This is a genomic window from uncultured Nostoc sp., from assembly GCF_937863485.1.
Lineage (GTDB): Bacteria > Cyanobacteriota > Cyanobacteriia > Cyanobacteriales > Nostocaceae > Nostoc.
Genome location: NZ_CALMFY010000103.1, coordinates 1 through 57,671, shown reverse-complemented (window position 1 = coordinate 57,671; position 57,671 = coordinate 1). Strand labels below are relative to the sequence as shown.

Annotated in this window: 52 protein-coding genes (1 of these 52 running past the window's edge); 31 read left to right on the top strand and 21 right to left on the bottom strand. The window is 42.3% G+C overall.

The features are described 5' to 3' along the window. The 5 genes from ffh to Q0541_RS13490 all read left to right on the top strand — a co-directional run. On the top strand, positions 1-615 hold the end of the coding sequence (gene ffh, locus Q0541_RS13510) for a signal recognition particle protein (protein WP_298911045.1). The gene continues 852 nt to the left of window position 1, outside the view; the window shows 615 of its 1,467 coding nt (coding positions 853-1,467); its start codon lies off the left edge, out of view; it ends in the stop codon at positions 613-615. A 191-nt stretch (positions 616-806) separates the two neighbouring features. Then, positions 807-1,067 (top strand): 30S ribosomal protein S16, encoded by a 261-nt coding sequence (rpsP, locus tag Q0541_RS13505; RefSeq protein ID WP_298911042.1) that lies wholly within the window; start codon positions 807-809, stop codon positions 1,065-1,067. Further along, the gene (locus Q0541_RS13500; protein ID WP_298911039.1) at positions 1,030-1,464 is read left to right on the top strand and encodes a KH domain-containing protein; all 435 of its coding nucleotides are present in this window, start codon (positions 1,030-1,032) and stop codon (positions 1,462-1,464) included. The genes rpsP and Q0541_RS13500 overlap by 38 nt, the downstream gene beginning before the upstream one ends. A 274-nt stretch (positions 1,465-1,738) precedes the next feature. Further along, positions 1,739-2,692 (top strand): PhoH family protein, encoded by a 954-nt coding sequence (locus tag Q0541_RS13495; RefSeq protein WP_298911036.1) that lies wholly within the window; start codon positions 1,739-1,741, stop codon positions 2,690-2,692. 37 nt (positions 2,693-2,729) lie between these two features. Further along, positions 2,730-3,134 carry a ChuX/HutX family heme-like substrate-binding protein gene (locus tag Q0541_RS13490; RefSeq protein ID WP_298911033.1) on the top strand — a complete coding sequence of 135 codons (405 nt, stop codon included), beginning with the start codon at positions 2,730-2,732 and terminating at the stop codon, positions 3,132-3,134. Between the two features lie 5 nt (positions 3,135-3,139). Here the strand turns inward: Q0541_RS13490 and Q0541_RS13485 are convergent, their stop codons facing one another. Beyond that, complete coding sequence (locus tag Q0541_RS13485; protein ID WP_298911031.1) at positions 3,140-3,478, bottom strand: carbon dioxide-concentrating mechanism protein CcmK; 339 nt, start codon at positions 3,476-3,478, stop codon at positions 3,140-3,142. A 304-nt stretch (positions 3,479-3,782) separates the two neighbouring features. Here Q0541_RS13485 and Q0541_RS13480 point away from each other — a divergent pair, with 304 nt between their 5' ends. After that, entirely contained in the window at positions 3,783-4,604 is an 822-nt protein-coding gene (locus Q0541_RS13480; protein WP_298911028.1) for a DUF6816 family protein, read from the top strand. A gap of 68 nt (positions 4,605-4,672) precedes the next feature. Beyond that, a complete protein-coding gene (locus tag Q0541_RS13475) occupies positions 4,673-6,493 on the top strand; it encodes an ABC transporter ATP-binding protein (protein ID WP_298911025.1) in 1,821 nt (606 codons plus the stop codon). Positions 6,494-6,732: 239 nt separating this feature from the next. On the opposite strand, the gene Q0541_RS13470 is transcribed toward Q0541_RS13475, so the two are convergent. Next, positions 6,733-7,464 carry a succinylglutamate desuccinylase/aspartoacylase family protein gene (locus tag Q0541_RS13470; protein ID WP_298911024.1) on the bottom strand — a complete coding sequence of 244 codons (732 nt, stop codon included), beginning with the start codon at positions 7,462-7,464 and terminating at the stop codon, positions 6,733-6,735. 218 nt (positions 7,465-7,682) lie between these two features. Between Q0541_RS13470 and Q0541_RS13465 the strand changes: the two genes are divergently transcribed. Then, positions 7,683-7,892 carry a hypothetical protein gene (locus Q0541_RS13465; protein ID WP_298911022.1) on the top strand — a complete coding sequence of 70 codons (210 nt, stop codon included), beginning with the start codon at positions 7,683-7,685 and terminating at the stop codon, positions 7,890-7,892. A gap of 589 nt (positions 7,893-8,481) precedes the next feature. On the opposite strand, the gene Q0541_RS13460 is transcribed toward Q0541_RS13465, so the two are convergent. Together Q0541_RS13460 and Q0541_RS13455 are read right to left on the bottom strand one after the other, a co-directional pair. Further along, positions 8,482-9,390 (bottom strand): hypothetical protein, encoded by a 909-nt coding sequence (locus Q0541_RS13460; RefSeq protein ID WP_298911020.1) that lies wholly within the window; start codon positions 9,388-9,390, stop codon positions 8,482-8,484. Between the two features lie 417 nt (positions 9,391-9,807). Next, entirely contained in the window at positions 9,808-10,518 is a 711-nt protein-coding gene (locus Q0541_RS13455; protein ID WP_298911018.1) for a Uma2 family endonuclease, read from the bottom strand. 263 nt (positions 10,519-10,781) lie between these two features. On the opposite strand from Q0541_RS13455, the gene Q0541_RS13450 reads away from it, so the two are divergent. Further along, complete coding sequence (locus Q0541_RS13450) at positions 10,782-12,893, top strand: M3 family metallopeptidase (protein WP_298911016.1); 2,112 nt, start codon at positions 10,782-10,784, stop codon at positions 12,891-12,893. A gap of 445 nt (positions 12,894-13,338) precedes the next feature. Here the strand turns inward: Q0541_RS13450 and Q0541_RS13445 are convergent, their stop codons facing one another. From Q0541_RS13445 to uvsE, 3 genes are all read right to left on the bottom strand, one after another. Further along, the gene (locus Q0541_RS13445) at positions 13,339-13,794 is read right to left on the bottom strand and encodes a pentapeptide repeat-containing protein (RefSeq protein WP_273766479.1); all 456 of its coding nucleotides are present in this window, start codon (positions 13,792-13,794) and stop codon (positions 13,339-13,341) included. A gap of 291 nt (positions 13,795-14,085) precedes the next feature. Then, complete coding sequence (locus Q0541_RS13440) at positions 14,086-14,949, bottom strand: alpha/beta hydrolase (protein WP_298911014.1); 864 nt, start codon at positions 14,947-14,949, stop codon at positions 14,086-14,088. A 211-nt stretch (positions 14,950-15,160) separates the two neighbouring features. Beyond that, a complete protein-coding gene (uvsE, locus tag Q0541_RS13435; RefSeq protein ID WP_298911011.1) occupies positions 15,161-16,117 on the bottom strand; it encodes a UV DNA damage repair endonuclease UvsE in 957 nt (318 codons plus the stop codon). A 374-nt stretch (positions 16,118-16,491) separates the two neighbouring features. Between uvsE and Q0541_RS13430 the strand changes: the two genes are divergently transcribed. The 3 genes from Q0541_RS13430 to Q0541_RS13420 are packed head-to-tail and all read left to right on the top strand — an operon-like array spanning position 16,492 to position 18,503. After that, positions 16,492-17,646, top strand: coding sequence for a family 10 glycosylhydrolase (locus Q0541_RS13430; protein ID WP_298911009.1), 1,155 nt, complete (start codon positions 16,492-16,494; stop codon positions 17,644-17,646). Positions 17,647-17,658: 12 nt separating this feature from the next. Beyond that, positions 17,659-18,090, top strand: coding sequence for a DUF2358 domain-containing protein (locus Q0541_RS13425; RefSeq protein ID WP_298911007.1), 432 nt, complete (start codon positions 17,659-17,661; stop codon positions 18,088-18,090). A gap of 11 nt (positions 18,091-18,101) precedes the next feature. After that, on the top strand, positions 18,102-18,503 hold the full coding sequence (locus Q0541_RS13420; RefSeq protein WP_298911005.1) for a transcriptional regulator: 402 nt from the start codon (positions 18,102-18,104) through the stop codon (positions 18,501-18,503). A gap of 92 nt (positions 18,504-18,595) precedes the next feature. Here Q0541_RS13420 and Q0541_RS13415 read toward each other — a convergent pair whose 3' ends face one another. From Q0541_RS13415 to uvrA, 4 genes are all read right to left on the bottom strand, one after another. Continuing rightward, positions 18,596-18,814 (bottom strand): hypothetical protein, encoded by a 219-nt coding sequence (locus tag Q0541_RS13415; protein ID WP_298911004.1) that lies wholly within the window; start codon positions 18,812-18,814, stop codon positions 18,596-18,598. A 231-nt stretch (positions 18,815-19,045) separates the two neighbouring features. Further along, positions 19,046-19,264, bottom strand: a complete 219-nt coding sequence (locus tag Q0541_RS13410; RefSeq protein ID WP_298911002.1) for a DUF4926 domain-containing protein — start codon at positions 19,262-19,264, stop codon at positions 19,046-19,048. Between the two features lie 17 nt (positions 19,265-19,281). Then, positions 19,282-19,614: a DUF6883 domain-containing protein gene (locus Q0541_RS13405; RefSeq protein WP_298910999.1), complete on the bottom strand. Its 333-nt coding sequence runs from the start codon at positions 19,612-19,614 to the stop codon at positions 19,282-19,284. 76 nt (positions 19,615-19,690) lie between these two features. Continuing rightward, positions 19,691-22,579, bottom strand: coding sequence for an excinuclease ABC subunit UvrA (gene uvrA, locus Q0541_RS13400; RefSeq protein WP_298910996.1), 2,889 nt, complete (start codon positions 22,577-22,579; stop codon positions 19,691-19,693). 181 nt (positions 22,580-22,760) lie between these two features. Here uvrA and Q0541_RS13395 point away from each other — a divergent pair, with 181 nt between their 5' ends. The 3 genes from Q0541_RS13395 (at position 22,761) to Q0541_RS13385 (ending at position 23,752) form a co-directional block, all read left to right on the top strand. Then, positions 22,761-22,934, top strand: coding sequence for a hypothetical protein (locus tag Q0541_RS13395; protein ID WP_366941868.1), 174 nt, complete (start codon positions 22,761-22,763; stop codon positions 22,932-22,934). A 270-nt stretch (positions 22,935-23,204) separates the two neighbouring features. Then, a complete protein-coding gene (locus Q0541_RS13390; protein WP_298911203.1) occupies positions 23,205-23,447 on the top strand; it encodes a type II toxin-antitoxin system Phd/YefM family antitoxin in 243 nt (80 codons plus the stop codon). Then, positions 23,444-23,752 (top strand): Txe/YoeB family addiction module toxin, encoded by a 309-nt coding sequence (locus tag Q0541_RS13385; RefSeq protein ID WP_298910993.1) that lies wholly within the window; start codon positions 23,444-23,446, stop codon positions 23,750-23,752. Before Q0541_RS13390 ends, Q0541_RS13385 begins: the two co-directional genes overlap by 4 nt. Before the next feature lie 395 nt (positions 23,753-24,147). On the opposite strand, the gene Q0541_RS13380 is transcribed toward Q0541_RS13385, so the two are convergent. Further along, the gene (locus Q0541_RS13380; RefSeq protein WP_298910990.1) at positions 24,148-26,265 is read right to left on the bottom strand and encodes a caspase family protein; all 2,118 of its coding nucleotides are present in this window, start codon (positions 26,263-26,265) and stop codon (positions 24,148-24,150) included. Positions 26,266-26,334: 69 nt separating this feature from the next. On the opposite strand from Q0541_RS13380, the gene Q0541_RS13375 reads away from it, so the two are divergent. Next, on the top strand, positions 26,335-26,670 hold the full coding sequence (locus Q0541_RS13375) for a CU044_2847 family protein (protein WP_298910987.1): 336 nt from the start codon (positions 26,335-26,337) through the stop codon (positions 26,668-26,670). Positions 26,671-26,955: 285 nt separating this feature from the next. Here the strand turns inward: Q0541_RS13375 and Q0541_RS13370 are convergent, their stop codons facing one another. Both Q0541_RS13370 and Q0541_RS13365 read right to left on the bottom strand, forming a co-directional pair. Continuing rightward, on the bottom strand, positions 26,956-27,090 hold the full coding sequence (locus Q0541_RS13370; RefSeq protein ID WP_298910984.1) for a hypothetical protein: 135 nt from the start codon (positions 27,088-27,090) through the stop codon (positions 26,956-26,958). Positions 27,091-27,323: 233 nt separating this feature from the next. Further along, the gene (locus Q0541_RS13365; RefSeq protein WP_298910981.1) at positions 27,324-27,797 is read right to left on the bottom strand and encodes a hypothetical protein; all 474 of its coding nucleotides are present in this window, start codon (positions 27,795-27,797) and stop codon (positions 27,324-27,326) included. Positions 27,798-28,192: 395 nt separating this feature from the next. On the opposite strand from Q0541_RS13365, the gene Q0541_RS13360 reads away from it, so the two are divergent. The 4 genes from Q0541_RS13360 to Q0541_RS13345 all read left to right on the top strand — a co-directional run bounded on the left by Q0541_RS13360 (position 28,193) and on the right by Q0541_RS13345 (position 33,652). After that, entirely contained in the window at positions 28,193-30,598 is a 2,406-nt protein-coding gene (locus Q0541_RS13360) for a GH116 family glycosyl hydrolase (RefSeq protein WP_298910978.1), read from the top strand. 267 nt (positions 30,599-30,865) lie between these two features. Then, positions 30,866-31,639: a cysteine peptidase family C39 domain-containing protein gene (locus tag Q0541_RS13355; RefSeq protein ID WP_298910975.1), complete on the top strand. Its 774-nt coding sequence runs from the start codon at positions 30,866-30,868 to the stop codon at positions 31,637-31,639. Positions 31,640-32,678: 1,039 nt separating this feature from the next. After that, a complete protein-coding gene (locus tag Q0541_RS13350; protein WP_298911201.1) occupies positions 32,679-33,149 on the top strand; it encodes a HetP family heterocyst commitment protein in 471 nt (156 codons plus the stop codon). 317 nt (positions 33,150-33,466) lie between these two features. Then, entirely contained in the window at positions 33,467-33,652 is a 186-nt protein-coding gene (locus Q0541_RS13345) for a hypothetical protein (protein ID WP_298910972.1), read from the top strand. 268 nt (positions 33,653-33,920) lie between these two features. On the opposite strand, the gene rpe is transcribed toward Q0541_RS13345, so the two are convergent. After that, entirely contained in the window at positions 33,921-34,628 is a 708-nt protein-coding gene (gene rpe, locus Q0541_RS13340; RefSeq protein ID WP_298910969.1) for a ribulose-phosphate 3-epimerase, read from the bottom strand. A 205-nt stretch (positions 34,629-34,833) separates the two neighbouring features. Here rpe and Q0541_RS13335 point away from each other — a divergent pair, with 205 nt between their 5' ends. Together Q0541_RS13335 and Q0541_RS13330 are read left to right on the top strand one after the other, a co-directional pair. Then, a complete protein-coding gene (locus Q0541_RS13335) occupies positions 34,834-36,429 on the top strand; it encodes a S8 family serine peptidase (RefSeq protein WP_298910966.1) in 1,596 nt (531 codons plus the stop codon). A 434-nt stretch (positions 36,430-36,863) separates the two neighbouring features. Continuing rightward, a complete protein-coding gene (locus tag Q0541_RS13330) occupies positions 36,864-38,195 on the top strand; it encodes a serpin family protein (protein WP_298911199.1) in 1,332 nt (443 codons plus the stop codon). A gap of 54 nt (positions 38,196-38,249) precedes the next feature. On the opposite strand, the gene Q0541_RS13325 is transcribed toward Q0541_RS13330, so the two are convergent. Next, positions 38,250-39,416: an AI-2E family transporter gene (locus Q0541_RS13325; RefSeq protein ID WP_298910963.1), complete on the bottom strand. Its 1,167-nt coding sequence runs from the start codon at positions 39,414-39,416 to the stop codon at positions 38,250-38,252. A 262-nt stretch (positions 39,417-39,678) separates the two neighbouring features. On the opposite strand from Q0541_RS13325, the gene Q0541_RS13320 reads away from it, so the two are divergent. Further along, the gene (locus Q0541_RS13320; protein ID WP_298911197.1) at positions 39,679-40,041 is read left to right on the top strand and encodes a hypothetical protein; all 363 of its coding nucleotides are present in this window, start codon (positions 39,679-39,681) and stop codon (positions 40,039-40,041) included. A 286-nt stretch (positions 40,042-40,327) separates the two neighbouring features. Beyond that, positions 40,328-41,752, top strand: coding sequence for an LCP family protein (locus Q0541_RS13315; protein ID WP_298910960.1), 1,425 nt, complete (start codon positions 40,328-40,330; stop codon positions 41,750-41,752). Positions 41,753-41,826: 74 nt separating this feature from the next. Here the strand turns inward: Q0541_RS13315 and Q0541_RS13310 are convergent, their stop codons facing one another. The 5 genes from Q0541_RS13310 to Q0541_RS13290 form a co-directional block, all read right to left on the bottom strand. Then, positions 41,827-42,900: an anthranilate phosphoribosyltransferase family protein gene (locus tag Q0541_RS13310; protein WP_298910957.1), complete on the bottom strand. Its 1,074-nt coding sequence runs from the start codon at positions 42,898-42,900 to the stop codon at positions 41,827-41,829. An 86-nt stretch (positions 42,901-42,986) separates the two neighbouring features. After that, positions 42,987-43,934, bottom strand: a complete 948-nt coding sequence (locus Q0541_RS13305) for a LysR family transcriptional regulator (protein ID WP_298910955.1) — start codon at positions 43,932-43,934, stop codon at positions 42,987-42,989. A gap of 347 nt (positions 43,935-44,281) precedes the next feature. After that, a complete protein-coding gene (locus Q0541_RS13300; protein ID WP_298910952.1) occupies positions 44,282-44,497 on the bottom strand; it encodes a hypothetical protein in 216 nt (71 codons plus the stop codon). Positions 44,498-44,934: 437 nt separating this feature from the next. Next, entirely contained in the window at positions 44,935-46,275 is a 1,341-nt protein-coding gene (locus tag Q0541_RS13295; protein WP_298911195.1) for a HEAT repeat domain-containing protein, read from the bottom strand. A 17-nt stretch (positions 46,276-46,292) separates the two neighbouring features. Continuing rightward, complete coding sequence (locus Q0541_RS13290) at positions 46,293-46,706, bottom strand: ubiquinol-cytochrome c reductase iron-sulfur subunit (protein ID WP_298910950.1); 414 nt, start codon at positions 46,704-46,706, stop codon at positions 46,293-46,295. Positions 46,707-47,483: 777 nt separating this feature from the next. Here Q0541_RS13290 and Q0541_RS13285 point away from each other — a divergent pair. From Q0541_RS13285 to Q0541_RS13255, 7 genes are all read left to right on the top strand, one after another. Beyond that, the gene (locus Q0541_RS13285; protein WP_298910948.1) at positions 47,484-49,055 is read left to right on the top strand and encodes a ferredoxin--nitrite reductase; all 1,572 of its coding nucleotides are present in this window, start codon (positions 47,484-47,486) and stop codon (positions 49,053-49,055) included. 324 nt (positions 49,056-49,379) lie between these two features. After that, positions 49,380-50,882: a NarK family nitrate/nitrite MFS transporter gene (locus tag Q0541_RS13280; RefSeq protein ID WP_298910946.1), complete on the top strand. Its 1,503-nt coding sequence runs from the start codon at positions 49,380-49,382 to the stop codon at positions 50,880-50,882. A 491-nt stretch (positions 50,883-51,373) separates the two neighbouring features. Next, positions 51,374-53,569, top strand: a complete 2,196-nt coding sequence (locus Q0541_RS13275; RefSeq protein WP_298910944.1) for a molybdopterin oxidoreductase family protein — start codon at positions 51,374-51,376, stop codon at positions 53,567-53,569. A gap of 287 nt (positions 53,570-53,856) precedes the next feature. Beyond that, complete coding sequence (locus Q0541_RS13270) at positions 53,857-54,309, top strand: phosphate-starvation-inducible PsiE family protein (RefSeq protein ID WP_298910942.1); 453 nt, start codon at positions 53,857-53,859, stop codon at positions 54,307-54,309. 253 nt (positions 54,310-54,562) lie between these two features. Further along, positions 54,563-55,015, top strand: coding sequence for a nitrate reductase associated protein (locus Q0541_RS13265; protein WP_298910939.1), 453 nt, complete (start codon positions 54,563-54,565; stop codon positions 55,013-55,015). A gap of 209 nt (positions 55,016-55,224) precedes the next feature. Then, positions 55,225-55,827 (top strand): DJ-1/PfpI family protein, encoded by a 603-nt coding sequence (locus tag Q0541_RS13260; RefSeq protein WP_298910937.1) that lies wholly within the window; start codon positions 55,225-55,227, stop codon positions 55,825-55,827. 461 nt (positions 55,828-56,288) lie between these two features. Further along, on the top strand, positions 56,289-57,668 hold the full coding sequence (locus tag Q0541_RS13255; protein ID WP_298910935.1) for a PrsW family glutamic-type intramembrane protease: 1,380 nt from the start codon (positions 56,289-56,291) through the stop codon (positions 57,666-57,668). The last annotated feature ends 3 nt before the right edge of the window (positions 57,669-57,671 follow it).

Below are 57,671 nucleotides of genomic sequence, written 5' to 3'. Positions count from 1 at the left end.
TATCCCGATCGCATGGCATCGCGGATTCTGGGAATGGGCGATGTCCTCACCCTGGTAGAAAAAGCTCAGGAAGAGTTTGATTTAGCAGATGCTGAGAAAATGCAGGAGAAAATCCTGTCAGCGAAGTTTGACTTTACTGACTTTCTCAAGCAGTTGCGGATGCTGAAGAACATGGGTTCTCTGGGAGGCTTGATCAAGATGATTCCAGGGATGAACAAGCTCTCAGACGATCAACTCAAGCAGGGAGAAACCCAACTGAAGCGGTGTGAGGCGATGATTAACTCCATGACTCGCCAAGAACGCCACGACCCCGATTTATTAGCTAGTTCACCCAGTCGGCGGCGACGGATTGCTTCTGGCTCCGGCTATAGAGAATCAGATGTAACTAAACTGGTGGGTGATTTCCAAAAAATGCGATCGCTCATGCAGCAAATGGGTCAAGGTGGCTTCCCTGGAATGCCGGGGATGTTCGGCGGTGGCGGTATGGGCAACGCCTTCGCAGGTGCAGGTAATCGTCCTCCTGCCCCAGGATGGCGAGGTTATGGTGGTGACGCCACAGGCACGAAAAAGAAAAAAACCAAAGATAAAAAGAAAAAAGGCTTCGGCAATCTTTAATCAAGAGTCATTAACTAATGACTAATAGCAGCAAATGCTAGGCAGTGCTAAAATTAGCATTTCGGCCTCAGATTTGATGAACACAGGAAGCTGACCCTCAATTTCTCGGCAGCAGCCAGATTTAGGTTACTTCCTCAGCAACTAGTTACTAACTAATATCTAACAACCAACAGGAGAATGATTCTTCAACCATGATCAAACTGCGCTTGAAGCGATACGGTAAAAAGCGGGAAGCAAGTTACCGCATTATCGCCATTAACAGCCTCACTCGCCGTGATGGCCGTCCCCTAGAAGAGTTGGGATTCTACAACCCCAGAACCGATGAAGTGCGACTAGACGTTCCCGGCATCGTCAAGCGACTACAACAAGGCGCTCAACCCACTGACACCGTCCGTCGCATTTTAGTAAAAGCCAATGTTTTTGAACAGGTCAGTGCCACAGCCGCATCATAATTCCGGAACAATATCCCCAACAGCTAGTCCCAACTATCTTGGGCTGGTTCAGTTTTTGGTGGAGCCGTTTTTAGAATCTCTAGAGACTTTAAGCGTCGATTGTGAAATTTCTCAAACCCTCAATCGGGTTTGGGTTCGCATCGCCTTTGATAGCACAGATAAAGGAAAAGTGTTTGGTCGAGGGGGACGTAATATTCAGGCGATTCGTACAGTAATTGCCGCAGCAGCTGCTACTGCTGGGCAATCAGTATATCTGGATATCTACGGCAGCACCACGCCGGGCCGCGAGGGTATGTCTTTTGAAGAAGACACAGAAGAGCGATCGCCACCGCCGACTAGGAGAGAACCGCGGGCAAATGATGGGCCTAAACCCATTGTTAAACCCCGTCTCCGTTAGGTTAAAACTACAGAGCAAGTCTGAGCGGTTGTGATCACCTCCGCTCAGAATTTTTGTAAAGATGGAAAGTAGCAAAAAGATTTTTGGATCTTTTTTTGAACTCTTCACCAGTACCATACTGCTGATAGTAGGGGCGTACAGTTGTACGCCCCTACAGCCGATTCATTTGTTGCCAAGATTTTTCAAAAATGTAAGTAATAAAAGCGTAATTTCGCCGTTAGCAAGAAAATATTAACCTTTGTCAAATACAGATCCTCACCAATTAAGAAATACTATGGCAGGTGCCTTAACAATTCAGCTGCCGAATATTCCCAGTGTGATCGCTCTTGCAGGAGAAGGAGAAGAAAATCTCAAAACCCTATCTCAGCAAACAGGAGCCAGTTTAGTGCTACGCGGACAGGAATTACTGATTTGTGGTACCCAAGGGCAAATTGATCTGGCTTCTCGATTAGTGCGATCGCTTGAAGACCTCTGGATTAAAGGCAATACTATCTCCAGTGCCGATATTTCAACAGCCCGTCAAGCCATAGATAGCGATCGTCAAGGGGAACTGCAAGATTTACAGCGAGATGTTCTTGCTAAAACTCGTCGGGGTGAAGAAGTCCGTGCTAAAACCTTTCGCCAACGTCAATATATCGACGCACTCCGTAGGCGTGACCTCACCTTTGGGATTGGGCCTGCTGGTACCGGCAAGACTTATCTCGCCGTTGTTGTCGCTGTGCAAGCACTCCTTGCTAACCAGGTTGAAAAGCTAATTTTAACTCGTCCTGCCGTCGAAGCCGGTGAAAAACTTGGCTTTTTGCCTGGAGACTTGCAGCAGAAAGTTAATCCCTATCTTCGCCCACTTTACGATGCTATTTATGAATTCATCGACCCAGAAAAAGTACCCAGTTTAATGGAACGTGGTGTGATTGAAGTCGCACCACTCGCCTATATGCGGGGACGCACCCTGAATAACGCTTTTGTAATTGTGGATGAAGCTCAAAATACTACACCCGCTCAAATGAAAATGGTTTTGACTCGTTTGGGCTTCCGTTCTCGGATGGTGATTACAGGCGACATGACACAAACTGATTTACCACTTCATCAACAATCGGGTTTAGGAGTGGCTTTACAAGTTTTAAAACAGGTTGAAGGCATTGCCTTTTGCGAATTTTCCCAAAAAGATGTCGTGCGCCATCCTCTAGTTCAGCGCATTGTCGCTGCTTATGAACAATACGAAAAATAGACATAGGGCATCAACAAATAACAAAGGATAACAATTTATGAGTACTACTTTGAAAGAATTTTTAGCAGCTTGTGAGACTCTTGGAACATTGCGTCTAATTGTCACTAGCAGCGCTGCTGTATTAGAAGCAAGGGGTAAGCTAGAAAAGTTATTTTATGCAGAATTACCAAAGGGTAAGTATGCGAATATGCACACCGAAGGCTTTGAGTTTCACTTGAATATGGACAAAATTACTCAAGTGAAATTTGAAACAGGTGAAGCGAAAAGGGGTAATTTTACAACCTATGCCATTCGGTTTTTAGATGAGAAACAGGAGCCTGCTTTAAGCCTATTTTTGCAATGGGGTAAACCGGGAGAATATGAATCAGGTCAGGTAGAAACTTGGCAAGCTTTACGGGAGCAATATGGAGATATTTGGCAACCTTTACCAGCAGAAATTTAATCCGGCTAAACTGATAGGGGTAGAGGAAATCGGATATCTGCACTAAACTGCTCCACATTAACGCTGCGATGAATCGGTAAAACATATTCTAAATTTTCGTGGGGGCGAGGAATAATATGATAAGAAAGCACCTCGCCGCCGTTAACTCGCAGAACCGCCTTTAGTGCTGCTGTCACCGCCACATTTACCTCGCCTACAACCCCCCGAATTAACACGGTAATTCGCCCCAAATCAGTATTTTCATAACCAACAAGGGTGATCCGGGCAGCTTTACACATGGCATCTCCCGCTTCTACTGCTGTGGGAACGCCATAAACTTCAATCATACCTAATGCCAATGTCATACTGTTACCATAATTTGGGATTGTGCGGTTAAGTATCTTTAACTATGTTGGCTTTTTGTGATGGTAAATTAGTGACTAAACGATATTCTGTGGGTGAATAGCTAGCAGGATGATACACAAGAGCTGAAGTGCATTATTATCTCATAGATTAAGTAAATTGGCGCAAATAAACTGAACTATGCAAAAAAAGTAAAACTCTGTGATTAGTTTTTAGTCAGGGCTTGAGCGTTAAACCACTTAGTACAAACTTTTAATTTTTTACAAAAACTTACTTAATTTTTAATCGATAAATACAAAACTGCTAATGCGGACAATGAAGGTAATTTGGAGTTTTTGCTTGCTAGTTTTTTTGCTATTGTGGAGTGGCGAAGCTCTTGCAGGAGAGTTATCTCAACGGTTAGCAAATTTTCCCCAATGGGAAAAATTAACTTCAGTCCAACCAGCTTCGGGTGATTTGGTTTACCCTAAATGGATGGCTGGTTCTTGGCAAGTTACGAGTACGTTGGTAGATTTAGTTGCGCCTTTAGCACCAGATATCCTAACACCAGGGTTTGAAGGTAATCGCCGACAATTAAATCAGCCTGTAAGTTTTGTAGTAAGATTTGTGAAAGAGCAACCACATTTTTCTGGGTTAAAAATATTTCCTCAGACAGATTACAAATCCCCAATTTTAATCGCAGATAGAGCGTTTAATAGCTTGAATTTGGCACGGGCTTATTTAGGGGATGAAGCAGTGTTATTAGTTAAAGTAGATCCAGATTCAGCTAATCGTCAGATTACATTTTTGCGTAACAGTCACCAACTAGTTTCCATTGTGACTGCACGGGCCACAGAAACTGCCCCTAATGGCAAGTTCATCACTACAGAAGTGTTTCAACAACTATTTAAAGGCGGTTCACGCCCCTATTTCAACTCTGTAGAATCTACCACCGCTTATCATAAACTACCAACAGCTAATCTGGCGATTGAGGCAGATCAAGTTACTGCTGTCTATCTTTCACCCCAAGATCCAGATTACTTTAAAGCTGGTTTTCGACCTGTTGCCCTCTATCGCTATCGCCTAAAATTTGTCCCAGCGCAAATGTCTACTACTTCAAAGGAGTCATTTAAACCTATTAGCCCTTGACTTGTTTGTATTACAACTGTAGTATATAAAATTCCAAGTTTACGATCGCGCTCTTGGACGGTGTGCACATGGCCAAATTTCAAGATATTGTCAATTACTTTCGCTCTGACTGGAAGCTAGGTCTTTTCAGTGTTGCGACATCCGGCATTTACGAAATCATTGATTTGGTTGTCCCTTATGCGATCGGACAGATTTTAAACATTTTGTCTGGTCAACCTTTGGATAAACCACTTGAAAGTGCGATCGCAATTGTTTCAGACATCACCAATTACCCTGTTAATAAACTTCTATCTTTGGGTGTATTACTGGGTTTAATTTTCGTTGTCACCGTAGTGAAAGCGCCAACACAGCCCTGGTTGACTGTTTGGTTTCACTGGGATATAACTTTTAGGTCGCGTCGAAAGAAAACCGAAGCAGCCATCGCCAAAATTCTTACTCTCCCACTGGAATTTTATGACGAAAATAACCCCGGACGCATCGCCGGAAGAATAGCTAGAGGTGTTGAGAACCACACTTGGGCGTATCCCGAAATCGCTGGCCAGTTAATTCCTAAACTGGTTCGTGGACTGGGAATTTTTGTGTTTATTTTGGTGATTGAGTGGCGGATTGCGATTTTATATCTAATTTCCTTTGTAATTATTCTCAGCTTCAGCTTGAAGGATTTACAGCAATTGATTAGCTACGAAAGTCGTCTGAATAAATATGCAGAGAATACCGAAAGCCGCAATTCTGAACTGATCACCAATATCAAAACAGTGAAAGCATTTGCTACAGAAGCTAGGGAACTGAAACGGCAAAAGCAACGTTTAGATCGTGAATTAATGATCATTGATTATCGCATCCACAAAGGTTATGTGAAACTGGCTACTTGGCAAAGAACCATAATTCAGTTATGCGTGTTTACTATCCTGAGTTTGACTTTAGCAGCAACAATAGATGGGAGAATTTCTCTTGGTCACTTTGTCATGACTTTAACTCTTTCCAGCATGGCATATGCCGAATTAGAACCTATTACTAACTTGGCAGAAGTTTTCGCCCGTCGTTACTCTTCCATGCTGCGGTTTCACGAATTTCTCCAAGAGCCAACTGCATCTGATTCAGATAGTCTTTTAGAAGAGAGCAAGCAGGCAGAATCACCTTATAAATTTACTGGGAAAGTTGAGTTGTCGCACGTCAGTTTTGGATATGATGCTAACCGTCAAGTTTTGCAAGATATTAACTTGTTGATTGAGCCATACCAAACAGTGGCATTAGTGGGGCGTTCCGGCTCTGGGAAGTCTACTTTAGTGAAATTGTTGTTGCGATATTTTGAATCTCAAGAAGGTCAAATTCTGATTGATGGTCAAGATATTCGCACTTTGGATGTGGGTAAATATAGACGGAGATTAGCGATCGTTCACCAAGAAGTAGACGTTTTTAACGGTACTATATTGGATAATCTCACCTACGGTAGACCAGATGCCAGCTTGGAGCAGGTTCAGGAAGCCTGTAGAATTGCCAGAGTCGATGAAGTAGTGCAGCACTTACCCCAAGGTTATTACACCATCGTAGGAGAACGAGGTGTCAGGTTATCTGGAGGACAAAGACAACGCTTGGGAATTGCCAGGGCGTTGCTAGTGGAACCAGACGTCCTAGTTTTTGACGAAGCCACCTCTAGCTTAGATTATGAGTCTGAGCGTTCGATTCAGCTAGCAATGCGATCGATTCAGGGCACTTGTACCACCATCGTGATTGCCCATCGTCTAAGCACAGTGCGAGAAGCAGATAAAATTGTGGTTCTGGAGCAAGGAAAGATTGTAGAAGTGGGTAGCCACAATGAACTGTTGCGTCACGAGGGTATTTACCGCCGCTTGCACTCCCTGCAAGAAACAGGAGAACTGCTGAGTTAACCCAGCTGTTTATCTTCGGGTGTCATTGGCTTGTCTGTACTTCTTTGACATTATTAATTCTCTCGAATTGCGGTGTTCATGTATAGCCCCTTTTATTCGCGATGAAAACTCGCGAATAATTTTTGATTCTCCCCGTCTTTTTGCCAAATTGGGATGCTCCCTGAAAATAAGGTAGACGGCAGAAGTCAAAAGGAATAAGGATTTTCATCCGTCGTGCTGAACTGAAAGTTCATGACCCGCTAAACTACAGACATCTGTTTCTTCTGAAGAAGTATGCAATAGACTCCCTGGTATACCTCAGTACCAATAAAAATTGGGTATACATTATCTTCGTAGATACCCAATATTTCTCGCTCTTCTTCTGTCAGTTTTTGATAGTTTTTTAAATTCAATTTGGACTCAAATTCCTTTCCTACACTACCTAAAATACGATAGTAATTGTGGTCTATGTTTACCACTCGTTTAGCTAAAAGGTTTTGAATATCTTTTTCTACCCTTTGGCAAGCATCTTGAAAATCATACAAGCGACCATACTCTACAGCTATACTATTTTTCACATGCCCCAACAGTGTACCATCGTAGTAACTATCTCCTTTATCTAAAGTAACTATGTGCTTAATGTTAAAGAATTGACAGATTTCGTAGAATTCAGGTGTTAAATCATGAACTAAAATAGTGTCATCCATATCGTTAGAAGTCTGATGCCAGTCGATTATTAAGTCAAACTGAGATAGAACTTTGCTAAGTTGGTAAGCACGTCTCTCTTCATAATTACCATCTAATCTTCCTGGAAAAGAGCGATTCAAATCAGTATCAATGAACCGTTGGTTTAGGTACATAGCCTCTGGATTTGCAATTATTGACTTACAGATGAAGTATTCATTTTTTCCCAACGGATAATGATCGAAAATATATTTTCCTATATATTCATTGCCATGAATACAGCCACAGAATAAAAGTTTAATAGACATACAACATTGTACTTCGATTATGCAACTTTAAAGTTTGTACCCCATAACATAGACTTTTTTGATGACAAAATTTTGTGTCTGTCAGTGAGTAGATAGGATTTTGCTATTATTATAAGTGAAATGAGTAGTCGTGCAGAAAAACACAAGGGGTGCATCTCAGTTTTGCAAGGTAAGCGTAATGAGAGAAGATAAAAAATCTCTAGCTAAGGCAACACCGGATGACTCCAGAACAAGAAGCAGCTATAAAATCGCATGTGCAAGCGATTGCGAAGATATTATATGAGGATACGCCTACCGAACAACTACAGACACTCGAAGGAATTGAGACAGCAGTTCGCACGCACCTGTTGGAACAAGTGGGACCAAAACTTACCCTTTTTTTATCGAAAGCCGTACAGGCACAAGTAAAGGGTGTAAACGGCGACTGAAAAGCTGTGTTGGGAACTTTCAGATTAGTGATCGCCAAGCTCAGATCCTCAAAGTCAAAAAACAAACACAATTAAGTCCCCTATTGGAGAAATGCTGTTAGATATTCTTAGTCTCGGTCTTTTTTTGTGACTTTTTTACCCGTTCTCCATCTATTGTAGCGTAGGCGTAAAGCCTGCGGCATAGCTACGCTTAGGGCGTAGCCTCTCCAAGAGTTGTCCGCCGCAAGCATCGCACTTCACCTGCCCAGTTAAGCAAATTCCTATCTAGTGGGCTTTTTGGGCTTTTCTATCCGTCGAATTCACGTTAAGTTAAGGGACTTGCAAATAGCGTTAAAGAACTGCTGAAAATCCAGCAACAAAATAAGATGCCAGGAGTTCAATTTCGCACCTATTCTACGGCACAATTAATATTACCAAGTGGGGAATTTGCTCCCATTCCCCAACGAAAGCGTTAGCTAGAATCGAAGCGGCGACATATTTAAATTCGTTTTACGCGCTTAGGTGAAGTGCGAAAAGTAAATAAAATAAATAATCCATTTACCACTGCTAAAATACTAATCAGTACTCGAAGTCTTCTAATAAGAAAAAACTAAGATTTACTCTTATCGGCTTCTTTCTGCGCCGCCTCACTGTATTTCTTATATAGTTGAGTACGAATCTTAGCTTCCTGATAACGGCTGTGGTTTTGTGGCACCGTGCCCATTAAATCTGAAGCCCGTTGCCATTTAGCAGCAATCTCTAACCACTGAGTTGAGGTTGTGGCTGTTTTACCAGATGCAGAAGCTTGGTTGGCAATTCGCACAGATATTGCAAATGGGTCATCAGATGGCTGAGAAAGGCTATTGTTAGGAGCACGGGATGGTGTCTGAGCTTTATTATCGTTAATATTTTCTGTAGTTAAAGATTTGGAAGTTTCTAGTTGCATTAGGTTTTTCAGTTTATTACCTAACTGGGCATAAACAACCCAACCAAGCAACAAAAGTGAGCATAAACCAGCCGCTGCTAATATCTTTTTTTTCGGTTTATTTTCGTGTTTTTCTTTGTTGATAAGTACTAAAGGACGAGAGACTGGAGCTTTAGGAAAATTTGGTTTTCCTAGTTCAGCTTGAGCTTCTGTGAAATCTTTAATTAGTTGCTTTAGAATATTGGGCTGAATTAATGTAATTTCCTGTGACCAAAGCAATTGGTTTTCGCGATCGCTATCTATTTCCTTTAACCAAAGTAATTGTTGTTCCCGAACAATCCGACTGTTAATATTGACCAGGCGAATGTGACGCGGGGCGATGGACTCAAGAATTTGCTGGATTTGTTCTACTAGGGGAGATTGCTCAAGTTGCTCTACCCTAGCCGCCTCGCACAGAAGTTGTAAGACACCATTAGAAAAAATGGCTCTAGTTCTGACACCAGACTTGGCTAGCTTTTCGTTCAATAGCTGAATAATCGCAGCAACGCTACCTTGGTGAGCCTGCCAAACGATATCATTTATCCGATCTACCATCTGAAATTTAATGATAGATCTTCCACCGTGACTGATTAATGTACTCATTAATTTAGGGACTCTTTTCTACTGACCTTGATCTTGTCTTCGATTTTACGAGTAAAAAGATGAGTTGCCAAATAAAATCATAAAAATAGAGCCTCCCTTCTGGGTTCGGCAAGGACGGTTGATCACGCTAAGTTAATTGGACATCACGCCTTGAAAGCGTGGGATTCTTGGGCTGAAACTGTGCTTTTAGGGTAACGCCCATGCTGGCGGATGAGCTACCTGTTTGACATAATACGTTATGATCTCTTTTAGCGATCGCCTTTGGTTAGGTTGAGGTCGGTGAATGGACTCTGCGATCATGCGAGGCACCCGCTAAGAGCGATCGTAAATCTATAGCTAAATAGTATCAGGGTCAACACCAAGCGATGTCTAACGACAAGCCGCTTCTCTACGAGAGGCTGCGCCAACGCGTCTACGTAAGTGTTCCTTCAACCTTTCCACCTGCGACTCTGCTTGTCTTGCTTGCTCTTGGGCTTGTTCCCTCGCCAATCTTTCCTGTTTCAGCGCCTCTGCTAACTCCTCTGGAATCAGCAACTTTTCCCCAGTGTCTTCTCGATAAAAACCAATCAATTGTCCCTCTATTTGCAAACGCAGCTGCAAAGGTTCACATCGACTATCTGTAATTGGCTCATACACCTCGCCTTGCAGCCGATACCCTTGCAATTGCTCCTTAATCCACTCTCCCTTAGGGTCAAATAACCAGTATTCCAGTACCCCTAACTGCTCATACAGCGTCTTCTTGAAACCCGTGTCCTGGTTTTTAGTCCCCTCCGAGGTCATTTCAAAGATTACTACAGGCACTTGTCCCTCTTCCCATACTTTGTAATTATCCCTACCTCCAGGAGCGATATTAAAAATCACCATTACATCTGGAGCTACGCGTAACTTTGGAAAACCCTGAGCATAGTAGAGAAACTGGTTACTCAAAACCGTTGCTTGCCTACCCAGCAAATATTGCCTCAATACTTCTAAAGTTGCTAGTAGAGCATATAAGTGAACATAACTTTCTGCCAAAGGTTCACCATCCGAGCTTGGGTAAAAAACTTCTGTTGGTTGAGAACTGGGTAAGAGGCTAGTCATAATTAGCCAACTGGTTGAGAAGATGAGTGCATGATTATATTATCTCAGAGACTTTCGCTGATATTTCTGGAACTGTTGCCTGTCAGGTATCGTTGACAAACCAAACAAAATAGCTGTATCAAGATAATTTTCTGAGTAACTCTCGTTTTTTTTGCTATATTGCCAGAATGACAAGACTATTTAGCACAGCGATCGCTACATTAGAAGATATATAAATAAAAATCATTGTTGATTTTTATTACATCCGCAGTTCACACAAAACCATGAGTGCAAGTACTATTATTTCCGACAATCCCCTACTCCAAGGCGTTGGTTTACCTCCCTTTGCAGAGATTAAACCAGAACGAGTAGTACCAGCCTTCAATCAGTTGCTGGCAGAACTTAACCAACAGCTTGCCGCCTTAGAGGCTAATGTAGAGCCTACTTGGAGTGGTTTAGTAGAACCCTTAGAAAAGCTGACTGAACAGCTTACCTGGAGTTGGGGGGTGGTGAATCATTTAATGGGTGTTAAAAATAGCCCGGAACTGCGCGAAGCTCATGAAATCGTACAGCCACTAGTTGTACAGTTTATCAACAAGCTCGGTCAAAGCCAACCCATCTACAATGCTTTTAAGGCACTCCGTACCAGTGATAGTTGGGCAACTTTAGAATTAGCCCAACAGCGCATTGTAGAAGCCGCGATTCGAGATGCTGAACTTTCTGGTGTTGGCTTAGAAGGAGAGGCAAGAGAACGTTTCAACGCCATACAGATGGAGTTAGCAGAACTTTCTACCAAATTCTCTAACCACGTACTTGATGCCACTAAAGCCTTCAGCCTAACCCTAACAACACAAGCGGAAATTGACGGTTTACCACCAAGCTTAGTAAGTTTAGCAGCCCAAGGTGCTCGTGCAGCTGGCGAAAGCAACGCCACACTTGAAAATGGCCCCTGGCGGATTACTTTAGACTTCCCCAGCTACGGCCCTTTCATGCAGCACAGCACCCGTCGAGATTTGCGCCAAAAGCTCTACAAAGCCTATATTACCCGCGCTTCTGGTGGCAATTTAGATAACAACCCCTTAATTGAGCGCATTTTGAAGTTGCGCCAAGAACTCGCAGATATACTAGGCTTTAAAAGTTTTGCTCAATTAAGCCTGGCTAGTAAAATGGCTCCCAACGTTGAGGCAGTCAACGCCCTGTTAGAAGAACTACGCCGCGCTAGTTATGATGCTGCTGTCAAAGACTTGGCAGAACTCAAAGCTTTTGCAGCGGCACAGGGAGCAGCAGAAGCTACGGATTTAAAACACTGGGATATCAGCTTTTGGGCAGAACGCCAACGAGAAGCAAAATTTGCCTTTACCGCTGAAGAATTGCGTCCCTACTTCCCCCTTCCCCAAGTGTTAGACGGCTTATTTGGACTAGTCAAGCGGCTGTTTGGCGTCACTGTCACCTCTGCCGATGGTCAAGCGCCAGTATGGCATGAGGATGTCCGTTATTTCCAAATTGCTGATGAAACTGGTTCTCCCATAGCCTACTTCTACTTAGACCCCTACAGCCGTCCAGCAGAGAAACGCGGTGGTGCTTGGATGGATGTGTGCATCAATCGGGGCAAAATCACTGAAAATGGTATCACTACCATCCGCTTACCTGTAGCTTATTTGGTGTGTAATCAAAGTCCTCCCGTAGATGGTAAACCTAGTTTGATGACTTTCTATGAAGTAGAGACTTTGTTCCACGAGTTTGGTCATGGATTGCACCATCTGCTCACTAAGGTTGACTATCCTGGAGCCGCAGGCATCAATAACGTGGAGTGGGATGCAGTGGAACTACCTAGTCAGTTTATGGAAAACTGGTGTTATGAGCGACCCACTTTGTTTGGAATGGCAAAGCATTATGAAACTGGTGAAGCCCTACCGGAGCATTACTATCAAAAGCTGCTAGCGGCGCGTAATTATATGAGTGGTACTGCCATGTTGCGGCAGATCCACCTGAGCAGTCTTGATTTAGAATTACACTACCGTTATCGCCCTGGTAGTAATGAAACTCCGTCAGATGTGCGTCATCGCATAGCTAAGACTACTATGGTTTTACCACCACTTCCAGAAGATTCAATTTTATGTGCTTTTGGACATATTTTTGAGGGTGGTTATGCAGCAGGCTACTACAGCTATAAGTGGGCCGAGGTATTAAGTGCTGATGCTTTTGCCGCTTTTGAAGAAGCTGGGCTAGAAGATGAAGAAGCTATAAAAGCTACAGGTCAACGTTATCGGGATACGGTGCTGGCACTCGGTGGTGGTCAGCATCCAATGGAGGTGTTTAAAACTTTCCGAGGTCGTGAACCAAGTACGATCGCTTTGCTCAGGCACAATGGTTTAGTTAGTGCTGCTGTAAACTAAACACACCTCTGTAGGGACGTTGCATTGCAACGTCTCTACTGGCATCAAATCTTTGCAAACAATCCTTAGCTGGACATGGTTTGCCAACCTGGTAGACCTTATGGCGGGGTTGGTTGAGATTACAGGATATGTGTTGGGCTGCTGATTTGATTACACAACCACTTTATAAAGATGTTGGTAATCACAAGGCGTTAAAAAGGCTTGCTCTAGTTCCTTCTTTTTAAGGAGGGTTAGGGAGGATCATTTTTGCGTGGATATCGGCTCAATCTTAATAAGAAACCCCTCTGCTTTCGTCATAGTAAAGTGATTACAAGGCAGAAGGGTTAATTTTTTATTTTTGTATAGGCAGATTTTAAGGATAATGCTGGCAAAAAACCAGTTTCTCTGATTTAAAACCCGCAAAAACCTATGTTCTGTTTATTTTAACCTGCCTACTCAGTTGGGCCTATTTCCAATCGGGAATCTCGGCATCTTCTCCACCAATCCCGATTCCAGTGTTAAATATTTCGGCATCAGTGAGATTGAGATCATTCATTGATGCTTTATACACATTAGAATCGTGAATCGTCGCGCGAGTAAAATTTACTCCGTTGAGATTGGTTTGCTTCAAATTCACATTGGTTACGTAAGCTGATGTTAAGTTAGCACCTGCTAAGTTTGCACCAGTTAAGTCAGCACCTTCGAGGTTAGCCCCTACAAGGTTAGCTCCTTGCAGCTTTGAGCCTCTCAAGTCAGCACCAATTAAATGAGCGCCACTGAGGTTAGCTCCCGATAGATTACACTGGACACATTCCCCAGTTGAAAGCAGTTTTTGTAAGTCCTGCGGATTCTCGGCTCTAACCGAGCTAGCGAAAAATAGGGGAGTTGCTAAGGCCATGGCCGCTAATAGCTGGAGTTTCATAATTTTCCCCCTTTAATAATCAAGTTGCGTCCGTTCTGTCCCTCACAACTCTATTATCTCACTAAACTTTGTGAGGTCAATCTATGCCTTCACAAGTTGGTTGTGATATGAAACAGGGATAAAAGTGAGATCACAAATGCCATTAATTCTGATTTTTGGCGATTTTTACTCGATAAACCCTAAAAAACTGCCAGTGTTAAATCACTGTTAAATCTTTTTAAAAGCTTGCACTACTCGCCATAATTTGGCTAATTTGATAAGTATTTATACTTTTTAGCAAATACTATTAGCTTAAGTCCTCAAAAATTCTCGCATATACTGATTAACCAATTCAGGTTGTTCTTGCTGCACCCAATGGCCACAATTGGGAATGTACTTGATTTGAAAGTCCCTGACATAGGTTGCGGTGTCGTAGGTTAATTCCTTGCCGAGTGCAGTATCATTTTCTCCCCAAATCATCAGTGTTGGCACTTCTAGAACGCCCCAATTTGGATTTAGCATTCTCTGTTGAAAAATATTGCGGTAGTAGTTCAACATTGCTGTGAGGGCACCGCGTTTTGCAGCAGCATCTTTATAAGCGTCAATATCCGCTTTGGTGAAAGCACTCTTGTTAACTGCTGTACCTTTAAAAGCTGTTTCGATAGCTTGGTAGTCTGAAGATTGTAAAAGTAATTCTGGTAACCACGGTAGTTGAAAGATAAACATGTAGTAACTACGCAGCAACTGTTGGGGAGTGCGTAAGCCTTGGGCAAATTTGGCAGGATGAGGCAGGTTAAGGATAATTAATTGTTCTACCATTTCCGGGTGAGCATAGACAAAATTCCAAGCGATCGCACCACCCCAATCATGTCCAACTAATACACATTTTTGGTATCCTAATGCTTTAATTACTCCTTCAACATCTTGGATAAATTCATGCATTACATAAGCTGATTGCTCTGTTGGTTTATCACTATCGTTGTAGCCACGTAAGTCAAGGGCGACGACTTTAAAATCTTGGGCAAATTCTGGTATTTGATGCCGCCAAGAGTACCAAAACTCAGGAAAACCATGCAACATCAACATCAAGGGGCCTTCCCCTTGGGTAACGTAGTGTAGTTTCACCCCATTAGTAGTTATATAATCATGTTTCCAATAACTTTCTATTAAAGACATAATTAATCAAATATCAACATTATCAAATACTAAATAATCATACTGCACTTAATAAGTGTAATATTATTTTGAGCAAACTCACATCTATTGAAAGACAGTATTACGATAGTGATGTACAGTAACAAACCCTATGAAACCTTACGCACTACATTTATAGTGTTGCATGGATAACCCCTACAGACTTTCGTCAGCTAAAAACTTTGGTGTTAATTTAGATACAATTATTTTTCCTCAGCCACCAAGAGCGCAAATATGCGATCGCTTTTTCTTTTTGTTTGGCTTCGACTTCGATCCACGGTGCTTGGTGGTAGACGTTGGGCATATCGGTAATCAAGTCGCTGTGTTTTCTATCATTGAAAGCTTGTTCACCATTGGAAATATGGACTAATTGCCAATCTGGATTTGTCCAAGTTTCTTGCGCTGCATAAAACATGGATGCTACACTCGGATGATCATAGCTATCTAAATTTTCGTGGCAAATATGGTGATGGGCATCAAATACCATCGGCACGCCAGTTTGCTGACATACTGCTAAAATTTCATTGGCGCTATAGGCATATTCATCATTTTCTAGAGTCAAGCGGCTTTTGATATTTTCTGGTAGTGAAGAAATTACTTTTACTAGTTGTTCAGCACGTTGAGATTTGCCACCATGAATATTCATCAATGACCAAGCCGATCGCGATAAGCCCAATAAGTCAAGTGTACGGGAATGTCCTGCTAGATTATTGATACTTGCTTGTACCACTGAGGAAGAATCAGAACTCAACACTACAAATTGATCTGGATGCAATACCATTCTTATACTCAATGCATTTGCACGTTGACCGATTGTTGCTAAATCAGCGCTCATTGCCTCTAATATATTTGCACCGATTTCGTCTTCTAAGTCACTTAGAGCAAAGAAATTAGAAGACATCCGATACAGCTGAATTTGATTCTGCTGACAAAACGAGAGGGCGTCATGCAAGCGTTGTAAGTTATGCTGATACAGTTCACTCAGGGCGCTTTCACGTTCACTAAGAGAAAGTTTTAAGTAACGTGTGCGCGTCATTGTCCGAAAGCGCACTTGTTTGTCAGAGGTGATGCAAACTAGCCCTAAGTTGGGCAGTGTAGTTTTTTGACACTGCTGTGGATTCGGTAAATTTTGGAACTCGATTACAGTCATTAACTATATTTACTAACTGTTGTTTATTTTGAATATTTATTAATTTAAACAAATTCTGCCACTGACTTACGACTACCTAAAGAATGAACTCTTAAGTCACGGCACTCCACTAATTTCACTTCGGTAAATAAAGTCCAGTGCTATCATTGGGACAAGCATGGTTTTTGGGTATTGTGGCACTAGTGTTACTGCGCGGAAGTCAAAAGTCAAAAAGCTCGAATTTCGCGGCTTTGAGCGATTTGGAATGAGTAGTTTATTTTTGCCAATGTGTACTATGTTTGATTGCCTATGGGATTTACATAATAATACAGGCGCGTTATCGTCGGCTAATCAATGTTTAGATAGTGCAGCGCCGAAAATTTCAATTTATAGAAATGGCAATAATAGAAACACGTGGTATCTGGCTGACCACTACTGATAGTAAAGTTCTCAGGTCAAAACAACGCATTGCTGAGGCGATGGATTTACTTGCCGAGACAGGATTTAATGTGGTATTCCCCGTCGTTTGGAATAAGGCAGTAACTTTATATCCTAGTCAAACAATGCAGCAGACCTTTGGAGTCGAAATTGATCCTATGTCTGTAGGCCGCGACCCTTTAGAAGAACTGGTGGTTGAGGCGCGGCGAGTTGGGTTAAAAGTCATTCCTTGGTTTGAATACGGTTTTGCCAGTTCCTACAATTTGAATGGCGGTATACTTTTACAGAAAAAACCAGAATGGGCTGCGCGTGATTATAACGGTAACTTACTGAAGAAAAACGGCTTTGAGTGGTTGAATGCACTCGACCCACAGGTGCAGGAATTCTTCTTGAATTTGGTGCTGGAGGTTGTGAAAAATTACGATGTGGATGGTGTCCAAGGTGACGATCGCTTCCCAGCATTCCCCTCTGAAGGTGGCTATGAGCAACTAACTGTAGCACGTTATCGCCAGCAATTTGCTCACAATCCGCCACAGAACCCCAAGGATAGACAATGGTTACAGTGGCGTGCAGATATTCTCACTGATTTTTTGGCGCGTCTCTACCGGGAGGTGAAAGCAGTTAATCCTAACTTGCTAGTAGCGATCGCACCTAATATCTATGATTGGGCATTCCAGGAATATCTGCAAGACTCACCTACCTGGCTGAAGCGGGGAATAGTTGATATGATTCAGCCGCAGATTTATCGCCGTGACTTTAGGAGTTATCAGGCGATCGCTGATAAACTGGTAAACCAGCAGTTCACAGATGCGACGTTGCCGAAGTTAGCACCGGGGATTTTGATGAAGCTTGGCAGTTATTGTATTAGTCCCAAATATCTGGTGCAGGCAATTGAATACAATCGCCAACTTGGTATTCAAGGAGAGGTATTCTTTTTTTACGAAGGTTTGCGCGAGAACAATAATACTCTAGCTAAAGTTTTGCGAAATGGGCCTTATGCTAAGTCTGCATCATTTCCCACTCTGTTAGATTTGAGTAGGAGTGGTGTAGACAACAGCAGATCATCTTCAATTTGGCAAGGGGTGGAAAGGTTGTTAAAAAAGTTTTTTTAAGGGAAAAGGCGCATGGAATTTAAATTGCCAGTGGAACGGGTAATTAAGACTCTAAAACAGGATTTACCAACACTTTTTCAAAAAGATATCTCCTATGACATCTATACACAGGATATCTACTTTAAAGATCCGGTAAATACATTTAAATACAAATTTAACTATCGCATTATATTTTGGACTTTGCGATTTCACGCTCGGCTATTTTTTACCCAAATTTACTTTGATGTGCATGAGGTTTTTCAGTCAGCCGAAGACACGATTTTAGCAAAGTGGACAGTGCGGGGAGTGTTGCGTGTTCCTTGGAAAGCAGGTTTGCTTTTTAATGGCTATTCAACATATAAACTAAACCAAGATAATTTGATATACGAGCATATCGACACATGGGATCGTAAACCAGGCGAGATTTTAAAGCAGTTTTGGCAAAGGGGAAAGATGGCTAATTAGCTATTGGAAAAATGACTATTACTTTTAACTTAGACATTTACAGCCAATTGCTGTCTCAACATCAACCTCGGATTATCAAGACAGAGGAGGAAAACGAGAAGTTTTTAGAAACTGTTGAAGAACTGCTTTCTCGTTCCCATCTGACTCCTGAAGAAGATGCTTTGTTAGAATTATTGGTAAAACTGATTGAGGATTTTGAAGAAAAACACTATCAGCTTAATATTTCAACACCTCAATCAAGACTCAAGCATTTGATGGAAGCTAGGAGTTTGGAACAATCTGATTTGGTAGAAATTCTTGGTTCGAGCGAGATTGTTACTAAAATCATTAATGGCGAATTAGTAATCACGAAAGAACAAGCTCAGGCTTTGGGAAAGTTTTTGCTTGTTGATGCAAGTTTGTTTATTTGTTGATTTTATTTTCTGTATACCGCCAAATCTCGACAAAACCCTTAGAGTGCTTAGTCTTTGAGGGTTTTGTTATGTGAAAAATACTGATCTAAAAGTTACCAGTTAAAAGCTTTTTTGATGCTATAAGCTGCCAAGCCTATAACAGCACCCGCTGCTACAACTGGAGCGGCCCCAATACCAATCGCAACACCAGCGGCAGGAGCGAGTACACCAATACCCCCTAATGTAGCCGCAGCACCACCTCCTAGCACAGCACCACCTGCTGCAAATCCTGCTGCTTCTCCAAAATTATTATCATCATTTTTTGTACTCATTATTAACACCTCAATGTTTTCTGTATCTATTCTCTATAACAGTAGCTTTTTTATCCAATAGTATTATTACTGTACTGAACATATTTTTTATGAACTTACAAAACCTTTGGTGTATAAGCACTCTGAGGGTTTTACTGTAGAGAATTAGCTATATCGCTATAATCCCGCCCTCTCAGAACCAGATGTGTTGTGGGTGTTGAGCCGACCTCAAAAGTACCGTAGGGAGGGCAGTTAAACCAATAATGTTTTCCCATCAATTGGTTGATGATATAAAGTCATTAGCTTGCTAGCATTTAAAGTTTCTACGGCATAAGCTTTTCCTGTTAAGTCGCTGAATTCTACTTCAAAAACTCCAGGTTCATAAGCTTCTACAATCGTTCCTACTTGACCGCGATGCAATCCCAATTCTGGTAAGTCTTCGGTTAGGGCAACCACATCTAATAGTTTCATTGGTATTACCTCATTGCTTAGATTACATAACAGGTGACTAGGCGGGGGAAACCTTCATTATTACGCACTATCCAAACGCTTTGAATAATTGCCTGTTTATCTGAACGATTCAAGGGAAAATCAATGATATATTTTTGACCGTATGGATTCCTTTTACCAGGGATAGCATCATAATTTGCTACTGCTTGTAAAAGGATAGCTTGTAATTCTTCTGCATTATCTAAATTTAAGTCTAGTGCAGATTCAAATACACGGGCTTTGTGTTTTCCCTCTGGATGTTCTGGGTTGAGACAGTAACCCGCGATTTTATCCATTTCAACGATAGCGCATTCACGGTTAGGAAGTTTCATAATAGGTTTGCTACAACCTTCTCCGCTTTTTTGACCTGGATATGACCTATATGTAATGCACCCTACTTGGAAAAGACTAAGATTTCATCGCCGGATACTGTTTCAACACCTGCTGTAAATATTGCCCAGTATAAGACCTGGGATTTTTTGCAACTTCCTCCGGTGTCCCCACAGCAATCAATTCTCCCCCTTTGTCGCCACCTTCTGGCCCCAAATCTATCACCCAATCCGAACAACGAATTACATCTAAGTTGTGTTCAATTACTAATATTGAATTACCTTTATCTACCAATCTTTGTAACACATCTAACAATTTGTGGACATCGTAAAAAGATAACCCTGTTGTCGGTTCATCGATTAAATAAAGTGTCTTACCTGTGGCGCGTCGAGATAGTTCTGTTGCCAATTTCACCCGTTGCGCTTCACCACCAGATAAGGTAGTCGCAGGTTGTCCTAGCTGAACATAACCCAACCCGACATCAAATAAAGTTTGCAAGCGGGCGATCGCTTTGGGAATATTTTGAAAAAAGTCTAAACTTTCCTCAACTGTCATTCTCAGAACATCAGAAATAGACTTATCTTTGTACTTCACTTGCAAAGTTTCGCGGTTGTATCTTGCACCTTTACAAATTTCGCATTGCACGTAAACATCTGGGAGAAAGTTCATTTCAATAACATTCACACCCTGTCCACTACAAGCTTCGCAACGTCCACCTTTAACGTTGAAGGAAAATTGTCCAGGTTTGTAGCCCCTAGCTTTAGCTTCTACTGTTTGAGAAAATACATCCCGAATGGCATCGAAAATTCCTGTGTAAGTTGCAGGGTTTGAACGTGGTGTGCGTCCAATGGGAGATTGATCGATAACGATCGCTTTATCAATCGCATTCAATCCCTGAATTTTATCCAAATGTCTCGGTAAGGGAACTTTCTTTGTTAAATGATGTTGCAGAGATGGATACAATAACTCGTTAATCAGGGTAGATTTGCCAGAACCAGACACACCAGTAATAGAGACAAGTTTACCTAATGGAATTTCAACATCTATATTTCTTAAATTATTGCGATGGGCATTTTTAATTCCCAAACTGCGCCCATTTCCTTCTCGGCGTTCTGCTGGTGTGGTAATTACCCGTCTTCCTGATAAATATGCACCCGTCAAAGAATCTTCTGCTGCTAATAACGCCTGAAAATCACCTTGGGCGATAATATTTCCGCCGTGAATTCCTGCACCAGGGCCAATATCAACTATGTAGTTAGCTGCACGAATTGTTTCTTCATCATGTTCAACAACAATTAATGTATTACCCAAATCGCGCAATTTCGTTAAGGTTTTAAGCAACCTGCCATTATCTCGTTGATGCAAACCAATACTCGGTTCATCTAAAACGTAGAGAACTCCTGTTAAACCAGAACCAATTTGTGTTGCTAGACGAATTCGTTGGGCTTCGCCACCAGAAAGGGTCATGGCTGGACGGTCAAGGGTGAGGTAATCTAAACCTACATCTAACAAAAATTGCAATCTAGCTTTGATTTCTCTCAGGACTAAATCAGCAATTTGCAACTGGCGATCGCTCAACTTGAATTGCTCAATTCTCTCTCGACAATCCCGAATTGATACTCCAGTTAATTCTAAAATTCCATATTGTCCCAACTTCACCGCTAAAGCTTCCGGTTTTAACCGTTTTCCCTTACAAACCTCACACGGTTGATCAATTAAATACTGCTCTAATTTTTGCTTAACTAATTCAGAACCACCCTCATACTGCCGTTGCAAAATTGGAATAGCACCTTTAAAACTCTGTTTCCTCTGTGCCTCTGCGGTTCGTTCATCTTTGTCTCCATACAAAACAATTTGCTGCTGTTCTTCTGTCAGCTTGCTCCAATTTGTCTGTAACTCAAACCCATAAATCTGTCCCACGCTATATAGTAATTCCAGATAATAAGAATTATCTTTTTCTGACCAAGGCGCGATCGCAGCATAAACTGGCGCTTCTGGGTCGGGTATGATCAAATCTGGCGCAAATCTTCTTAAAGTCCCGATTCCATGACAGTGCGGACAAGCACCATAAGGTGAGTTAAAGGAGAACAATCGCGGCGATAGTTCCTCCATTACCGCGCCATGTTCTGGACAAGCAAAGTTTTCCGAAAATACTAATTCTTCTTCTTTTTCTTGTCCATCGTCACCAAGTAAATTCACAAGAATCGCCGCAATACCACCCGATTGCTTAAGACACGTAGATAGGGAATCAACCAAACGCTCTTGAATACCAGCCTTTTTCACCAAGCGGTCAATTACCACTTCGATGGTGTGGGTAAGATTTTTATCCAATTCAATCGAATCTGACAGTTCGCGGATCTCGCCATTGATCCGCACGCGGACAAAACCTTGAGATGCCAGACTTGACAAAAGCTTACGGTGTGTGCCTTTTTTTCCTCGGACAACAGGTGCAAGAATTTGGAAGCGGGTGCGATCTGGTAATTCCATAATCCGATCACACATCTCATCGATTGTCTGGGGTGCAATACAGCGATCGCATATCGGACAATGGGGTTCACCAGCCCGACCAAACAATAGCCGCAAATAGTCGTAAATCTCTGTTACCGTACCGACAGTGGAACGGGGGTTATGAGAGGTTGACTTTTGGTCAATGGAAATTGCTGGACTTAAGCCATCAATCGCTTCCACATCCGGCTTATCCAGTTGTCCTAAAAATTGCCGTGCGTAGGCGCTGAGGGATTCCACGTAGCGACGTTGCCCTTCAGCGAAAATGGTATCAAAGGCTAGGGAAGACTTACCAGAACCAGAAACGCCAGTGAAGACAATCAGGCGATCGCGTGGCAATTCCAAGTCAATATTTTTCAGATTATGCTGCCTAGCACCCCGAATCCGAATGGTATTCTGGCTGTTCTGGCTGGGGTAAGGAAGATGTCCGTTCAAGGATGCTGCTAGCTGTTTGTCTGACATATTGGGCGGCGAAGAGGGAGTTTCCTATGAAACAGTCCTTAATAATACTATCTTTAATCAGTTTATAGTAGAACAATCGTACTGTTATAGATAGTTATTCCTCCAGATTCATCCCGCAGACATCCTTAAGAGTCTGCTAATTTGGAAGCATCCCGATTTAAATCCTTCAGAGGGCGAAGCTATGGTATCGCAAATCCAACCGCCGACCCAGCCAGAGGTCATCTACTTAGATAGTAACGGACAACCAGTGGCGAATAATACCATACAGTTTGGCTGGATTGTAGAAATTAAGCAGAATATAGAGTGGTTATTTGCTAACGATCCAAATGTATTTGTCGCTGGGGATTTATTTTGATATCCGGTAGGACGCAACAAAATTGTTAACGCCCCAGATGTGATGGTGGTATTGGGTAGACCAAAAGGCGTAAGCGTAGCCCGTCGTAGACATCGCTTGCTCAGGAGTAACGCCGTGTGCAATTATTTTACAGCTATTTTTAGGTAAATAGACCACGCGGTAGGGGCGCAAGGCCTTGTGCCCCTACGACAGATGTGGTTCAAATACTTGAATTCTGCTGTAAGTTCGTAGATAAACTAAAGTAAAGTTATCGTGAGCTAAAAAAGCATGATGTCTTCGCTTCCCGTCAACGACGCTCAAAATAATTTACAAGAACTGATAGACCAAGTTGCACAGCAGGGTAAGCCTGTGATCATTCAGGGTGAACGTGGTAATGCGATTCTGCTGGCGGAAAAAGACTGGTCTGCAATTCAGGAGACTCTTTACTTGTTATCTATACCTGGAATGGGAGAATCTATAAAAGAAGGACTAGCAACTCCGATCCAAGAATGCGATGAGGAGTTGGATTGGTGAGTCAGCGCAGTAATGGAGAGCCACTTCCGAATTCTGAAGAACTGAGTTGGAGGTTGGTTTACACAAAACAAGCGCAAAAAGATGCCAAGAAGTTAGCTTCTAGTAATTTAAAGGAAAAAGCTGAGGAGTTGCTTGTAGTTCTTAAAAAAAATCCCTTTCAAAATCCTCCACCTTATGAAAAGCTGGTTGGTGATTTATCAGGTGCGTATTCTCGCAGGATAAACATACAGCATCGGTTGGTATATGAAGTCATCGAATCCGAACAAGTAGTCAAGATAATTCGGATGTGGACGCATTACGAGTAAGTTTTAGGTAGTTGATGAGATGATTTAATTTTGGGGTTGACCTGAACTTGATATTAATTGTGGTTAACTCTTAAATAATCGCCCTTCACTCACAATAATTGACCCTTGGATCTCGGTTGTTTCAGTTCAGAGGTCGAAGTTCCGAGTAAAAAGGTTGAAGTTCGGAGTTCAGAGGTCGAAGTTTCGAGTTCAAAGGTGAAAACTGGAGTTATGAGCCTCAACATTGCAAATTAGAGGTTTATTTCTCCTATTTTTTCTCATTAATCCCTACTTTTAACTTCTTTTTTACTTCAAACATATTTACGGCAGACTTCGTAGGCGGCTTTTGTTTCCTCGGTTTGCGGATTGGTGAAGATGGGATAGTTAAGGAGGCGATCGCTAGAGAATTTAGAATTCTATGCAGAATTTTCGGATAGATGTATTTTGTAGAAGGTTTCTGCTGTTTTTCGTTGTTTTTCCTGGGCATCACTCTGCTGATAAAACTCTCTAGCTGCGGGGTCTAAATCCGATTCAAGTTCTGACCATATCTCTTGCACTTTAGCCAGTAATCCCCCCATCATTAAATTTTCATCGCTTGGTTCTTCCTCCCATATCCGTAGAGCATCTTCGATTTGATCGCGTAATCGCCTAAGTTTCTGTCCTGTTTTACGCCACTTAGCAAACCTTTCCCAACCTTCCATCAAAGCTTCGTGAGCTAAATCAACCCAAACTTCTCCTGTTAGTTCGCAGTCAAGTACTATTAAGCGTTCTTTAATCAGCTTTTCTAAAACATCATTAATGACTTGCTGCTCATCTCGGTTCTCACCAGCAATACTCAATAATTTAGTTTTAGCTTGCCATTGTCGAGTATCCTTAGCTTGTGCCCCAGTACGCACCAGTTTTAAGAAAATCCGCTTCACCCAATCTTGCTGCTGTTCAGTAAAACTTTCATACAGATTTTCTGCGTGACGATTTAGCGCCCCAGTTACTCCACCCAGTTCCTTATACTTGACCACTGTCAACTGATATGCTTGCTGATCGCGGTGTTCCCAAAGTTCCGTCAGCGCAAACTGCAACAGAGGTAAGCAGCCTTTCTCTTGTCCCACCACTTCTTGCTGGATCGTTCCGAGTAAACCTCTTTCTAACTGATAACCTTGTAAGTTGGCTGGGGATGCGATCGCTTCTTCTAATTCTGCCCCTAGTAATGGCGGCATATACACCGCTTGTTCCTGAATTAGTTGCGTCAGCGATTCATAGTTTAAACAGTATTCCAGAAAATCAGCTCGCATCGTGGTGACAATTGCTAACCGTCCTTGAGAAACTTGGGTTAACAACTCAATGAATCGCTGTCTTTCTTCTTCCTGAGAACCAAGGGTAAAAATTTCTTCAAATTGATCTACCACCAACAAGCAACGCTCAGAACCAGTCAGCTTAGAAATTACGGTAGATAAACCTTCTGTGTCAATGAGAGCCGAGATTTCCCTAATTTCCGTGCGTTCAAATAACTGTGTAAAGGCTCGTTTTAACTCTGCTAAAGGTTGAACTCCAGGCAAAATTGGTTCTAAGATTCGCCAACCATTTTTTTCTAACACTGGAATCAAACCTGCCCGCACAACGGAAGATTTACCACTCCCGGAAGCGCCAATGATGGGAATAAAGTTAGCTTGAGTGAGTTTTTGTTGAATTAAGCTAACTACTTTTTGCCGACCAAAAAAGAACTTGGCGTGTTCTTTGTCAAAAGCTTGTAATCCCCGATAAGGAGATTCTTCACTCACCACCGCAGCCGCTACCTGATTCTTTGCTGAATACCAAACCAAAGGAATTGACCTACCGCCACCCATGTAAATTGCTTCTTGTCCACTTCCCTTGAGTTCCCGCGATACGAAGCTCATCAAGTCGTTGGCATTGACTTCTCCTGTAGTCTCATCAGCTTTATCTTCAGACAGTCCTTTAATGACGGCTTTGGTGAAAATTCCACCTTCTGCATCTTCCCGCGCTCTTTCAAAAGCGCGGGAGGCTGTAATTAAGCAGTAGTCTTGTTTGCTATTGAAAACGGAGAAACCAGAATTGATAAAACTTCTCTCTAATAAAGAGCCAGCATAGCAGCAATCCAGCAGTACTACCAAACTGCTGAGTTGAGATTTACTGATTAAAGTGTTGAGGTCATCAAAGGCGATCCCATTTTGTCCATCCTTGTTACAATCTGATGTTGCCAAATACCCTTTCGCTTCACCTGTCAGGCTGGGTGCTTCAAATCCATGTCCGGCAAAATAAATTAATGCCTCCGCACCTTTGGCTTTTTCTAACAAAAATATTCTCAGTGCTTGTCCGAGTTCTTTACCAGTTAACTTTTTATCAGGTGTGATTTGCCAGCGATTCTCACTCTCGATTAACTTGCCAGGTAAAGGCTGAACATCAAATCTACCTTGTTCGCGCAGCAGTTGGGCGATGTGTTCAGCATCATTGACAGCCTTAGGTAGGTTGGTGAAATTGTCATACTTAGCAATTCCCAACACCAGTGCATATCTAGCCATATAATCTAACCTGGCATCCGTTTTGACCTAATCTTACTAAGAATAACTTCAAGAGTAGCTGAGACTATTATGTCAAAAGTGCAACGTTTAATTATCAAAGAAGACGATCAAGAGTACGAAATCTACGTAGAATCAAATACCGCTTCTGAAGTTCCAGAAGAAGAGGAACCGGGATACCGTGATGGTTTACCCACGCTAAACATTCAAGAATTTCAGGGCAGAATTCGTAATTATGCCAAGTTAGCTGTTGGTGCATTCAAGAATTTACCTGATGCTGAGGAGGTAACAGTTAAGTTTGGCATCAAGCTGGGTGGGAAAACTGGCATTCCGTTTTTAACTGAAGGGTCGGCGGAGAGTAATTTTGAAATTGAGGTTAAGTATAAGTTTCCTGAGAAGAAGCAATAAATAGCAATATAGGGCTTTTCGTTTGTATGCAATACACTTTGACCTCTCTCCAAACCTCTCTCCTAAAAGGAGAGAGGCTTTGAATTTACTCCCCAACGCTAGTAGGGAAGGGGCTGGGGGTTAGGTCTGTATTGGACTCAACCCAGAAGCGCAATAGTTGGATTATCGTGCTTACCCATATCCCGCCCGCAAATAAATTTCCAGGCTCATAGCGCAAGTCCACTCAAGTGGACTAAAATTTGTCCTTAGTCTTCTGAAGAGGACTTTAGCTATTAGCAGAGGAATTTAATTCCCCTGCCGGATGACAACGAAGCTCATGATTTGGGACATCTTTATAGTGTCGGCTAGCCTAATTATTACAGAAGCGATCGCTCCTGACTCACTATCATTCACTCTTGGATCTCGGATGTTGCTGTTCAAAGCACGAAGTTCCGAGTTAAAAAGGAGAGTGATTGCTCTCCACTCTCCATTATTTACTCTTGGATCTCGGACGTTGCTGTTCAGAGCTTCAAGTTTCGTGTTCTCATCTCGAAATTTTATGTTTTGAGAGTGAAGCTTGGAGTTCAGAACTCGGAACGCCGAGCAATTTACTCCAACATCCGAGTTCTGAGCCTCAACATTGCACCTTAGAAGTGCAATCACCAAGCTATTTTCTACAACGCTGCTGCTTGAGGCTTGGACTTCCGCGATTTACGGGCGAACCTTTGCCCCATTTCCTCAACTACTCCATCTAAACCAGCGCCTTGTCCACTAGCTTTGGCATAGTTATACACCTGCAAGGCGGCTGCATAAGCTTCACTACCCACTGCTAGCGAAGTATCATCCAGCAACTCTTGTAATTGTGACAAAGACAGTAATACTGGATATAAAGCTTCAAATAATTGAACGTCTTTCCGCATCTCATTAAGGTCAAACGATCGCGGTAAAAACTCTGGATTCTGTGTCGCCACCTCCAATGCCTTGCTTACAAAGGCGCGGCTTTTATCTCCCATTTTGGGTAAAGCTTTCCGCTCCTCGTTACTTAAATCAATTAAAAATGGTAGCTTTTCTTTAATTGTGGCGATCGCTTGCAACACAGCATCTCTCTCTGATTGTGCTAGTGCTGCACTAATTGGGGCTGTGGACATAGAAATTAGTCTCCAGTAGGTTGCTTAATTTTAGAGTGCCCACATATACAACAAAATTACCAAGTTCAAAGCTTCAACAACACGACGTAGGGGCATGGCAATGCCCATACATGTCAACTTAAGGCAAAAGCCTGCTAGAACAAAGTTTTAAAGGTTGTCTTGTTCCCAGTCAGAGACTGGGAATGCCTAACGTGAGGCTCCGCCTCAAGACTTGCGGCAGAGCCGCAATTGATTTGCATTTCCAGCCAGAGGCTGAAAACGAGGATTTTAAAAGGGTTTGGGCTTAAGTTGACACGCATGGGCATTGGCGTGCCCTTACATAGTTGTGCCCCTTGAGAAAAATCGCACATCGCGCTAGTCTTCATTGACGTAACTGCACGCTGTAACATTAGGCGATGACAAATCAACTCTCTCCAGAAATTCCCTCTTGCACTTGGAGCCGTCCCATCGGTTTAGGCTGGGACAAACCTTATACCGTCCGCTACGCAAGTAATATCGATGATGGCCCTTGGCATGGTATGCCTTTAGGTGGCTTTGGTGCAGGTTGCATCGGTCGTTCTTCACAAGGAAACTTTAACCTGTGGCACATCGACGGTGGTGAACATACCTTCAAAAATGTTCCCGCTTGTCAATTCAGTGTATTTGAATCCAATGGCACATCTTCCCAAGCCTACGCTTTATCTACGCAAGCGCCCGATGATGGAACTCTCAAGGCTTGGCAATGGTATCCGACACTTCCCGCCACAAAAGGGACGGGTAATTATCACGCGCTCTACCCACGTAGCTGGTTTGTGTATGAAAATATCTTTCAAGCACAGTTGACATGTGAGCAATTTTCCCCCATCTGGGCAGGAAATTACCAAGAAACTAGCTACCCTGTGGCAATATTCCTCTGGAATGCTCACAACCCTATAGATGCACCGATTACTCTCAGCATCATGCTCACTTGGCAAAATATGGTGGGCTGGTTTACAAATGCCCTCAAATCTCCCCAAGTGCGAGTGCGCGATGATGGGAGTCCGGTTTACGAATACCAACCGCGCTGGGGCGAAAGTCAAGGAAACTATAACCAAATAGTTGAAAATACACAACAGTTTGGCTGTCTTTTAGGTCGGGTTGGTAGTGATCAAACTTTGAAGGAAGGAGATGGAAGTTGGTGTATTGCAACGCTGAAGCATCCCCAGGTGGAAGTATTTCACCACACTCACTGGAATCCTGATGGTACGGGTGATCAGGTGTGGCAAAGCTTTGCTAAAGATGGTTCTTTGCCCAATAATATAGATACAAATCCAGTAGCAGAAGGTGAACAATTAGGGGCTGCGATCGCACTCCGTTTCACTCTCCAACCAGGGGAAACTCTCGAAATCCCCTTTGTCCTCGCTTGGGATTTGCCCATTACAGAATTTGCCGCTGGAGTCAACTATTATCGCAGATACACAGACTTTTTTGATAAAAGTGGAAATAATGCTTGGGCGATCGCATCCACTGCGCTACAAGAATACCAAAGCTGGCGATCGCAAATTCAAATTTGGCAAAAACCCATTCTCGACCGGGAAGATTTACCCAATTGGTTTAAGATGGCTCTATTTAATGAGCTTTATAACCTCACCAGTGGCGGTACTCTCTGGAGTGCAGCATCAGAACTTGACCCCATCGGTCAGTTTGCAGTGCTAGAGTGCTTAGATTACCGTTGGTATGAAAGTCTAGATGTGCGGCTGTATGGTTCTTTTGCCCTGCTGATGCTGTTTCCAGAACTAGAAAAGTCGGTGATCAGGGCATTTGCACGCGCAATTCCTCAAGGTGATGACACACCCCGAATAATTGGCTATTACATGACAATTAAAGCAGAAAGTCCGATCGCCGTTCGTAAAGTCGCCGGTGCAACACCTCACGATTTAGGCGCACCGAATGAGCATGTTTGGGAGAAAACCAATTACACCAGCTATCAAGACTGCAATTTGTGGAAGGATTTGGGTAGCGATTTTGTCTTGCAAGTATATCGTGATTTTTTGCTCACGGGTGCTGACGATGTAGAATTTTTAGCAGATTGCTGGAGTGCGATCGTTCAAACCCTCGACTACCTGAAAACTTTTGACCTTGATGGCGATGGTATTCCGGAAAATTCTGGTGCGCCTGACCAAACCTTTGATGATTGGCGGTTGCAGGGTGTCAGCGCCTATTGTGGTGGGTTGTGGTTAGCGGCGCTAGAGGCTGCGATCGCAATCAGTGATGTTTTGTTAACGAACCGCAGAGGCACAGAGAACACAGAGGTGCAAAAATCCATCTATGAAGCTTGGTTAGAACAATCTCTTCCTATTTACCAAGAAAAACTCTGGAATGGGCAATATTACAAACTTGATAGTGAAAGTGGTTCTGATGTAGTCATGGCAGATCAATTATGCGGACAATTTTACGCGCGACTACTAGACTTACCTGATATTGTACCGAGCGATCGCGCCCTCTCTGCCCTAAAAACTGTTTATGATGCGTGCTTTTTGAAATTCTGCAATGGTGAATTTGGTGCTGCTAACGGTGTTCGTCCTGACGGTTCACCAGAAAACCCCAAAGCTACTCATCCCCTGGAAGTCTGGACGGGGATAAACTTTGGGCTGGCGACTTTTCTTGTGCAAATGGGAATGAAAGATGAAGCGTTTCGGTTGACACAAGCTGTGGTGCAGCAAATTTATGACAATGGTCTGCAATTTCGCACGCCTGAAGCTATCACCGCAGCTGGTACTTTCCGCGCTAGCACTTACTTACGGGCAATGGCAATTTGGGGAATTTACTTAGTTATTAATTGATTGGCTATCAAAGCGCTTCTCGTTTTGATGTAACACACGTAGGGGTGCACAGCTACCCCTACTAACGGTCATATTCCTACATATGGTGTGTGGGTTGCCAAATTTAGCCCATCTTCATCTGATAAAGTAGAGTCTAGATTTGTGATTTTATTTTCCGAGTGTTTCCGGAAGCGAAGGAAAATTTCAGTAATCGTAATAGTTGAAGGATTGAGAATTCAAGACTACTGTTTCAAAAAATGCAAATATTACTAGCTTTAGTCATAAATCTTGCTAATATTTCCCAGACTACGTTCACAATCAAAAACTAGGCTATGGCCTGCCTATCCTTTTATACAACAGCAAAGTTCATCAGATTATGGCGCTGCGTATTTGGCAATGATTAGCCAATACTGGGACATCCGCTTAAATCATTACAATTTGCGTAACTTAGCACGGGTAGGTCGTAGAGGTGGATCTCTCCAGGGTTTAGCAGAAGCAGCCCAAACTTTGGGATATGAAGTGCTATTAGTGAGGGCGAGTCTTAGTAAGCTGGACTCATATTATAACCCGTGGGTGGCTCATTGGCAAGGAATTGATTATATAGTTGTCTGGCGAGTTAAAGGCGATCGCATATTGATTAGTGATCCAGCCATCGGTAAGGACTGGCCTTCGCGTCCAAAGTTTGAAGCTAGCTGGACAGGATATGTCCTACATTTAGACCCCACAGAAAACTTTAATGTCCCCAAAGGTGAGAAACTCTTCTTAGGTTGCTATTGGCAAACATTGTGGCATTACCAAAAATTACTCAGACAAATTATTCTTACTTCATTACTGGTAGAAGTTTTTAGGTTGGCAACTCTCCTATCTACTCAAGTCATTATCGACCAAGTAATGAATGTAAAAAGCTTTTTTACCCGGAACATCTTTGCGATCGGCTTCATGATTTGGGATGAAGCAACTAGCGCCCTCGATATCGAGTCGGAACGCCAATTTAAACAGAACTTAATCCAGATTAATCAAGGTTGTATCACCTTCATCATGTCAACTATATCCTTGTTCTAGACCGAGATATCCTCGTTGAGCAAGGCACTTATCCATGACTCATGGCAATTGGTGGTTTTTATTACCACTTAGCCCAATTGCAACTACATTTATAATCTCATTTATATAAATCTCTTAGATTTAATACACATACAAATTCTTACTGAATCAACTTAGCACTATTCTCTGTTAATTAACTTTCACTCTATTAGAAAATTATTTAAAGTTATACAGGTTTAGCCTGCTAATTCGTTGAAAACATTCCATTAAAGGTGTTTTTTTAAGTTATTTGGTGATAATAAAACACTAATTTTTTTAAATTAGGCTATTTGTGATTCCTATATCATGCTCATGAAATATTCATGAGCAGTTTACAGCGATTTCATTTAGACAAGCTAAAGCTGTAATCTTTATAAATCAATAGATCCAAGGGTAATAAATTAAATTCTAATCTCATTGAAAACATTTAAAAAGTTTTCAATATCTCTAGTCACTTATTTTTTTCAGTCTCTATATATTACTATTTTTATAAGTTGTTTTACTTTCTGGTTAATGGTAATATCTTCTAGTGACTCGACAATAATAAAGGTTTTAAATTGATATTGTCTGGGGGGTCAGACCCCTCATTAATTAGCGAAGAAGGACAAAATTAAAAGTTGCACAATCCGCAAGTATATATCGAAATATATTCAGTAAATTTAACTGATAAATCTGCTAATCTAGGAAATGACATTAACAACAAAAAATAGTATATACAAATAGTGTTGTTAACGCCCAAAGATAAATAAATTTTCTCTAGTAGCCCAAAAAAATATGTAAAATTCCCGGAAAATGCTTAATTAAACAGTAGTAAGAAATACAAGCAGGTAAACAGATAAAATTTATTGAATTAGGAGTTTAAAAAGTTTAAGAGGACAAAATTGTATTTACCAAGAGCCACACGAGAATTTTGTCCTACCAGTCATATGACAAGACCAAAGGTAAATTTTTACCTTTCACTCACTAACAAGCAAAAGCTATAGTTTCCTCTTTACTTCATCCCAGATACCTAAAGACTATGATGAATCAAGACATTGCAGGCATTAGTAGTAACATAGATAAGACGGTAAAAGCTCAACAATTTGACAAAGTAGTTGAAGCAATTCTTGCTGGAAAATATTCCTGGGCATGTGTTTTAATGCTGCGATTTGCTGGCTATAATCCTCTCCATTACATTCCATATCGTACCTATAATCGATTGCTCAAAGAAAACTCTAAAGCCAGTAGGACAAATCAACAGCAAAGTGAAAATATCAAAATGTTGAAACATGCTAATGATTCAATATCTGATAGTAATGGATCATCAAGCTGCTTAAGTAAAATTAAAGACCGAGCTTATCTGGAAGTAGTTGGAAAGCAAAAAACAGAAATTCGTGGTGGTAGTTTAGATCAGAGATTTGCACAGCAAATTAACGATCATCAATCAATGAAATCGCAATTAAAACCAGAAAGCACTCAAGAGATTTCCTTGAAACGTTGTGGATCTAATTAAAAACTATTTGGAATTAATAGATTCTGCCCTATTGATTGAGAGCCTGCTATGCTAATTTAAAATTTTTAGCATGGCAGGTTTTCTATAGCAGTGATTAATTTAATATTTTTTTTCAAAAATCTGCCAAAATGGCAAATATATACTGATCAGATTGATAAACTAATAAAAACTACAACTTCAACAAAAATAGAGGTGATTGGCAAGCAAGTTAATTTTAAAAAATAAAATCAATGATTAGTTCTGACTATGAAAGAAATCAAACTGATTACAAAAGTAGTCAGCATTTGATGGAGTAAAGAACTTTTACACCAAGACCGATGATGCAACCGTTGCTACTGGTGGTTTTATTTTCGAGGAAGTCTGAGCAAAGAGAATTTGGAGCGGTAGCTTCTCCCAATCCAAACTTCACAGAGCTTTCACTGACTGCAGACGGTGCAAGTAATGCTTATAAAGCTTTCTATACTGTGGTTGGTGTTGCTTTAATTAATAAAGCAAACGCTTAACACCAATACCAGGAACGGAAATAAAAAAGTTTCGGTGAAATCGTTGTCCTGGCTGGTAGAACTAGTAGCTCATACGCTTCTCTTTCGACTATTGTAATCCTAGTCCTCCCAACCTGGATTATCTCTCCTTTCTAAACTTTCAATTTATATAGCAACTACTGGAAGTTCAAAAATTGAATAGCTTCCAGTTTTTTTATGTGTAAATAAAAATAAGGTGGGCAATTTACCCACCTTATTTTTTCTGAAGTACAGTTAATCTAAAAATGAATTAAACCTTGGCTAATTCTGGCGTAGGACGCTTGCTGTTGCGAATTGATGTAATAGCCTCAGCATAGTCCTTAGCGTTAAATACAGCTGAACCGGCGACAACTGCATTAGCTCCCGCTTCTAAAACTTGCCAGGTATTATTTGCTTTCAGTCCCCCATCCACTTCAATCCAGGGGTCAAGACCACGTTCATCACACATTTGACGCAGCTTGCGGATTTTGGGTAATACACCAGGGATAAAGCTTTGACCACCAAAACCAGGATTGACGCTCATAATCAGTACTAAATCGCACAAATCTAGAACATATTCAATTAGCTCTAGAGGGCTACCAGGATTAAGTACAACTCCAGCTTTCTTACCAAGTTCTTTAATTTGCCCTAAGGTGCGGTGCAGGTGTGGGGAAGCATTATGCTCGCAGTGTACGGTGATATGATCGGCACCCGCCTTAGCAAAATCCTCTACATACTTTTCTGGCTCCACAATCATCAAGTGGACATCTAGTGGCTTGGTCGTAATCGGACGAATCGCCTCCACAATCAGAGGACCTATCGTAATATTGGGTACAAAACGACCGTCCATTACATCAACATGAATCCAATCTGCTCCAGCCGCGTCTATGGCGCGAATTTGATCACCCAGACGACTAAAATCGGCTGATAGGATAGATGGAGCAATTACAATGGGCTTTTGAGATCGGTTTTGGGTCATGGCTAGTGGGTTTTAAGCGTCCTCGTCTGTACGTATTGTAACAAAACATTGAGCAAGACTCATAACTTTGATCCCGGCTTTTTTGGGGAGATGGGGAGTTGGGGAGAATAATAATTCTTAACTCAACTCCTATCTCCTAACCGGAACTTTGGAAGCCTCCGGCTGCGCTCTTAACTTCTAACTTCCAACTTTTAACAACTGACAAATGACTAAAAAACTAACCTGGATAATTTGGGGATTAAGTGCTTCTTGTCTGAGTGCGCCGGTAATTGCTTCGGTTTTAGAATCTACTTTGGGAACTAACGGTATTGATGCTCTGAAGTTACACCAATCTCCTTATAATTTAATCGGTCGTAAGATTGCTATTGGTCAAGTGGAAATTGGCCGACCGGGAATGTTTGGTTGGGATAAGGCGGTGTCTAAAAATCGCGCCATATCTTTAGCAGCAGTATTTTTACGCAATGGCCCAGCTAAATCAAATACTGGTGTTGACCCCCACGCTTACAATGTCGCTGGTGTGATGGTGAGTCATGACAAAGCTTTGCCGGGAGTTGCTCCGGGAGCGCGACTGTATTCATCTGCGGTGGGTTCCACTAAAAACATGGGTCAGCCAGAAGAGTGCTTATCGGCCCAGCACATAGCGCTACAAAATAGTGGCGATGTCCGTGCGATTAACTTTAGCTTTGGTGAACCTCTGAGCCGCGATCCTAGACCAGAGGCGACTTTAGACGGCAATGCTTTACTAACTTTATGTGTTGACTGGTCTAGTCGCGTTCATGATGTTTTGTATGCGATCGCAGGTAATCAGGGTAAGGGCGGTATTCCCATTCCTACAGATAATTTTAACGGAGTCAACGTGGCTTTTTCATCCCGCAGAGGGGGAGTTTTTAACAAAGTAGACGTGGCTAATCTGGCGGGTGCTAACCAAGGAGTGAGTGGAAAGCTAGCTGGAAGAGAATTTGATCTTAATGGGCGTCGCGCTATCAGTTTAGTTGCTCCTGGTAATAACATTCCCTTGCTCAATCCAGATGGCAAATTGAATAAGGTCACGGGGACAAGTTTTGCAGCGCCTCAAGTTACGGCTACTGTTGCTCTGTTGCAGGAATTTGCTGACCGACAGATGCGGACAAAACAACCCCACTGGAGCATCGATTCTCGCCATCATCAAGTAATGAAAGCTGTATTGCTGAATTCAGCAGACAAAATCCAAGATAGTGGTGATGGCTTGCGGTTGGGAATGAGCCGGACGCTAATTGATAAACAAAATCAAAACTGGCTAGATTCTGATGCTTATAAAGATCCTAAGATTCCCTTAGATGCCCAAATGGGAGCGGGTCATTTGAATGCGTTTCGCGCTTATCAGCAATTTAGTGCTGGTCAATGGCAGCCATCAGCTGCGGTGCCGGCTATTGGTTGGGATTATCACGCAGTCGATACTGGAGCGTCTGTTGACTATGTGTTAGCAAAACCATTAAAGCAGAGGAGTTTTGTTGCTATTACCCTAAGTTGGGATCGATTGGTAGAACTCAATGATAAAAATAAAAACCAGCAATATGACGTGGGTGAAAATTTTCGCGATCGCGGTTTGAATAATCTCGACCTATACTTAATAAAAGCTGATGCTCAAAATTCAGATGCTGGTGCTGTTTGCTCCTCAATCAGCCAAATCGATAGTGTAGAACATATTTTCTGCCCCGTTGCTGCTACTGGCAATTACAAAATCCGTGTCCAGTTTCGGCAAAAGCTCAATGAAGCGACTCAACCCTATAGTTTAGCTTGGTGGAGTGTACCTATGAATTGAAATAGGGGCGCACAACTTTTATTTGTGTCAACTTACAGTCTTTTTCATCTATTTGAACAACACTCCCCTATTGGGGCGCATATTTGTGCGTCCCTAAAAAAATTGTTATTTCGTGAACTGAGAAAGGTGATTTTATCTTTAAAAACAAAAAAAGGTGGTTATTTTGTGATTAGGTAATCTACAATACTTTTATTGATAAATATAAAAATTCCTAAAAACCGAGATTTTTCCTAATTCGTATGCATAGCCGCCTCAATTAGGAATTAGCAGCTTTAAGAAGTTGTGTTTAATTCCTCTGAGCTACTAACTTGCTGTTACAAAAACTGTAACAGTCCCATTTTTCTCTTGGAGCAAATGCAATAGTTAATCATTGACACAGTGTCTGCGTCAACTCTGAGCACAGATCGGGAATCTTTCGCAAGTAAGGTGGTATGATGATTCGGCAGAAATATAGTAGTGTGAGAGAAAATTTCATGCAAAGACGTTATGGTGTGAGTCTAGGCAGACGTTATGCTCTGGCAGCTGCAAGTGTTGTTCTATTTAGTGTATTAGGGTATTCTCAAGTCGATAGTAATAAAAGTGCCCTTGCCCAATCTAGTTTACCTCAGCCAGAAACTCCATCGCAAAAAAAAACACTCAAGACTGATGCAAAAATCGTTGAGTCTAGCAATAAGTTTGGCTTAAAACTATTTTCAGAACTTCTGAAAAATGATGGGGGTAAGAAGAACGTTTTTATCTCACCTTCGAGTGTCGCGATCGCTCTAGCTATGACCTACAATGGCGCGAGCGGCACGACTCAACTAGCGATCGCAAAAACCCTGGAATTACAGGGGATAAATCTGCAAGAAATAAACTCTTCTTACAAGGCAGCATTAAAGCAGCTTTTAGACAATTCAGATCCAAACGTACAACTGAAGATTGCTAACTCACTTTGGGCAAATAAAAATGTTAGCTTTCGGCCAGACTTCCTCCAGAGAACGCAGAATTTCTATCAAGCTAAGGTCAGCAATTTAAATTTTCAAGACCCCACAACGCCTAGTATTATCAATAACTGGGTAAAAGAGAATACTAATGGCAAAATCGATCAGATAATTGGAAAAATTGAACCAGATAAAGTGTTGTTTCTGATTAATGCCATATATTTTAAAGGAAAATGGAGCAAAGAATTTGATAAAAGTCAAACTGCTCAATACCCTTTTTACAGCACACCTGGCAAACAAAAACAACACCCGATGATGTCACAGGACGGTGACTATAGATACTATGAAAGCAAACAATTTCAGGCAGTTAGTTTACCTTACGGCAAAGATGGTAAATTCAGCTTATATATTTTCCTGCCGAAACAGAACTCTAACCTCAAAACCTTCTATCAAAACTTGAATGTTGAGAACTGGGAAAAATGGATGACTCAGTTCAGCGAACAAAAAGGATTTATTCGTTTACCCCGCTTCAAAACAGATTACGACGTTACACTCAATGATGCCTTAAAAACTTTAGGCATGGAAGAGGCTTTCAGCGACAAAGCCAATTTTTCCGGCATGGGTAAAAATTTTGCCATTAGCGAAGTTAAGCATAAAACTTTTGTGGAAGTGAACGAAGAAGGTACGGAAGCGGCTGCGGTTACTTCAGTGGGTATAAGAACAACAGCTTTGAGGCAGGAACCAGAACCATTCCGAATGATTGTTGACCGTCCCTTCTTCTGTGCGATTAGGGATAATCAGACGGGAAGGGTTTTGTTTATGGGTTCGATCATTGACCCACAGTAAAAAATTCAAAATTCCTTCATTTTGAATTTTGAATTTTGAATTTTGAATTTAATTCTAGGGTAATGTCGCTTCCGAAATACTCAGAGTGTTTTTCGCGTCAGCTTTCGGGGACTCGTTTGCTGCAACGGGTGCAGTTATCTCCCCAGTGGCGCTGTTGTTTGTCTCGCTACCAGGACGCAGGGCACTTAAAGCAGTCTTAATCACAACAGCTGTGGGTACTGCCACAATTACACCCAACAGTCCGCCAATTCTTGCCCCTGTTAAGACTGAAATTAAAATCCAAACTGGATTTAAACCAGTAAAGCTGCCTAAAATTCGGGGGGCAATTAAGTTTTCGAGAATTTGCTGTACAATTACTGCTGCTATCAAGACTCTCACACCCATTGAGAAATCTTGTAGCGCTACCAATAGTGTAGTCAGGGCGATGCCTACAGAACCGCCAAAGGGGACGAGAGCCATCAGTCCAATAGTTAGGCCAAATAGTAGACCAAATGGCACTTTCAGCCACAAAAAGGTAGGAATGAGGGCTGATGCCATGCAAGTAGATAAAATTAGCTGGGTGATGAAGAAATTTTGGAAGCTGAGGCGGACTGTTTTGGAGAAAGGATCGCGAAATTTATTAGGTAGCCATTCCACTAAACTTTGCCAGAGTTCACCCCCATGCTGTAAAAGATAGAAAGTCAAAACCATCGTCAAGAGAATATCTAGCAGACTAGTGACTGTAACTACCGCCAGATTTAAAACTTGTCCAGCGATCGCTTGTAATTGTCCCTTGACGCGATCGTTGATTTGCACTACCAGAGCATCAAGGTTAATCGGTAAGCCGAAAGTCTCGGCTTTTTCGTTTAATATCATTAACTGAGAGCGTCCAGAGTCGATCAACTCTGGTAAACGAGCCACCAGTTGTTGGGCTTGGGTAAGGGCCAGCGGAATAAGTGTAACACCCAACGCCAATAAAATTGATAAAGCCAAGAGAAATACTAGGATAGCGACTTGCTCTCGCCTAGCACCATGATGCTCCATCCAGCTCACGGGGTAGTTGAGCAGAAATGCTAGCACTGAGGCTCCAACTAAAATGACTATGAGAGAATGGAAATAATTAAAGAATATCGAAAGTGCCCAACCATTTAGAACTAGCAGCGGCAGGAATAACGCGATCGTCCCGATTCGCGCTATTGGTGTGAATCTTTGCCACCAGTCGAGTAGCTTGCGTGTCTGCATTTTGAGCTGATTGCGGGATAGAACTAAATGAAATCTTTCTTTACAGCTTATTATCTCTAACTATATGAGTCTTATTCATCCTTCTAATTTAGGAGTTAGACTAACCTACATGGAAAATTTTGAACCGAAAAAGAATAGGGAGTGGGAAGAAGAGGGACAAGGGGACAAGGGAGACAAGGGGACAAGGAGAATAACCATACCCAATGACGCCACTTGCTCCACTTGGGGAGACCCCAAGACCGCAGTGGCTCCCCAATGCCCAATGCCCAATGCCCCATGCCCCAGAACCAAAACACAGTTGCTTTTATATTTAGTTCCGATTATCGGCTTTTTTCCATCCTTGTGGACTCTCTATCGGGACCAGGGTAGTCGGGAACAACTTGCTATTAGTCGTCTGTCTATTACTTTGGCGCTTACTTGGCTGTTGGGATATCTATTATTAGCTACCGGTGCAGCAACTTCAGATTTTTTGACGCTACGTCTATTTATCCTCAATAGCTTTCTCACATCAGGTTACTTTTTAGTAAGTGTCTGGTTGATTTTGCGCCTGATGCAGGGCAAATCTGGGCGTTTACCAGGGTTTAATACTTTAGCAGAACGAGTGCTGGGTAAGTATTTATCTTAATTTTTGCGGATGATCCTTTTCCAGTATTTTTACTTATTTCCTAAAAAAATCCGGTTGATTTATCTATATATCTAGTCAAATCCAGTTTATTATTGCCATACTTCAGTAAAACATCTCTAGATTGGCCCAAAAGAAGGAAAAATGTTGCTATAAGTGTTGTGGTTGACACTACATTAAAAAAGTTAGCACTGATAATTAAGAGTTAGCTATTATGGGTTGATTTGTCTGCATGTTTTTAGTCTGCAAATTTACCGAATTTGATTAGTGAGTAAGTGTGAGGAAGTCTGTGACCATTCAAAGAAGTTCGGCGGAAGAAAACCAGTCGGGAAAAGCCTCTAAGTCCAGTAAAAAAATTTCTCAGAACTCGAAATCCGGACGTTGGCTGTGGTTTTGGGTAGGTATGAGTGGTATTGCAATGGTGTCAGCAACAGCAGGGGCGCTTTTAGCGGTGTCTTTAACCAGTACGCCTTTGCAACAAGCCCAGCTAAGTCCAAAGGATGAGGCGGCCTTTGATGGCGATCGCATCTCTGGGGGTGGGCTGCGATTTTCACAATTAACTCGCCCAGTGAATCTCTTGATTATGGGAATGAGCGTACTCCCACCGGATATCCAAAACCCTCCCGAAGATACCAAAAACCTCAAATACCTGCCCCAGGTAAACTCCTTTGATGGTCTTTCCGATGTGATGCTCTTGCTCAAATTTGATCCAGAGACGAAAAAAATAATCATGCTCTCCATTCCCAGAGATACCCGCACAGAAATAGAGGGATATGGAGTGAAAAAAATTAATGCTGCCAATGTTGAGGGTGGGCCAGCTTTGACTGCCAGAACCGTCAGTAATCTCTTAGGTGGGGCGGGAATTGATCGCTATATCCGAATTAACGTTCTGGGAGTTGCCAAGCTAATCGATGCTTTAGGGGGCGTAACAGTCTACGTCCCAAAAGATATGAAGTACCAAGATGATTCCCAGCATTTGTATATCAATTTGAAGGCGGGTAAGCAGCATCTCAACGGCGAGAAGGCGCTGGAATTGCTGCGTTTCCGTCATGACGAACTCGGAGATATTGGCCGGATTCAGCGGCAGCAAATGGTCATGCGTGCTTTGATGGATCAAACACTGAACCCAGCTACTGTGGCTCAATTACCTAAAGTTCTTGAGGTAGTTAAAGAACACATTGATACCAACTTGACGGTTGAAGAGTTATTGGCGCTTATGGGTTTTGGAGTGCGAACAAATCGCTCTAATATGCAAATGTTAATGCTGCCAGGTCGCTTTAGCGAGAAGAATGAGTTTGATGCTAGCTATTGGTTGCCCAACAAAGATGGTATTGCCAAATTGATGGCTCAACACTTTGGGTTGGAATCAGAACAGGAACAGCAGGCGACTGCAACTGATCCACGCTCTTTACGTGTAGCAATTCAAGATAGTACAGGTGGCGATCGCTCTAACCTCCAACCATTAATTAGAGCCTTGGAAAAATCTGGATATCGCAACATCTATGTAGCTAAGGCATGGGGTGAACCTCTAGACGTAACTCACATTGTCGCCCAGCAAGGAGATGGTGACACTGCCGAATCAGTTCGCAACACTTTGGGATTTGGCGAAGTGCGTGTGGAAAGTACTGGCAACCTCGGCTCGGATATCAGTATCCAAGTGGGTCAGGATTGGTTGCAACAAAAATCTATCTTAGAGCAGTCGCTGACCAAATAATTACTAATTTGTAATTAATTACGAGTTATGTTGACACCCTAAAGTGATCAGATCCATATTTCTAACTAAACTGTTTACACTGGCACAAATGCTGCTGACAGTGAATTTACTACCTGGTTGAGTTCTTGGAGTTTAGCTGCTACCACACCATTGGTTAATAATTCTTCTGCCTTAGCTAAACCCTTTGACATATCTGGACAAATACCACTCCGCCATAGGTAAAATCCGCCATTCCACAAGGCTGTTTGCATCAATTCGCCTGGTTTACCTGCTAAAACCGCCTGAATATCCGCCACTAGTTCTTCAGTAGTTCCAAGGGGTACGTTCTTAGTAGTAAAGCCGTAATCACGCGGTACGAGGTGCAATCGTTCTACCTCTTGGGATGCTACGGATGAAGATAAGCTGATGATCGCAGTGCGATCGCGCGGTAAGTCGCAACTGCCTTCCAATCCTTTCACTAATGTAAATTTTGTTACTCCCCGCAGATCCAAAGTTATCTGAAACATCCCTTCTGTCGGCGGATGAACAAACCCAGCAATTACGTGAGCATCCCCGGCATAAGGACACCAAATTAGCTCCATTGTTGCCAAAGGCGGACGCTTGCCAAGTTGGTCGCGGTACTCCCAAATACTTTGAGTTAAGGGAAAATGCTGAGGTAGATAAATAAAGCCGATTCCCGTTTGCTCAAATACTTGCTGAGTTTTTGCTAGTGGTAGCGTAGTCCAATCGACTCCTAAACCCTGCCAAATCTCTATTAGGGGTAAACCGTATTTCGTTGGGAGGCGATCGCCACCGTGCATTACCACTGGTTGTCCAACTGCGGCGAGTAGTAAAGCTGTTACAGGACTAATTGGTGCTGTACGTGTTCTGCCATCATAGGGGATGCCAAAAGCGATCGCTGGTCGCCCAGAGACGATTGGTTGCAGTTTTGGCCCCAGTTCATCATAGGCATCCAACATTCCCGCTAACTCTTCCCCCGTGGGACGCTTGATTCGATGAGCAATCAAAAATGCTCCAATTTGGGCTGGTGTAGCTTCACCCAGCAGCATCATTTTAGTAGCGGTGGCTGCTTGGGCGCGAGTTAAATTCTCGGCTGTGTGATTTCCGCTACCTACTTTTTGCAGTAATTCCCTAAATACATTGCTCATTTGTCCTTTGTCCTTTGTCCGGTGTCATTTGTCCATTGTCCTTTCTCCTTTGTAAATAACCGAAAATGACTAATAACTAATGACACTTAAGAAGCCGATCGCTGCTGATCAATTTGTAATGGTATATTTTCGCGCACGAGTTGCCAAAAGTGGTTAATAGGGGGGATTTGGAGCCGGTCTTGAGTTGTTACCATAACTACCCGACGAGTCAAACTGGAACCATCTGCTAAACCACTAATATTATTGCTGGCTAAGGAACGAATCGCCAGGGTAGGGTCTTGGCGTGCTTCTACTAATGCTGATTGAGGTAGCAAAGCTATCAGTTCTCCTTGGCGTACTACTCCCCGGAAGGCATCTAGGGTATTTACCTCTAAAGCCGCCTGGAGTTTAGCTTCCATTCGCTCAAATCTATCTTGTATTAAGCGCTGCATCCCATAACCATCTTTAAAAACCACTTGAGGATAACGAATTAGCTCCGACCAAGGGACGCATTCATATTGGGCTAGTGGATGATTGGCTGCGGTTAGAACTTCTATAGGTTCATCATAAAGTACTTCTACCACCATTTCTCTACCAGTGGTTAAAAAGCGATTATTCATCACAATTGCTAAATCCACCAATCCATCTTTGAGGACTTTCAGGGCGCGATCGCTTCCCAATGAAGTTACGCGCAATTGCACATCTGGATAATCATGACAAAATTTTTGCAACACTGGTGGTAAGTAAGATCCACAAACAGAGTGAATCGCCGCGATGCATAGTTCTGGCTGTTTTCCGGCTATTAAATCAGCTAATTCTTCTGTAGCTGTCTGCCATTCTTGGCAAATTTTGCGGACACGGGGTAGTAAACATTCACCTCCGAGTGTCAATTTTCCATGACTTGTTCTGTGAAACAGTTCTACACCTAAATCTGCTTCCAATGCTTGGATTTGGCGACTAATAGTCGATTGGGTGACACCACATTTTCGCGCTGCTTGTTGAAAGCTACCGGTTTGGGCGATTTCTAAAAAAGCTTGCAACTGCTCTAGGCGCATTTTTATGTAGCCTGAATTACATTTATCGGTTTCATTAAGTTAACGGATTTTTAACCAAAGTTTGGTAGGGTTTGTTACAGGTCTTTTCCTGAGATTTATATTTGTGTAAATCAGGTTTTACCACCTTTATCGTCAATTACCCGCTTTGCATGGAATTTATTGGTAAATTTCGCCGAAAACGAATTGACTATTTTCTGCTGAAATATATGAATTTTTAGATAAGATTTTTAATTCATCACATTATGCGGCGGATGAGGTTTGAGCAACACAAGTTTTTGTGCAACTTGCGGATAGGGCTGCGATGCCTACGGCGGGCTACACCTACGCGTCATATTTGCATTTACTAATTACGAATATGGCTTTGAACCGTTGCGAACCCGTTCAATAAATTCAGGATAATTTTCCAAGTCCTCTGAAGACTGTAACGGCGGCATTTCAACCCAGTTAGCTTCTGCATGTAGCTTATCAAGATATGCGTAAAATGCTTCTTGATCATCCCGATGGGCTAAAACGTAGGCTTGCAACTCTTTCTGACTCATTGCTTGAAAGTTTGGTTTGCTCATTGCACGTACCTCCATCTGCCATTGGGATATAGGCTGCGCCAAATTTTCTTGGTTTCTTATTTCTTTCTTTCTTTGTGCCCTACCCTGCGGGAAGCCACAACTCTAGGAGACGCTCCGCGTAGCTTGCTTCTCCGTAGGAGTACGTGTCTATGCGTTCTTCTGTACGAGACGCTGCGCGTAGCTTGCTTCTCCGTAGGAGTATGCGGTTCGTTCCTCATATAGTTTGGCGCATCTTCATACAGAATTGGTATCAGTAACAGCAATATCTCCAAACTTCTGAGTAACTAGATGTAAATGTCGCCCAAGTTGACCGAATAAATTTTTTGATACCAGTTTAATCTTATCGCTGTAAAAAGACTAAAATAAGTGGATCAGAAAGAACTATTTAGTTACTTAATACTGAACGCACACAGGTAGCGCATACTCTTTGAAAAAATTTACCACTCAGCCAAAGCGATCGCTATTCCTTGGTGCAAATCTAGTGTTAGTGTGGCGTTATTTGCTAACTGCTGCAATTGTTGATGTGCGGCTTCCCTATCCAGATTTTTTAGTGCAGCGATCGCATGTAGTCTCACCGATGCATTTGAATCCGCTAGCAGCCAAATCAATGGTTCGATAGCTTGCATTTCGCCTAACTGTCCTAAAGACAGGGCGATCGCACTTTTGATGTTGGCAATCTCTGTGGCTGGATGTTGCGTTAGCGTTCGCGGAGCGTCTCCTAGAGAAGCTCGCCGAAGGCATCGCAGTATTTGCAATAATATTTCTACGGCTGGTGTAATTTGCGGCTTTTGCACTCGCCCCAAAACTGTAACAATTTCTTGCCAAAGTGTCTCTGAAGTGATTTGATTAAATGCTGTTTGCAAATATTCCAAACTGGATGGTGTCCCCACCCAAACCAAAGCGCGGATGGTTTCTAATTGCAGCGTTTTCGGTGTCTGAGGTGAGATCAGCAGATCAAATAAATGTTTTGCAGCGTCATCACAACTCATCCGAGAAAGGGAAACTGCGGCTGCACAACAAACCTCAAGGTTAAAGTCGTACAGCTTGGGTTGCAGTCTCGTCACCAAATCTAATGCTTGGCGTAAGTCGGGGCGAAAACCTAAACCAAGCACTGCTGCACGCCTAACTGTGGCAGCTATATCATCCAAAGCGTTTAACAATACTGGCGGTACACGTTCGTCATGAAAACTGCTGAGGGCTTCAATTGCAGCAGTGCGGATTGTTGCTTGTGAATCTTGTACTACACTCAATAGCGGTGTGATAGTTTCTGTTTGCGGAATAGAGGAAAGCGATCGCACTGCCAAAAGTCGTGTATCTTCTTGTTTTAGGAGTTCAGAGAGGGCTGCTATCGCAACAGTACCCATTTGCCCTAGTGCCGTAGTTGCGATCGCTTTGAGTTCTTCATCCTCATCGGTTTTCAACAATTCCACCAAGGGGGCGATGGCTTCAGGGTGCTGAAATTCGCCCAAAGTCCGCGCTGCATACCAGCGTAATTCTTCTTCTGCATCTTCATCTTTTAAGATGTCAATGAGTGGTGGGATGGCAATTTTTCCCAAGTGAGTCAGCACTTTGGTAATTTCCCAGCGTTGCTGAAAATCTCCCATCTCTAACATTGAAAGTGTTAATGTCAGCAGATATTCTTGATTTTTAACTATCTCTGGATGTTCAGAGTCTGTCCCTAAGATTAATTGTTGTAAATATTGAATTAGTGATGACCAATCAGCTGCATCGTATGCTGTCTGGGCTTGTACCAAAAGCTGGTTGATATTACTCACGATACCCTGAATTGTATTGTTTAACTTGGCTTGACTACAACTGAATTACCCTCAATCTTGGCGGCGTAAGTTTTAAGCGCTTCTGTCGCTGGGCCTTTTTGCACTTTACCGTCAATTCCAAATTCCGAACCATGACAGGGACAGGCGAATTTTTTTGCCTCAGCTTTCCATCCTACAGTGCAACCTGCGTGAGTACAGGTAGGGTTAACAGCTGTCAGATTTGCAGCTTTAGATGTGCCAACTACCAACACAGGCCCAGCAGGTGAGTTTTTAGCCAGCAATTGGCCAGTCTTATCTAATTCTGCCGAGGTGCCTACTGTTTGCCAATCCCCAGATGTTGAAGTTGTTTGAGAAGAACAGGCTGCGATCGCTACAGGTAGAGAACTCGCTATCCAACCCAAACCTACCCAATTAATAAAATCACGACGTTTCATAGCTGCTGAAATAATATCTAAGTTTTAGCTAACATCTGCCACTCAATTTACGATGTTTGGATTTTGGATTAATCTATGGCAGTCCAAAATCGCTTCAGTTATTTCAAATAAACCGCGTCCACCTTGAAAACTGTAGTTCTTTCCGTATGAAAAGAAAAAACCCTCATCCCCCAGCCCCTTCTCCCAAATTTGGGAGAAGGGGAGCCGGAAAGAAGTCCCTCTCCCTACTGGGAGAGGGATTTAGGGTGAGGGCAAAAACTACGGTTCTCAACATAGATGAGGTTTACTTTTCATCAAGGGCTTTTTGTGGCTCATTGACTGACTTTGATGCAAAAAATGCATAGTTTTCATCCATTTTCAGCAATTTTACTAAAAAATCGTAACAATTTATACGATTTTAACAGAAATCTCCCTTTAACTTATGAGTATCGAAATTGTTACATGAACAGTATCTAAAGCTGCTTGACAAATTTATCAGATGTAAATAACCACAAGTTTTCCTTAATTAATCAGGACTTACGCAAAATCATGATAAAACGAACCGCAAAGGACGCAAAGGACACAAAGGAATAAGAGTTTCAGAGAGTTCTTGCGTAAGTCCTGTTAATCACAGATTGGGGTTTCGCTTTGGAATGCTCTTAAGTAAAAATAATCAGCCGTAAGCAAATATTAAGTTTTTATTCCCAAACCTTCGTAGATACAACACCTGATGGAACTACGGGTTGGTTGATGTTGGGCAATTATCACCATATTTAGTAATTTGTAACGATCAGACTCATGACAGACACAGCAACTACCACCACCAACCTGAATAAGTTTGAGAAATTCAAAGCAGAAAAAGATGGACTCGCCGTCAAGGGTGAGATAGAGAAATTTGCTGCCTTGGGCTGGGAAGCAATGGACGAAATCGATCGGGATCATCGACTCAAGTGGGTGGGTGTGTTTTTTCGCCCAGTCACCCCAGGCAAGTTTATGATGCGGTTACGGATGCCCAACGGTATTCTCACCAGCAGTCAAATGGGTGTTTTAGCCCAAGTGGTGCAGCGCTATGGAGATGATGGCTGCGCTGATATTACTACCAGACAGAATATCCAATTACGAGGGATTAGAATTGAAGATTTACCAGATATCTTTAATAGATTTGACACAGTTGGTTTAACCAGCGTTCAGTCAGGAATGGATAACGTCCGCAATATCACAGGCGATCCTGTGGCGGGGTTGGATGCAGATGAGTTGTACGACACACGAGAGTTAGTACAGCAAATTCAAGATATGCTCACCAACAAAGGGGAAGGAAACCCAGAGTTTAGCAACTTACCACGGAAGTTTAACATTGCGATCACTGGTGGAAGAGACAATTCAGTTCACGCCGAAATCAATGATTTAGCTTTTGTTCCAGCATTTCAAGAAGCAGGGGAGCAAAATTTAGCCTCTGTCCATTCCCAGCAAAAAATTTTCGGGTTTAACGTTTTAGTGGGTGGCTTTTTCTCAGCCAAACGTTGTGAAGCGGCGATTCCTCTAAATGCTTGGGTGCTTCCAGAAGATGTAGTAGCTGTATGTAGAGCGGTTTTGGAAGTCTTTCGTGATCATGGCCCGCGTGCTAATCGGCAAAAATCCCGCCTGATGTGGCTAATTGATCAATGGGGTTTAGAAAAGTTTCGAGCAGAAGTAGAAAACCGTTTGGGTAAATCATTCTTACCCGCAGCAGCAAAAGACGAAATCGACTGGGAAAAACGCGACCATATCGGGGTATATAAACAAAAAGAGCCAGGATTGAATTACGTAGGCTTGCACATTCCAGTCGGGCGACTATATGCTGAAGATATGTTTGAAATTGCCCGTTTAGCGCAAGTTTACGGCAGTGGTGAAATCCGCTTCACCGTTGAACAAAACATCGTCCTTCCCAACATTTCTGACTCCCGTCTAGCAACATTTTTAACAGAGCCTTTGCTGGAAAGGTTTTCCATTGACCCAGGTTTGTTGACGCGATCGCTTGTTTCTTGTACAGGCGCACAATTTTGTAACTTCGCCCTGATCGAAACCAAAAACCGCGCTCTAGCAATGATTAAAGCCTTAGAAGAAGACTTAACCTTCACCAAGCCAGTACGAATTCACTGGACAGGTTGCCCCAATTCCTGTGGACAGCCCCAAGTTGCAGATATCGGCTTGATGGGAACTAAGACTCGCAAAAATGGCAAAACCCTGGAAGCCGTTGACATATATATGGGCGGCAAAGTTGGCAAAGATGCTCATTTGGGAACTTGCGTCATCAAAAGCATACCTTGTGAAGACTTGCAACCAGTATTGCAAGATTTACTAATCAAAAGCTTTGGGGCCAAACCCAGGTGAGAAGCCTTAGTAGTTAGTAACTGCTAGTGCTTATCGGGGGTATTGGTCAGCCCCTTCCCTACGGGACGCTCTTGCGTTCGGGGAAGTCAAAAGTCAAAAGTCAAAGGCTCAACCTTCAGGCTTTAAGGCTTAACCTTCAGGCTTTAAGGCTCAACCTTCAGGCTTTAAGGCTTAACCTTCAGGCTTTAAGGCTTAACCTTCAAGCTTTAAGGCTTAACCTTCAAGCTTTAAGACTTAACCTTCAGCCTTAAAGGCTCAACTTCCCCTTACTCCCCTGCTCCCCCTATCTCTTCTCCGTGTTTTATTCAATTTAGATAGATTGGAATGCTTAAAAACTTATTTTCATTCAGCGATCGCTACCGCATCTTACATCAGACTTGGTTTGCTTTCTTTCTCACCTTTGTCTGTTGGTTTAACTTTGCTCCCTTTGCTACAACCATTGGTAGAGAACTACATTTAGCACCTGAGCAAATTAAAACTTTGGGCATCTGTAACCTGGCCTTGACAATTCCCGCCCGATTAATTATTGGGATGCTTCTGGATCGTTTTGGCCCCAGAATCACCTATTCAATTTTGCTGATGTTTGCGGTTATTCCCTGTTTAGCGACGGCGCTAGCACAAGATTTTAATCAACTAGTTATCAGTCGTTTGCTGATGGGAATTGTCGGATCTGGCTTTGTTGTCGGTATCCGCATGGTGGCGGAATGGTTCCAGCCGAAGGAGATGGGAATTGCTCAAGGCATTTATGGCGGTTGGGGTAACTTTGGGGCTTTTGGTGCAGAGTTTGTATTGCCGATACTTGCAGTTTCTACTAGCTTTTTCGCTGGTGGCGCTTCTAATTGGCGGTTAGCGATCGCACTTACAGGGATCATTGCAGCCATCTACGGCGTAATTTATTACAACACTGTTCAAGATACACCCGCAGGCAAAGTCTACAAGAAACCTAAAAAGAATGGTTCTTTAGAAGTCACTAGCATCAAAAGCTTCTGGGCGATGATTATCTCGAATTTTGGTTTGATTTTCGCCTTGGGTTTATTAGCTTGGCGCTTGGAACAAAAGAACATTCACTTCCTAACTCTGAGTCAAATGTATCTGGCTTGGTTGCTATTAGCAGGATTGTTTGCTTACCAAAGTTATAAAGCTTGGCAGGTAAACCGAGAACTTCTAATTGGCAAAAAAACTTACGCTCCATCTCAACGTTATCAATTTGGTCAAGTAGCTTTACTCGAATTCACTTACACAACTAGCTTTGGCAGCGAATTGGCAGTTGTTTCTATGCTCCCGGCATTTTTTGAGAAAACCTTTGGTTTAGAGCATGTTATAGCTGGGATGATTGCTGCTACCTATCCTTTCTTAAATTTAATTTCTCGTCCCAGTGGTGGCTTAATTTCTGATAAATTTGGCTCACGTAAATGGACAATAACAATTATCAGCGCTGGTATTGGTGTTAGTTATTTGATGGCACATTTTATTAATAGTAACTGGCCAATTCCGCTAGCGATCGCAGTTACAATGTTTGCCGCCTACTTTGCCCAAGCTGGCTGCGGTGCAACCTACAGCATCGTACCCCTAATTAAAAAGGAAGCCACTGGACAAATTGCCGGTAATGTGGGAGCTTACGGTAATTTTGGCGGCGTGGTTTACCTGACAATTTTTAGTTTAACTGACGCATCTACACTATTTAGCACAATGGGTTTAGCTGCCATAGTCTGCGCTTTCATGTGTGCCTTCTTCCTTAAAGAACCAAAAGGTTCCTTTGCCGTTGCTTATGAAGGTGAACTACCAGAAACCGCAACTAAAAACTCTATTTTATTAACGGAAGAATAATCAATTGAAGGATGAAGTAGTAAAATTCACTATCAAATCTGAATAGGAAACTTTACACTTCATCTTTCCATAAAAGTCTTAATTCATGAAACTCCGTTTTTGTTCTCTATATGTTGAGATTTTTTTTAAATTCACAACACTGATACAAAAACCCTTTATAACTCTCTTATCTTTGCGCTCTTTGTGCTCTTTGCGGTTCGTTTCCTCATTCTCTTATTCCTCTCTTCAGGCAGAAGAATAGTAAATTTAAAAATTTGTAATGCTCTCTCTGCGGTTCGTAAAAAAATAATTTCTCTAAACCACATCGATAGAAATTACGTAAATTTATGAAAAAACGAACCGCATTTGCGCAGCGTCTCGTAGAGAAGGACGCATTCGCGCAGCGTCTCGTAGAGAAGGACACAAAGGAATGAGAGTTTCAAAGAGTTTTTGCCTAATACACAAATTTAACAAACTCTCACTACATCTAAAATTGCAAAATCAAAATAACAATGAGTGAATTTACCAAAACCCTTTGTCCTTACTGCGGTGTTGGCTGTGGTTTAGAAGTTTCACCCCCAGCCCAACATGGCAAAGCAACTAATCGAGATAGCCAAGGAACTCCAAATTGGCGAGTGCGCGGTGATAAAGCCCATCCATCCAGTCAAGGAATGGTTTGCGTTAAAGGTGCGACGATCGCTGAATCTTTAGATAAAAATAGATTACATTACCCAATGGTGCGAGACTCCTTAGATCAAGAGTTCCGGCGGGTTAGTTGGGATGAAGCCTTTAATATAATCACGCAGCGCATTCAAACTGTGTGCTTTACCCAAGGCGCAGAAGCCTTATGTATGTATGGTTCTGGTCAGTTTCAAACTGAGGATTACTACATAGCCCAGAAACTGATGAAAGGCTGTCTGGGTAGCAATAATTTTGATGCTAACTCTCGCTTATGTATGTCTAGTGCTGTAGCTGGCTACATTCAAAGCTTTGGCGCAGATGGCCCGCCCTGCTGTTACGAAGACTTGGAGTTAACTGACTGTGCATTTTTAATTGGTACTAATACAGCTGAATGTCACCCCATCATTTTTAACCGACTGGAGAAGTATCACAAAAAGAATCGCAAAGTCAAAATGATTGTGGTTGATCCCCGTCGCACACCAACCGCAGAAGCCGCTGATTTGCATTTAGCGATTCGTCCCGGTACAGATATCGACTTGTTAAACGGCATTGCCCACTTGTTGATGCGCTGGAACTACATTGATACCATGTTCATGGACGATTGCACCAGCAACTTTCCCGCATACGCCCAAGTGATTCGCCACTATCCCCCAGAAATAGTAGCTAGTCAATGTGGAATCAGCATTGAAGATTTAGAAACAGCAGCTCGCTATTGGGGTGAATCACAGCGAGTATTGTCTTTGTGGTCAATGGGTGTAAATCAATCGTCAGAAGGGACGGCTAAGGTCAGAACTATCATTAACCTGCACTTGATGACTGGACAGATTGGCAAACCTGGGGCTGGCCCTTTTTCTCTCACTGGTCAGCCAAACGCAATGGGAGGACGGGAAGCCGGAGGTTTGGCGCATTTATTACCGGGTTATCGAGTGGTGAAAAATCCTCAGCACCGCGCAGAAGTTGAGGAGTTTTGGGGACTAAAGCCAGGACAGATTTCGCCAAATCCCGGTTTAACTGCTTGGGACATGATTACTGGCTTGGAAAATGACGCTGTAGAGTTATTGTGGATTGCAGCTACCAACCCAGCTGTGAGTATGCCAGATTTGGAGCGAACTAAGAAGGCGTTATTGCGATCGCCTTTCACCATCTACCAAGACGCTTATTATCCTACAGAAACTTCTGCTTACGCTCATGTTCTCCTACCAGCAGCCCAGTGGGGTGAAAAAACTGGTGTGATGACAAACTCCGAACGAGTGGTAACTCTGTGTCAAGCATTCCGCCAACCGCCAAGAGAAGCTAAAGCAGATTGGGAAATTTTTGCCGAAGTTGGACGGAGGTTAGGTTTTGAGAGAGAATTTGCTTTTGTTAACTCTGCTGAAGTTTATGCTGAGTTTGTCAAACTAACTAGCGATCGCCCTTGCGATATGACGGGTATCAATCATGCGCAATTACAGACAGAAGGCCCAACTCAATGGCCTCACCTCCAAGAGAGTAGAGGAGCAGGGAGAGAAACCTCTGGAAAGCGATTATACACTGATTTGCATTTCCACACCCCTGATGGACGCGCTCGATTTGGGGCATATTACTCGAAGGGATTGGCAGAACCACCAGACCCGAATTATCCTTTTGTGCTAACTAACGGCCGCCTTTACGGACATTGGCATACGCAGACACGCACCGGGCGAATTGAAAAAATTTGCAAAATGCATCCCGAACCGTTTATCGAAATTCATCCCCGTGATGCTGCTCGGTTAGGTATTGTAGATAATCAGTGTGTGGAAGTGCGATCGCGTCGAGGTAAAGCTAAGTTTCCTGCTAAAGTGACAAAAGCGATCGCGCCTGGTACAGTTTTTGTCCCCATGCACTGGGGTTCGCTGTGGGCAGACAATGCCGAAGCTAATGCCCTCACCCATCCAGAATCGTGCCCTGATTCGCTGCAACCAGAATTAAAAGCCTGTGCAGTGCAGTTGATACCAATTTCTGTGCAAGTAACAGTCAAAGATTATCAACTCCAGTCCTCACAATCGTAAGCTCCTAAGTGTACCGCTCAAGAGATAATTTCTAACCAGCAATAGGTAATTTAGTCAATAATCAATAGTCAATAGTTATTATCATTTTTTCTGACTGTCTAATTTTGGCTGTTACCAATTACTATATCTAAAGAGGTTAAATCTCTCGTAAGAAGAGGTTTTACTAGCGTCGATTTTAGCTATGGATAAAGAATAAAAAACTTACAAAGCTTCGGCAACTCCTCTTTTTTTAATCCTCTAGATTTATCTATGGGATTTTATTTTCTTTGAGAATTGGGTGCAGCATTATGAGAAAGCTACTAAGGCAAATTTTAGTAACTACCAAAGATGAGAACTTCATGCATATTATCGAAAACATAGAAGTGCTAGTTTCTAAAGCTCTATCTATTTTTATGGTAATAGTAATTTTGGTAGCGATTGGGGATTTAGGAATATTTATTTTTAAAGAGTTATTTTCAGCGCCTTATGCGAAGTTTAACACAACCTTGTATAAAATTTTTGGGCTATTTTTGAATATTTTAATTGCTTTAGAAATCTTAGAAAATATCACGGCTTATTTACGAAAACACGTTTTTCAAGTTGAATTAGTTATTGTCACATCTTTAATTGCTGTTGCCAGAAAAATTATTATTCTGGACTTAGAAAAAGTTCCGGGTATTGATATAATTGGTTTAGGAATTGCTATTCTCGCCCTCTCAATTAGTTATCTAATAATTCGCCTAAGTAATTTAAAAAACTGACGTTAAAAATCAATAAGTAATCAACTGTTTTCAAGCATAAATCTAGTTAAATATAGGTTAAGATGAAATTTTGACAATAATATAGTATACTTAATACTTAAAATTAGTCTCAACTGTATTTTGGACAAATGATTAATGTGCGATCGCTAGATAAGTGTTGTTTTTAATTCATAATTTATGTAACTGAGATATAAAAATTATCGATGATTAAAAACCCTTAATTTTGAATGCTCGAATTTTGAATACTTAACTTATGGCAGATTTCTTTGAATTTGAAGCAGACTTTGTTGATTCCCTGCGTTGCATACCCATGCAGGTGCGTTGCAAATTAGATACCTGTGGCATTAAGCTAAAATTGTCTGATTGGAATCAAATGACTACAGCAGAGCGTCAAGCTTTAGTCGAATTACCTTGCACTACAGAAACGGAAATTCAGTCTTACCGCGAGCATATCCAGCAATTAATTTTACAACGCACAGGTCTAGCAGCTACAAAATTGCCCATCGAGCCTCATCCTGCATGGCTAGATTCTGCCATTGTACCAGCCAGCATCCAGGAAAAAGCTGAAGAAATAGGTGTAACCCTGACACAGCAAGAATGGGCAGCTTTAACGCCGTTACAGCGTTTTGCCTTGATTAAACTTAGCCGCCCAGGACATGAAAATAAAAACTTTCCTAAAGCGATCGCAGAATTCCATCTGCTTTAATTAGTCAATAGTCATTAACAGAACAAATCTGTAAGATGGATTACACTTTGTTAACTTGCCGCCCTTAAATGATACATTACGGCACAGTTAGTACTGAAATGTATCAGAAATTACCGCATAGGCTAACGCCTAATGTAGCTGACTCTAAATTAATATTTACTTTATAAACAACTATTAACTATTGACTAATAGGCGAGGGTAACAAAAATATGGCTGCAAAAAAACTTTTGATGCTTATTGGGGACTATGTAGAAGATTATGAAGTAATGGTTCCTTTCCAGGCGTTGCAAATGGTGGGACACACTGTCCATGCAGTTTGCCCCGACAAAAAAGCTGGCGACAAGGTGCGGACAGCAGTTCACGACTTTGAAGGAGACCAGACTTACAGCGAAAAACCCGGTCACAATTTCACTTTAAATGCTACGTTTGCAGAAGTAGAAGCGGCAACCTATGATGCTTTAGTCATTCCCGGAGGACGAGCACCAGAATATATCCGTCTGAATCAGCAGGTGCTAGAAATCACCCGTCACTTTGCCCAAACGAATAAACCTATTGCTGCCATCTGCCACGGCTTGCAGTTATTGGCAGCTGCTGATGTACTGCAAGGCAAGAGATGTACTGGTTACCCTGCTTGTAGCCCAGATGTCAAGAGTGCTGGAGGGATTTATGTTGATATCCCTGTTAATCAGGCAATAGTTGACGGTAACTTGGTGACAGCACCAGCTTGGCCTGCTCACCCCCGTTGGCTGGCAGAATTTCTTACAGTACTTGGAACTAAGATTGAACACCCAGAACTGGCTACAGTTGCTTGAGGCAATATACGGGAAATCTTTTGATTCAATCTTCAGGGCAGTTTCTTTCACTATTCCCTACTCCCTGCCCCGAAGGAGCTTAGTCAATTATCAGTGGCAAAAACAACAGACAACAGACAACTGAAAATCATATAGTTTTTTGATGAAACTATATGCAATAAAAACTACTATTTTTTGATAAATTGCCGTCGGTTTAATTTGCAACTAGGATGTCTTGAGTACAGTACCGATACAATCTGATTTATCCGCCTAACAAGCCAGGTTGAGGACAAACTCTCAGCAGATGGAATACTTATTTACATTAGGTGAAACAATTTGAAATTTTGCATCGGAAATTTTAAATTTCTTAGCAGGAAGTGAAGCTATAGTGGATTTAGCAATGCTGCTGTTAATGTGGCTAAGGTTAGTCCTGCTGCCAAATTATATGAAGAAGAATTAGTTTAGAAACGCACTCTAACTCGATGACAGGCAAAAACGCAAGACATAATGCATTTCTGCGGCTAGTGTCTGGTAATGGGGCAGCTTTTGAATCAGAATCTCGCTACTCGCTGCCCCCCAGTAAAGAGATGGTAATTGGACGCGACCCCAGCTGCCAGGTTGTCTTGGATGCCATGACGTACCGAATGGTATCTCGTCGTCATGCAGTGGTTCGTCCCCTTTCTGTATCCCCAGATAACAAATTCAGCTGGGTGCTTTGTGATTTAAATAGCGCTAATGGCACTTATTTGAATGGACAACGCTTGTATGAATGTCAGGAACTGCACCCAGGCGATCGCTTTTCTCTAGGTGCTGATGGTCCACAATACGTTTTTGAGTACGAGTTTACCTACCAAACCCCGGCCACGACAGTTAACCAAGTTACACCATTACCTTCGGCAACAAACTACCACAACCACACGCAATTAAAGCAGCCAGATTCTGTTAGCTTCACCCAGCTTTTTCCGATTATTTCTACTGGTAAAGATTTAACTCGTAAAGCTTACCTCATACCGGGAATACTCACCGTAATTTTTGTAGTGCTAATGTTTGCTACAGTTGGTCAGCCCCGAGCTAATCAAGTGATCGTAGCAAGTTACATCGCCTTCGCTGCCTACTATTTTGTTTACCAACTTTGCGGTAAACAGAAGCCTTGGTGGGTGCTAATGGGTGCGGCATTGGGTACAACGCTGATTTTACTCAGTCCGCTGTTGGATTTATTTATCTTTGTGTTTCGCATCCTACCTAGAAGCTTGCCCTTACCTCAAGAATCTATTACCTTCACAGAGTTGCTGGTGCGGATGTTTTTTGGGGCTGGGTTGATGGAAGAATTACTCAAGGCATTGCCTGTACTAGCGGCGTTTGCCATCGGTAGAATGTTGTCTTCACCTTGGCGGGAACGGATAGGCGTCTGGGAACCTCTAGATGGTATTCTCCTGGGAACAGCTTCTGCTGTGGGTTTCACTCTATTGGAAACTCTCGGTCAATATGTACCGGATATAACTTTAAATGTCGCGCAACAGGTGGGTACAGGCTCTGCTGGTCAACTGGCGGGTTTACAACTGCTAATTCCGCGAATTTTAGGCTCTGTAGCCGGACACATGGCTTATAGTGGCTACCTGGGTTATTTTATCGGGTTGGCTGTCCTCAAACCCAGTAGAAGTTGGCAAATTCTTTCTATTGGTTATCTTAGTGCCTCTGCTCTCCACGCCCTGTGGAATGCTACAGGATCAATTAATGCCTTGCTGTTGGTAGTTGTAGGGGTGTTATCTTACGCTTTTTTGATGGCGGCAATTCTCAAGGCACGGGCGCTGTCACCGACGCGATCGCAAAATTTTGCTACCCGATTTCTGGGCCCAAAATAAGAG

Coding starts and splice junctions, on each gene's coding strand:
- Q0541_RS13290 (WP_298910950.1), bottom strand. CDS start 46,706: ATGAAACGTCGTGATTTTATTAATTGGGTAGGTTTGGGTTGGATAGCG.
- Q0541_RS13300 (WP_298910952.1), bottom strand. CDS start 44,497: ATGAGCAAACCAAACTTTCAAGCAATGAGTCAGAAAGAGTTGCAAGCC.
- Q0541_RS13330 (WP_298911199.1), top strand. CDS start 36,864: ATGATTCGGCAGAAATATAGTAGTGTGAGAGAAAATTTCATGCAAAGA.
- Q0541_RS13495 (WP_298911036.1), top strand. CDS start 1,739: ATGGCAGGTGCCTTAACAATTCAGCTGCCGAATATTCCCAGTGTGATC.
- Q0541_RS13480 (WP_298911028.1), top strand. CDS start 3,783: ATGCGGACAATGAAGGTAATTTGGAGTTTTTGCTTGCTAGTTTTTTTG.
- Q0541_RS13270 (WP_298910942.1), top strand. CDS start 53,857: ATGAGAAAGCTACTAAGGCAAATTTTAGTAACTACCAAAGATGAGAAC.
- uvrA (WP_298910996.1), bottom strand. CDS start 22,579: ATGTCAGACAAACAGCTAGCAGCATCCTTGAACGGACATCTTCCTTAC.
- Q0541_RS13285 (WP_298910948.1), top strand. CDS start 47,484: ATGACAGACACAGCAACTACCACCACCAACCTGAATAAGTTTGAGAAA.
- Q0541_RS13475 (WP_298911025.1), top strand. CDS start 4,673: ATGGCCAAATTTCAAGATATTGTCAATTACTTTCGCTCTGACTGGAAG.
- Q0541_RS13275 (WP_298910944.1), top strand. CDS start 51,374: ATGAGTGAATTTACCAAAACCCTTTGTCCTTACTGCGGTGTTGGCTGT.
- Q0541_RS13500 (WP_298911039.1), top strand. CDS start 1,030: ATGTTTTTGAACAGGTCAGTGCCACAGCCGCATCATAATTCCGGAACA.
- Q0541_RS13320 (WP_298911197.1), top strand. CDS start 39,679: ATGCCCAATGCCCCATGCCCCAGAACCAAAACACAGTTGCTTTTATAT.
- Q0541_RS13450 (WP_298911016.1), top strand. CDS start 10,782: ATGAGTGCAAGTACTATTATTTCCGACAATCCCCTACTCCAAGGCGTT.
- Q0541_RS13255 (WP_298910935.1), top strand. CDS start 56,289: ATGACAGGCAAAAACGCAAGACATAATGCATTTCTGCGGCTAGTGTCT.
- Q0541_RS13365 (WP_298910981.1), bottom strand. CDS start 27,797: ATGTCCACAGCCCCAATTAGTGCAGCACTAGCACAATCAGAGAGAGAT.
- Q0541_RS13415 (WP_298911004.1), bottom strand. CDS start 18,814: ATGAGTACAAAAAATGATGATAATAATTTTGGAGAAGCAGCAGGATTT.
- Q0541_RS13375 (WP_298910987.1), top strand. CDS start 26,335: ATGTCAAAAGTGCAACGTTTAATTATCAAAGAAGACGATCAAGAGTAC.
- Q0541_RS13490 (WP_298911033.1), top strand. CDS start 2,730: ATGAGTACTACTTTGAAAGAATTTTTAGCAGCTTGTGAGACTCTTGGA.
- Q0541_RS13465 (WP_298911022.1), top strand. CDS start 7,683: ATGACTCCAGAACAAGAAGCAGCTATAAAATCGCATGTGCAAGCGATT.
- Q0541_RS13310 (WP_298910957.1), bottom strand. CDS start 42,900: ATGAGCAATGTATTTAGGGAATTACTGCAAAAAGTAGGTAGCGGAAAT.
- Q0541_RS13425 (WP_298911007.1), top strand. CDS start 17,659: ATGGAATTTAAATTGCCAGTGGAACGGGTAATTAAGACTCTAAAACAG.
- Q0541_RS13345 (WP_298910972.1), top strand. CDS start 33,467: ATGATGCAACCGTTGCTACTGGTGGTTTTATTTTCGAGGAAGTCTGAG.
- Q0541_RS13305 (WP_298910955.1), bottom strand. CDS start 43,934: ATGCGCCTAGAGCAGTTGCAAGCTTTTTTAGAAATCGCCCAAACCGGT.
- Q0541_RS13280 (WP_298910946.1), top strand. CDS start 49,380: ATGCTTAAAAACTTATTTTCATTCAGCGATCGCTACCGCATCTTACAT.
- Q0541_RS13460 (WP_298911020.1), bottom strand. CDS start 9,390: ATGGTAGATCGGATAAATGATATCGTTTGGCAGGCTCACCAAGGTAGC.
- Q0541_RS13390 (WP_298911203.1), top strand. CDS start 23,205: ATGTCTTCGCTTCCCGTCAACGACGCTCAAAATAATTTACAAGAACTG.
- Q0541_RS13420 (WP_298911005.1), top strand. CDS start 18,102: ATGACTATTACTTTTAACTTAGACATTTACAGCCAATTGCTGTCTCAA.
- Q0541_RS13265 (WP_298910939.1), top strand. CDS start 54,563: ATGGCAGATTTCTTTGAATTTGAAGCAGACTTTGTTGATTCCCTGCGT.
- Q0541_RS13405 (WP_298910999.1), bottom strand. CDS start 19,614: ATGAAACTTCCTAACCGTGAATGCGCTATCGTTGAAATGGATAAAATC.
- Q0541_RS13455 (WP_298911018.1), bottom strand. CDS start 10,518: ATGACTAGCCTCTTACCCAGTTCTCAACCAACAGAAGTTTTTTACCCA.
- Q0541_RS13350 (WP_298911201.1), top strand. CDS start 32,679: ATGAATCAAGACATTGCAGGCATTAGTAGTAACATAGATAAGACGGTA.
- Q0541_RS13260 (WP_298910937.1), top strand. CDS start 55,225: ATGGCTGCAAAAAAACTTTTGATGCTTATTGGGGACTATGTAGAAGAT.
- uvsE (WP_298911011.1), bottom strand. CDS start 16,117: ATGACTGTAATCGAGTTCCAAAATTTACCGAATCCACAGCAGTGTCAA.
- Q0541_RS13360 (WP_298910978.1), top strand. CDS start 28,193: ATGACAAATCAACTCTCTCCAGAAATTCCCTCTTGCACTTGGAGCCGT.
- Q0541_RS13445 (WP_273766479.1), bottom strand. CDS start 13,794: ATGAAACTCCAGCTATTAGCGGCCATGGCCTTAGCAACTCCCCTATTT.
- Q0541_RS13440 (WP_298911014.1), bottom strand. CDS start 14,949: ATGTCTTTAATAGAAAGTTATTGGAAACATGATTATATAACTACTAAT.
- Q0541_RS13325 (WP_298910963.1), bottom strand. CDS start 39,416: ATGCAGACACGCAAGCTACTCGACTGGTGGCAAAGATTCACACCAATA.
- rpsP (WP_298911042.1), top strand. CDS start 807: ATGATCAAACTGCGCTTGAAGCGATACGGTAAAAAGCGGGAAGCAAGT.
- Q0541_RS13380 (WP_298910990.1), bottom strand. CDS start 26,265: ATGGCTAGATATGCACTGGTGTTGGGAATTGCTAAGTATGACAATTTC.
- rpe (WP_298910969.1), bottom strand. CDS start 34,628: ATGACCCAAAACCGATCTCAAAAGCCCATTGTAATTGCTCCATCTATC.
- Q0541_RS13395 (WP_366941868.1), top strand. CDS start 22,761: ATGGTATCGCAAATCCAACCGCCGACCCAGCCAGAGGTCATCTACTTA.
- Q0541_RS13430 (WP_298911009.1), top strand. CDS start 16,492: ATGGCAATAATAGAAACACGTGGTATCTGGCTGACCACTACTGATAGT.
- Q0541_RS13335 (WP_298910966.1), top strand. CDS start 34,834: ATGACTAAAAAACTAACCTGGATAATTTGGGGATTAAGTGCTTCTTGT.
- Q0541_RS13485 (WP_298911031.1), bottom strand. CDS start 3,478: ATGACATTGGCATTAGGTATGATTGAAGTTTATGGCGTTCCCACAGCA.
- Q0541_RS13410 (WP_298911002.1), bottom strand. CDS start 19,264: ATGAAACTATTAGATGTGGTTGCCCTAACCGAAGACTTACCAGAATTG.
- Q0541_RS13470 (WP_298911024.1), bottom strand. CDS start 7,464: ATGTCTATTAAACTTTTATTCTGTGGCTGTATTCATGGCAATGAATAT.